50 protein-coding genes and 2 pseudogenes are annotated in these 56,305 nt (G+C 72.6%); 26 read left to right on the top strand and 26 right to left on the bottom strand.

Translation table 11 applies throughout. From position 1 onward, the window contains the following. Positions 1 to 109: 109 nt before the first annotated feature. Positions 110 to 766, bottom strand: a complete 657-nt coding sequence (locus tag ACFVHO_RS19040; RefSeq protein WP_385715583.1) for a hypothetical protein — start codon at positions 764 to 766, stop codon at positions 110 to 112. A gap of 274 nt (positions 767 to 1,040) precedes the next feature. Between ACFVHO_RS19040 and ACFVHO_RS19045 the strand changes: the two genes are divergently transcribed. Both ACFVHO_RS19045 and ACFVHO_RS19050 read left to right on the top strand, forming a co-directional pair. Then, positions 1,041 to 1,742: a FadR/GntR family transcriptional regulator gene (locus tag ACFVHO_RS19045; protein ID WP_385715586.1), complete on the top strand. Its 702-nt coding sequence runs from the start codon at positions 1,041 to 1,043 to the stop codon at positions 1,740 to 1,742. A gap of 128 nt (positions 1,743 to 1,870) precedes the next feature. Then, entirely contained in the window at positions 1,871 to 3,145 is a 1,275-nt protein-coding gene (locus tag ACFVHO_RS19050) for a CynX/NimT family MFS transporter (protein ID WP_385715589.1), read from the top strand. A gap of 13 nt (positions 3,146 to 3,158) precedes the next feature. On the opposite strand, the gene ACFVHO_RS19055 is transcribed toward ACFVHO_RS19050, so the two are convergent. After that, complete coding sequence (locus tag ACFVHO_RS19055; protein WP_385715592.1) at positions 3,159 to 4,337, bottom strand: alkene reductase; 1,179 nt, start codon at positions 4,335 to 4,337, stop codon at positions 3,159 to 3,161. A 59-nt stretch (positions 4,338 to 4,396) separates the two neighbouring features. On the opposite strand from ACFVHO_RS19055, the gene ACFVHO_RS19060 reads away from it, so the two are divergent. Beyond that, on the top strand, positions 4,397 to 4,759 hold the full coding sequence (locus ACFVHO_RS19060; protein ID WP_385715594.1) for a MerR family transcriptional regulator: 363 nt from the start codon (positions 4,397 to 4,399) through the stop codon (positions 4,757 to 4,759). Here the strand turns inward: ACFVHO_RS19060 and ACFVHO_RS19065 are convergent. Then, on the bottom strand, positions 4,756 to 5,187 hold the full coding sequence (locus ACFVHO_RS19065; RefSeq protein ID WP_385715597.1) for a DUF3995 domain-containing protein: 432 nt from the start codon (positions 5,185 to 5,187) through the stop codon (positions 4,756 to 4,758). The two genes, ACFVHO_RS19060 and ACFVHO_RS19065, sit on opposite strands and share 4 nt — an antisense overlap. Positions 5,188 to 5,364: 177 nt before the next feature. Here ACFVHO_RS19065 and ACFVHO_RS19070 point away from each other — a divergent pair, with 177 nt between their 5' ends. After that, entirely contained in the window at positions 5,365 to 5,931 is a 567-nt protein-coding gene (locus ACFVHO_RS19070) for a TetR/AcrR family transcriptional regulator (RefSeq protein WP_385715600.1), read from the top strand. A gap of 7 nt (positions 5,932 to 5,938) precedes the next feature. On the opposite strand, the gene prcB is transcribed toward ACFVHO_RS19070, so the two are convergent. Beyond that, positions 5,939 to 6,784: a proteasome subunit beta gene (prcB, locus tag ACFVHO_RS19075; protein WP_385715602.1), complete on the bottom strand. Its 846-nt coding sequence runs from the start codon at positions 6,782 to 6,784 to the stop codon at positions 5,939 to 5,941. A 227-nt stretch (positions 6,785 to 7,011) separates the two neighbouring features. Between prcB and ACFVHO_RS19080 the strand changes: the two genes are divergently transcribed. The 3 genes from ACFVHO_RS19080 to ACFVHO_RS19090 all read left to right on the top strand — a co-directional run bounded on the left by ACFVHO_RS19080 (position 7,012) and on the right by ACFVHO_RS19090 (position 10,547). After that, the gene (locus ACFVHO_RS19080) at positions 7,012 to 8,508 is read left to right on the top strand and encodes an esterase (protein ID WP_385715605.1); all 1,497 of its coding nucleotides are present in this window, start codon (positions 7,012 to 7,014) and stop codon (positions 8,506 to 8,508) included. A 319-nt stretch (positions 8,509 to 8,827) separates the two neighbouring features. Then, entirely contained in the window at positions 8,828 to 9,682 is an 855-nt protein-coding gene (locus ACFVHO_RS19085) for a family 16 glycosylhydrolase (protein ID WP_385715607.1), read from the top strand. A 193-nt stretch (positions 9,683 to 9,875) separates the two neighbouring features. Further along, on the top strand, positions 9,876 to 10,547 hold the full coding sequence (locus ACFVHO_RS19090) for an AIM24 family protein (RefSeq protein WP_385715610.1): 672 nt from the start codon (positions 9,876 to 9,878) through the stop codon (positions 10,545 to 10,547). 73 nt (positions 10,548 to 10,620) lie between these two features. Here the strand turns inward: ACFVHO_RS19090 and ACFVHO_RS19095 are convergent, their stop codons facing one another. Then, positions 10,621 to 11,880: an MFS transporter gene (locus tag ACFVHO_RS19095; protein WP_385715613.1), complete on the bottom strand. Its 1,260-nt coding sequence runs from the start codon at positions 11,878 to 11,880 to the stop codon at positions 10,621 to 10,623. Between the two features lie 361 nt (positions 11,881 to 12,241). On the opposite strand from ACFVHO_RS19095, the gene ACFVHO_RS19100 reads away from it, so the two are divergent. The 3 genes and pseudogenes from ACFVHO_RS19100 to ACFVHO_RS19110 form a co-directional block, all read left to right on the top strand. After that, entirely contained in the window at positions 12,242 to 12,496 is a 255-nt protein-coding gene (locus ACFVHO_RS19100; RefSeq protein ID WP_385715616.1) for a hypothetical protein, read from the top strand. 423 nt (positions 12,497 to 12,919) lie between these two features. Then, positions 12,920 to 13,723 (top strand): annotated as a pseudogene (locus tag ACFVHO_RS19105) (response regulator transcription factor); the annotation flags it as partial. A 153-nt stretch (positions 13,724 to 13,876) separates the two neighbouring features. After that, positions 13,877 to 14,179, top strand: a pseudogene (locus tag ACFVHO_RS19110) (winged helix-turn-helix domain-containing protein); the annotation flags it as partial. Positions 14,180 to 14,215: 36 nt separating this feature from the next. Here the strand turns inward: ACFVHO_RS19110 and ACFVHO_RS19115 are convergent. Further along, entirely contained in the window at positions 14,216 to 16,177 is a 1,962-nt protein-coding gene (locus ACFVHO_RS19115; protein WP_385715618.1) for a sigma-70 family RNA polymerase sigma factor, read from the bottom strand. A gap of 49 nt (positions 16,178 to 16,226) precedes the next feature. Beyond that, positions 16,227 to 16,550 (bottom strand): YciI family protein, encoded by a 324-nt coding sequence (locus ACFVHO_RS19120; protein ID WP_385715621.1) that lies wholly within the window; start codon positions 16,548 to 16,550, stop codon positions 16,227 to 16,229. Positions 16,551 to 16,692: 142 nt separating this feature from the next. Here ACFVHO_RS19120 and ACFVHO_RS19125 point away from each other — a divergent pair, with 142 nt between their 5' ends. Beyond that, complete coding sequence (locus ACFVHO_RS19125; RefSeq protein ID WP_385715624.1) at positions 16,693 to 17,370, top strand: DUF998 domain-containing protein; 678 nt, start codon at positions 16,693 to 16,695, stop codon at positions 17,368 to 17,370. 85 nt (positions 17,371 to 17,455) lie between these two features. Here ACFVHO_RS19125 and ACFVHO_RS19130 read toward each other — a convergent pair whose 3' ends face one another. From ACFVHO_RS19130 to ACFVHO_RS19140, 3 genes are all read right to left on the bottom strand, one after another. Continuing rightward, positions 17,456 to 18,454, bottom strand: coding sequence for a BtrH N-terminal domain-containing protein (locus tag ACFVHO_RS19130; protein WP_385715627.1), 999 nt, complete (start codon positions 18,452 to 18,454; stop codon positions 17,456 to 17,458). Next, entirely contained in the window at positions 18,451 to 19,263 is an 813-nt protein-coding gene (locus ACFVHO_RS19135; protein WP_385715629.1) for a MerR family transcriptional regulator, read from the bottom strand. The genes ACFVHO_RS19130 and ACFVHO_RS19135 overlap by 4 nt, the downstream gene beginning before the upstream one ends. An 80-nt stretch (positions 19,264 to 19,343) precedes the next feature. Further along, entirely contained in the window at positions 19,344 to 20,825 is a 1,482-nt protein-coding gene (locus tag ACFVHO_RS19140) for an amidase (RefSeq protein ID WP_385715632.1), read from the bottom strand. A gap of 388 nt (positions 20,826 to 21,213) precedes the next feature. On the opposite strand from ACFVHO_RS19140, the gene ACFVHO_RS19145 reads away from it, so the two are divergent. Both ACFVHO_RS19145 and ACFVHO_RS19150 read left to right on the top strand, forming a co-directional pair. Then, positions 21,214 to 21,774, top strand: coding sequence for a TetR/AcrR family transcriptional regulator (locus ACFVHO_RS19145; protein WP_385715635.1), 561 nt, complete (start codon positions 21,214 to 21,216; stop codon positions 21,772 to 21,774). 41 nt (positions 21,775 to 21,815) lie between these two features. After that, complete coding sequence (locus tag ACFVHO_RS19150; RefSeq protein WP_385715638.1) at positions 21,816 to 22,733, top strand: alpha/beta fold hydrolase; 918 nt, start codon at positions 21,816 to 21,818, stop codon at positions 22,731 to 22,733. Between the two features lie 75 nt (positions 22,734 to 22,808). On the opposite strand, the gene ACFVHO_RS19155 is transcribed toward ACFVHO_RS19150, so the two are convergent. Beyond that, a complete protein-coding gene (locus tag ACFVHO_RS19155) occupies positions 22,809 to 23,528 on the bottom strand; it encodes an SDR family NAD(P)-dependent oxidoreductase (protein ID WP_385715641.1) in 720 nt (239 codons plus the stop codon). 70 nt (positions 23,529 to 23,598) lie between these two features. On the opposite strand from ACFVHO_RS19155, the gene ACFVHO_RS19160 reads away from it, so the two are divergent. Further along, positions 23,599 to 24,228: a MarR family winged helix-turn-helix transcriptional regulator gene (locus ACFVHO_RS19160; protein WP_385715643.1), complete on the top strand. Its 630-nt coding sequence runs from the start codon at positions 23,599 to 23,601 to the stop codon at positions 24,226 to 24,228. Positions 24,229 to 24,288: 60 nt separating this feature from the next. Here ACFVHO_RS19160 and ACFVHO_RS19165 read toward each other — a convergent pair whose 3' ends face one another. Both ACFVHO_RS19165 and ACFVHO_RS19170 read right to left on the bottom strand, forming a co-directional pair. Continuing rightward, a complete protein-coding gene (locus ACFVHO_RS19165; protein ID WP_385715645.1) occupies positions 24,289 to 27,228 on the bottom strand; it encodes an FAD-binding and (Fe-S)-binding domain-containing protein in 2,940 nt (979 codons plus the stop codon). A gap of 98 nt (positions 27,229 to 27,326) precedes the next feature. Continuing rightward, positions 27,327 to 28,493 (bottom strand): pyridoxal-phosphate-dependent aminotransferase family protein, encoded by a 1,167-nt coding sequence (locus ACFVHO_RS19170; protein ID WP_385715648.1) that lies wholly within the window; start codon positions 28,491 to 28,493, stop codon positions 27,327 to 27,329. A 97-nt stretch (positions 28,494 to 28,590) separates the two neighbouring features. Here ACFVHO_RS19170 and ACFVHO_RS19175 point away from each other — a divergent pair, with 97 nt between their 5' ends. Together ACFVHO_RS19175 and ACFVHO_RS19180 are read left to right on the top strand one after the other, a co-directional pair. Beyond that, complete coding sequence (locus ACFVHO_RS19175) at positions 28,591 to 29,358, top strand: IclR family transcriptional regulator (RefSeq protein ID WP_385715649.1); 768 nt, start codon at positions 28,591 to 28,593, stop codon at positions 29,356 to 29,358. A 301-nt stretch (positions 29,359 to 29,659) separates the two neighbouring features. Further along, positions 29,660 to 31,036, top strand: a complete 1,377-nt coding sequence (locus ACFVHO_RS19180; RefSeq protein ID WP_385715652.1) for an SLC13 family permease — start codon at positions 29,660 to 29,662, stop codon at positions 31,034 to 31,036. Positions 31,037 to 31,098: 62 nt separating this feature from the next. Here the strand turns inward: ACFVHO_RS19180 and ACFVHO_RS19185 are convergent, their stop codons facing one another. Then, the gene (locus tag ACFVHO_RS19185; protein ID WP_385715655.1) at positions 31,099 to 32,682 is read right to left on the bottom strand and encodes a PTS ascorbate transporter subunit IIC; all 1,584 of its coding nucleotides are present in this window, start codon (positions 32,680 to 32,682) and stop codon (positions 31,099 to 31,101) included. Positions 32,683 to 32,699: 17 nt separating this feature from the next. Beyond that, positions 32,700 to 33,530, bottom strand: a complete 831-nt coding sequence (locus ACFVHO_RS19190) for a PTS sugar transporter subunit IIA (protein WP_385715658.1) — start codon at positions 33,528 to 33,530, stop codon at positions 32,700 to 32,702. A 167-nt stretch (positions 33,531 to 33,697) separates the two neighbouring features. On the opposite strand from ACFVHO_RS19190, the gene ACFVHO_RS19195 reads away from it, so the two are divergent. Then, entirely contained in the window at positions 33,698 to 34,492 is a 795-nt protein-coding gene (locus ACFVHO_RS19195; RefSeq protein WP_385715661.1) for an SDR family NAD(P)-dependent oxidoreductase, read from the top strand. Positions 34,493 to 34,505: 13 nt separating this feature from the next. Here the strand turns inward: ACFVHO_RS19195 and ACFVHO_RS19200 are convergent, their stop codons facing one another. Beyond that, a complete protein-coding gene (locus tag ACFVHO_RS19200; protein WP_385715663.1) occupies positions 34,506 to 35,573 on the bottom strand; it encodes a hypothetical protein in 1,068 nt (355 codons plus the stop codon). Between the two features lie 128 nt (positions 35,574 to 35,701). Then, positions 35,702 to 36,856 carry an epoxide hydrolase family protein gene (locus tag ACFVHO_RS19205; RefSeq protein WP_385715666.1) on the bottom strand — a complete coding sequence of 385 codons (1,155 nt, stop codon included), beginning with the start codon at positions 36,854 to 36,856 and terminating at the stop codon, positions 35,702 to 35,704. Positions 36,857 to 37,197: 341 nt separating this feature from the next. On the opposite strand from ACFVHO_RS19205, the gene ACFVHO_RS19210 reads away from it, so the two are divergent. Continuing rightward, the gene (locus tag ACFVHO_RS19210) at positions 37,198 to 37,995 is read left to right on the top strand and encodes an arylamine N-acetyltransferase (protein WP_385715669.1); all 798 of its coding nucleotides are present in this window, start codon (positions 37,198 to 37,200) and stop codon (positions 37,993 to 37,995) included. Between the two features lie 242 nt (positions 37,996 to 38,237). Next, positions 38,238 to 39,596: a GNAT family N-acetyltransferase gene (locus ACFVHO_RS19215; protein WP_385715672.1), complete on the top strand. Its 1,359-nt coding sequence runs from the start codon at positions 38,238 to 38,240 to the stop codon at positions 39,594 to 39,596. On the opposite strand, the gene ACFVHO_RS19220 is transcribed toward ACFVHO_RS19215, so the two are convergent. The 6 genes from ACFVHO_RS19220 to ACFVHO_RS19245 form a co-directional block, all read right to left on the bottom strand. After that, positions 39,580 to 40,365 (bottom strand): dual specificity protein phosphatase family protein, encoded by a 786-nt coding sequence (locus tag ACFVHO_RS19220; RefSeq protein ID WP_385715674.1) that lies wholly within the window; start codon positions 40,363 to 40,365, stop codon positions 39,580 to 39,582. The two genes, ACFVHO_RS19215 and ACFVHO_RS19220, sit on opposite strands and share 17 nt — an antisense overlap. A gap of 168 nt (positions 40,366 to 40,533) precedes the next feature. Further along, complete coding sequence (locus tag ACFVHO_RS19225; protein ID WP_385715676.1) at positions 40,534 to 41,436, bottom strand: hypothetical protein; 903 nt, start codon at positions 41,434 to 41,436, stop codon at positions 40,534 to 40,536. Further along, the gene (locus tag ACFVHO_RS19230; RefSeq protein WP_385715678.1) at positions 41,433 to 43,721 is read right to left on the bottom strand and encodes a PEP/pyruvate-binding domain-containing protein; all 2,289 of its coding nucleotides are present in this window, start codon (positions 43,719 to 43,721) and stop codon (positions 41,433 to 41,435) included. Before ACFVHO_RS19230 ends, ACFVHO_RS19225 begins: the two co-directional genes overlap by 4 nt. A gap of 175 nt (positions 43,722 to 43,896) precedes the next feature. After that, complete coding sequence (locus ACFVHO_RS19235) at positions 43,897 to 44,577, bottom strand: hypothetical protein (protein WP_385715681.1); 681 nt, start codon at positions 44,575 to 44,577, stop codon at positions 43,897 to 43,899. Positions 44,578 to 44,600: 23 nt separating this feature from the next. Beyond that, entirely contained in the window at positions 44,601 to 46,832 is a 2,232-nt protein-coding gene (locus tag ACFVHO_RS19240; protein ID WP_385715684.1) for an MMPL family transporter, read from the bottom strand. 312 nt (positions 46,833 to 47,144) lie between these two features. Next, a complete protein-coding gene (locus ACFVHO_RS19245; RefSeq protein WP_385715687.1) occupies positions 47,145 to 47,531 on the bottom strand; it encodes a PPOX class F420-dependent oxidoreductase in 387 nt (128 codons plus the stop codon). A gap of 295 nt (positions 47,532 to 47,826) precedes the next feature. Between ACFVHO_RS19245 and ACFVHO_RS19250 the strand changes: the two genes are divergently transcribed. Continuing rightward, positions 47,827 to 48,459, top strand: coding sequence for an RDD family protein (locus tag ACFVHO_RS19250; RefSeq protein WP_385715690.1), 633 nt, complete (start codon positions 47,827 to 47,829; stop codon positions 48,457 to 48,459). An 88-nt stretch (positions 48,460 to 48,547) separates the two neighbouring features. Here the strand turns inward: ACFVHO_RS19250 and ACFVHO_RS19255 are convergent, their stop codons facing one another. After that, a complete protein-coding gene (locus tag ACFVHO_RS19255; RefSeq protein WP_385715693.1) occupies positions 48,548 to 49,444 on the bottom strand; it encodes an NAD(P)-dependent oxidoreductase in 897 nt (298 codons plus the stop codon). Between the two features lie 155 nt (positions 49,445 to 49,599). On the opposite strand from ACFVHO_RS19255, the gene ACFVHO_RS19260 reads away from it, so the two are divergent. Both ACFVHO_RS19260 and ACFVHO_RS19265 read left to right on the top strand, forming a co-directional pair. Further along, entirely contained in the window at positions 49,600 to 50,637 is a 1,038-nt protein-coding gene (locus tag ACFVHO_RS19260) for a GlxA family transcriptional regulator (RefSeq protein WP_385715695.1), read from the top strand. Positions 50,638 to 50,805: 168 nt separating this feature from the next. Then, on the top strand, positions 50,806 to 51,552 hold the full coding sequence (locus ACFVHO_RS19265) for a class I SAM-dependent methyltransferase (protein ID WP_385715698.1): 747 nt from the start codon (positions 50,806 to 50,808) through the stop codon (positions 51,550 to 51,552). Between the two features lie 11 nt (positions 51,553 to 51,563). Here the strand turns inward: ACFVHO_RS19265 and ACFVHO_RS19270 are convergent, their stop codons facing one another. Further along, complete coding sequence (locus ACFVHO_RS19270) at positions 51,564 to 51,875, bottom strand: hypothetical protein (protein WP_385715701.1); 312 nt, start codon at positions 51,873 to 51,875, stop codon at positions 51,564 to 51,566. Positions 51,876 to 52,035: 160 nt separating this feature from the next. Here ACFVHO_RS19270 and ACFVHO_RS19275 point away from each other — a divergent pair, with 160 nt between their 5' ends. The 3 genes from ACFVHO_RS19275 to ACFVHO_RS19285 all read left to right on the top strand — a co-directional run bounded on the left by ACFVHO_RS19275 (position 52,036) and on the right by ACFVHO_RS19285 (position 54,649). After that, entirely contained in the window at positions 52,036 to 52,446 is a 411-nt protein-coding gene (locus tag ACFVHO_RS19275; protein WP_385715704.1) for a tautomerase family protein, read from the top strand. A gap of 96 nt (positions 52,447 to 52,542) precedes the next feature. Then, on the top strand, positions 52,543 to 53,559 hold the full coding sequence (locus ACFVHO_RS19280) for a DUF5954 family protein (RefSeq protein ID WP_385715707.1): 1,017 nt from the start codon (positions 52,543 to 52,545) through the stop codon (positions 53,557 to 53,559). A 295-nt stretch (positions 53,560 to 53,854) separates the two neighbouring features. After that, complete coding sequence (locus tag ACFVHO_RS19285) at positions 53,855 to 54,649, top strand: thioesterase II family protein (RefSeq protein ID WP_385715709.1); 795 nt, start codon at positions 53,855 to 53,857, stop codon at positions 54,647 to 54,649. A gap of 40 nt (positions 54,650 to 54,689) precedes the next feature. On the opposite strand, the gene ACFVHO_RS19290 is transcribed toward ACFVHO_RS19285, so the two are convergent. Next, positions 54,690 to 55,565, bottom strand: coding sequence for an SMP-30/gluconolactonase/LRE family protein (locus ACFVHO_RS19290; protein WP_385715711.1), 876 nt, complete (start codon positions 55,563 to 55,565; stop codon positions 54,690 to 54,692). A gap of 143 nt (positions 55,566 to 55,708) precedes the next feature. Here ACFVHO_RS19290 and ACFVHO_RS19295 point away from each other — a divergent pair, with 143 nt between their 5' ends. Continuing rightward, positions 55,709 to 56,050, top strand: coding sequence for a hypothetical protein (locus ACFVHO_RS19295; protein ID WP_385715713.1), 342 nt, complete (start codon positions 55,709 to 55,711; stop codon positions 56,048 to 56,050). Positions 56,051 to 56,305: the final 255 nt, after the last annotated feature.

Consider the following 56,305-nt stretch of genomic DNA (forward strand, 5'->3'; position numbering starts at 1 on the left):
CGGCCGGACGCCCAGTGCCCCCACGGGCCACCTCCCATTGTACCGCGGGCCCCCGCCGGGAAGCAAGGGCCGGGGGCCCGAAATCCGTGGGGGGGGTGAGGTGTCGGCGTCAGCGCACGGTGACCGTGAACACCGGGGACAGCGTCGCGCCGCTCTTCATCCGCAGCTCGTTCTTGCCCTTCAGGCCGAGCTTCACGCGCAGCGTGTACGCGCCGGACTTGTTGACGGTGGTGGACGCGGGCAGCGTCTTCCACGTGCCGCGCTGCTTCTGCTGGAGGCCCACCTTGGTGCCGGCCTTGATGCCGGTGGCCTTGCCGCTGACGCGCAGTTCCTGCCAGGCCTTCACAGAGGTCGCGGAGGGCTTCGCGGTCAGCGCGGCCTTCACCTTGGCGGTGGGGCTGTTCTTCTGGGTGCCGAGGCTCTTGCCGGTCTTGACGTCCCAGATCGCGTACGGCGTGCCGCCGCCCTGCGTCTTGCTGTACAGCTTCTTGCCGTCGGCGCCGAGGTGCAGGTAGATGCCGTTGTCGACGGTCTGACCGGGCTTCAGGGCCTTGCCGTTGTAGTACGGCTTGCCGTCCTTGACCTGGATGGTGACGCCGGCGCCGATGTCGATCTTCACCGGCTTGGGGGCGGCGGCCACGGCGGCGTGCTGCATGGCCGGGGTGCTCGCCAAGGCGGCCGCGGCCGGGGCCAGGAGCGCCGCACCGACGGCGACGGAAACGGTGGCGGTACGAAGGGCGCTGCGGCGGTGGGTGGTGTGACGCATGGTGGCGGTTTCCCCTCACGGTGTGAATATCCCTAAATGCCCTCTACCTTCCGGCGAGTGCTCAATCAACCTATTGGCCCGGCATTACGGATTTCACGAGATCATCCCGAGATCATGTAACGGACCCCCATAGATCACTTCACGGGGTTCGAGGTCCGGGCCGGTTGACACTCTCAAACATGGGATGTTCCCATGTCTGTCGGTCGAAGGACCTCACTGTTCCCCCGCGCCGATCCGCTCCCCCGTCCGCCCCACCCGAGAGGGCACCTCACCGATGCCGCTGCGCAGCACCGCACGGACCAACCTCGTCGACCTCGTCATCGCCCAGATGGAGAGCCTGATCTCGGACGGCGAGTGGCCCGTCGGCACCAAGATCCCGGCCGAGCCGCTGCTCGTGGAGCAGCTCGCCGTCGGCCGCAACACCGTGCGCGAGGCGGTCCGCGCCCTGGTGCACACCGGCATGCTGGAGCCGCGCCAGGGCGACGGCACCTATGTGCGGGCCAGCAGCGACTTCGGGGCGGCCGTGCAGCGCCGAGTGCGCAAGGCGGGCCTCCTGGAGGCGTACGAGGTGCGCGCCTCGCTGGAACGCGACGCGGCCCGGTACGCGGCCGAGCGCCGCACGCCTGAGGACCTGGCCGCGCTGCGCGCCGCGCTCGACGAGCGCGGCCGGGCCTGGGACAGCGGCGACACGGACGCCTTCGTCGACGCCGACATGGCCTTCCACCGCACCGTCGCCGCCGCGGCCCACAACGCCGTCCTCGCCGAGCTGTACGGACACCTCAGCGACGCCATGCGCACCACGGTCAAGGCCGTGATCAGCGCGGCCGTACCCGACTCCGTGCGGCACCAGATCGACGCCCACAGCGCGATCGTCGACGCCATCGAGGCGCGGGACCCGGCGGCCGCCGAGGCCGTGGTGCTCGCCCATCTCGCCGAGGGCATGGCGGCGTTGCGCGAGCAGCCTCCGGCCGACTGAGACCGCCAGGGGGCACCCCACCGCGTCTCGACCCGACCCGACCTGCCCCGCACACCCGGCCCCGCCCCGCCCCGCCGGGTCCAGCCCCGCACACGTACCACCGAAGCACGACCCCCAGGAGAAACCTCATGCGCAGCCAAGGGCCCGCCGCCACGGACACCGTGGCGCGGGCGGACGCCGGTCCCGCGGTGGCCGACCCACAGGCGGCCGCACCGCCCGGCGTCACCGGTCGGCACGCCCTCTGGCTCGGCCTGGGCGTCGTCCTGCTCGCCCTCAACCTGCGCCCCGCCCTGGTCGCGGTCTCCCCGCTCGCCGACACCATCCGCGACGACAGCGGCATGTCGGCGGCGGCCACCAGCCTGCTCACCGCGCTGCCGCTGCTGTGCTTCGGTCTGCTCGCACCCGTCGCCCCACGCCTCGGCCGCCGCATCGGCACCGAGCGGACGCTGCTCGCCACCATGGTGCTGATCTGCGCGGGCACGGCGCTGCGCATGCTGGACGCGGTGGTCGCGCTGTTCGCGGGCACCGTCGTCATCGGCGCGGGCATCGCCGTCGCCAACGTGCTGCTCCCGGGCCTGATCAAGCGGGACTTCCCCGGGCGGGCCGGCCTGATGACGGGTCTGTACTCGATGTCGCTGTTCGGCGGCGCCGCGCTCGCCGCGGGCGTCACGCTGCCGGTACAGGAGGGGTCCGGCATGAACTGGAGGACGACGCTCGCCTGTTGGGGCGCGCTCGCGGTGGTGGCGCTCGTGGTGTGGCTGCCGCAGCTGCGGGCGCGGGCCGGGGACGGCGGGGCGGCGGCCCGGCAGGCGGCACGACCGGTGCGCGGCCTGTGGCGCTCGCCGCTGGCCTGGCAGGTCACCGGCTACATGGGACTGCAGTCCCTCAACTACTACGCCGCTGCGGCCTGGCTGCCGACGCTCCTGAAGGACGCCGGGATGAGCGCGGGCGACGCGGGCTGGATGCTGTCCTTCTCGTCGCTGCTCGGGATCGTGGGGTCGTTCGTGGCCCCCGTGATCGTCGGCAGGCGGGTGCGCTCCGGGACGCTCGCCGTCCTCGGCGCGGTGCTGTGCGCGATCGCGTACGCCGGGCTGCTCACCGCCCCGGTCGGCGCCGCCTACCTCTGGATGAGCCTGCTCGGGCTCGGCCAGGGCGCGGCCATCAGTCTCGCGCTGCTCTTCATCGTGCAGCGCGCGCCGGACGCCCGGCACGTCGCGCCGCTGTCCAGCATGGCCCAGTGCTTCGGCTACATCCTCGCCGCCACGGGACCGGCCGTGCTCGGAGCCGTCCACGACGCGTCCCACGACTGGACGCTGCCGGTCGTCCTGCTCCTCGTCCTGCTCGTGCCGCAGGTCGCGGTCGGCCTGGGGGCCGCCCGCAACCGGCAGGTGGCGGGGCGGTAGGGCGCGGCCGGGGTCAACGCGCAGCGGCCGGGGTCGCGGCGTGGTCGGCGACGTCGGCGCGACCGGGGGCGGCGGGCTCAGGGAGGGCGGGGTAGTCGGTGTACCCCTTCTCCCCGCCCACGTACATGAGGCCGTGGTCCCGCACCGGGTTGACGGGGGCGCCCGTGCGCAGCCGCTCGACGAGGTCGGGGTTGGCGAGGAAGGGGCGGCCGAGGGAGATCAGGTCGGCGCCCGCGGCGAGCAGGCGCTCGGCCTCGTACCGGCCGCCGTCGGCGGGGATCCGGTCGCGCGGCAGCATCGGGTTGGCGATGAGGGTGCCGGTCCAGCGCTTGCGGATGTCCTGGAAGACGGGGCTGTCCGGGTCGGCGTACACGACGTGGAGGTAGGCCAGCGGGAGGTCGGCGAGCGCGTCGAGGAGCGTCGGGTAGAGGTCCTCGGTGTCGCCCTCGTCCATTCCGTTGACCTTGATGCCGGGCGAGACGCGCAGGCCCACGCGCTCCGCGCCGATCTCGGCGACGACTGCGCGGACCACCTCGACGACGAACCGGACGCGGCCCGCCGCGGAACCGCCGTACTCGTCGGTGCGCCGGTTGGTGCCTTGCCCCAGGAACTGGTGCAGGAGGTAGCCGTTGGCGCCGTGCACCTCCACCCCGGCGAAGCCCGCGTCGACGGCCCGGCGGGCCGCGGCGGCGAAGTCGGCGACGGTGTCGCGGATCTCGGGCACCGTCATCTCGCGCGGGACGACGGCCTGTTGGTGGCCGCCGGGCGTGAAGATGGTGTCGGGAAGCGGTATCGGCGACGGCGCGAGCGGGGTCCGGCCGCCGTTGTTGTCCGGGTGTCCGACCCGGCCGCCGTGCTGCACCTGGAGGAACATCCGGCCGCCCGCCGCGCGCACCGCGTCGGTGACGCCCCGCCAGCCGGTGACGTGGGCGTCGGTGTGGATCGCGGTGATGTTCGGGTAGGTCTGGCCGACGGCGTTGGGCGTGGCGGCCTCGGCGATGATCAGGCCCGCGGTGGCGCGCTGCGCGTAGTACGTCTCCATGAGCGGGGTCGGCGTGCCGTCGGCGGCGGCGCGGTTGCGGGTCATCGGCGCCATCACGAGGCGGTTGGGGAGGTCGAGGGTGCCGAGGCGGGTGGGGTCGAAGAGGCCCTGCGGGGCGAAGGGGCGGGAGTTCGCTGCTGTGTTCGTCATGCCGGTACCGTAGAACCTGTCATTGATGTCAGATTCAAGCCCGGAAGGCCCGGTGGGACATGCGGATCGGCGAACTGGCGCGACGCACCGGCGTGAGTGAACGCTCCTTGCGCTACTACGAGAAGCAGGGACTGCTGGCCGCCGAGCGCACGCCGGGCGGCCACCGCGACTACCCCGAGAGGGCGGTCGACCGGGTCATCCGCATCCAGGAGCTGTTCGCGGCGGGCCTGTGCAGTTCGAAGATCGCACGGCTGCTTCCGTGCATGCGGGACGCCGACGGCAGGCCTTCCGCGATCGCGACCCCGCACCTGGTCGCCGAACTCGGCGTGGAGCGGGACCGCATCGACCGCATGATCAGGGACCTGCTGCGGTCGCGCGAGGTCCTCGACGAGGTCATCGACGCGGCGTCCGCACCGGCCTAGCGCCTGCTCGCCGCCACCGCGACGGTGCCGGCCAGGGCGGCCAGCGCCACACACAGCGGCGAGTACAGGACCGAGTTCCACTGCCGGAACTCCTCGGCCGCCCCGGAGTTCAGGAGGTACCCGCCCAGGCCCCGGGTGAGCAGCACCCCCGCCAGGCCGTACATGCCCACGAGGCGCAGCCAGTCGGGCCCGACCGCCGGGATGGACCCGTTCACCATCAGGGTGAGCGCGGCGCCGCAGATCAGCAGCAGACCCACGACGACGGTGCTCGCCACCGACGGCATCGCTCCGTCGTCGCTGCCCCCGATCGTCTTGGTGAACGTCGTCGCGTCCTTCAACGGCCAGGGGGAGAACGCCCAGACGAAGTGCAGCAGGCCGATCGCCGTGAGGACGACCGTCAACACCGTGGGAACCACTGTTCGGATCATGGATCAGCGCCTCCAACTCGAAGTGGGCCTGTTTCAACGGCCTTACGGGGCAGGCGACGGCGCCACGCCCCCACATCTATACGAGGTCGTACAGATAAGACCCTAGCACTCATCTATACGATGCCGTATAGATGAGCGCCCGCAAGGGAACAGTGATCGCAAGGGAACGGAGCAGACATGGCGGTGGCCCGCACCCCACGTCACAAGTGGATCGACGAAGGGCTCCGCGCTCTCGCGGCAGGCGGCCCGGACGCCGTCCAGATCGAGGCGCTGGCAAAGGCACTCGGCGTGTCCAAGGGCGGCTTCTACGGATACTTCGCCGACCGGCCCGCCCTGCTCGAGGAGATGCTCGACCGGTGGGAACGCGAGGTCACCGAAGACGTGGAAACACGCGTCGAGGAGGTGGGCGACGACGCGAAGGACCGGCTGCGCCGCCTGTTCACCATCGTCGACAGCGGCGACGGACTCGACACGGACGTCACGACCGGCCTGGCGATCCGTGACTGGGCCCGCCGCGATCCGGCGGTCGCCGCACGCGTCCGCCGCGTCGACAACCGCCAGATGGAGTACCTGCGTTCGCTGTTCCGCGCCTTCTGCCCCGACGAGGACGAGGTCGAGGCCCGCTGCGTGATCGCCTTCTCGCTGTACATCGCCGACCAGTTCCTGTTCGCCGACCGCGACGAGCGCGGCCGCGCCCACGTCCACGAACTGACGACCAGGTGGCTGCTCGAACCGCCGCGCTGAGCAGCGCCTAGAGCAGCGGCGCCCGCGGCCCGTCCGGCGCCCCGTGACGCCCGTCGACCACCGACCGCGCGACCTCCGCGACGTCGTCCTGCGCGAGCTGTCGGTAACCGTCCTCGGTGACCAGGGCGACGCGCGGGAACAGACGGCGCGTCAGGTCGGGTCCCGCCGTCGCCGAGTCGTCGTCCGCGGCGTCGTACAGCGCCTGGACGGCGGCGAGGACGATGTCCCGCTCGGACATGCCCTCGTGGTAGAGCTTCTTCAACGAGCCGCGGGCGTACACCGATCCGGAGCCGGTGGCCGCGACGCCCCGCTCCTCGCTGCGGCCGCCGGTGACGTCGTACGAGAAGATCCGCCCGACGCCCCTGGCCAGGTCGTACCCGGCGAACAGCGGGACCACGGCGAGGCCCTGCATCGCCAGGGCGAGGTTGCCCCGGACCATGGTGGTGAGGCGGCTCGCCTTGCCGACCAGGGACAGGGCCGTGCCCTCGATCTTCTCGTGGTGTTCGAGCTCCAGTTGGAAGAGCTTGACCAGTTCCACGGCGAGCCCCGCGGTCCCGGCGATCGCTATCGCGGAGTGGCCGTCGGCCGGGAAGACCTTGTCGTACTCGCGGTGGGCGATGACGTTGCCCATCGTGACCCGGCGGTCGCCCGCCACGAGCACGCCGTCCGCGTACGTGGCCGCGACGATCGTGGTGCCGTGCGGCGCATCGAAGCCGTCGTGCGCGGCGGGCAGGGCGCGCCGCGCGGGCAGCAGGTCCGGCGCCTGCTCGGCGAGGAAGTCCAGGAAGGACGAGGTCTCGGTTGCCGTGAAGGCGGCCGGGAGGCCCCCCGACCCGCGTGGATCCGTGTTCATGCGTACCCCTCCCGAGCGGCCCGAAGCGTCCTGAGCCGGACCCTACCCGCCGCCCTCAAGCCACGAACCCCCGGCGGGAGTTGCGGGCGAAGGACCGGTGAACCCGCGGCGACGTCCCGTACAACCCTTCCGCCCCGATCGCGGTCGAACAGGGCGCCGGATGAGGAACGGGCCCTTTCCGGACCACCCCCGCGCCGCCCGGCCACCTTCCCGCACAGGAGTCGCTCGTGCGCAAGAACCGTTCGGCCGCCGTCGCCGCGGCCTCATTCCTTCTGCTCTCGGGTGCGGCCGTCGCCGCCGCCCCCGCCGCCGTCGCGGGCACCCCCGGAGGTACGCACGCGGACGACCGCAACAGTGACTTCGACGGCGACGGATACGAGGACGTCCTGGTCGGCGCGCCCGGCGCGACGGTCAGCGGCAAGAAGGGCGCGGGCCTCGTCACCGTGCAGTACGGCTCCCCCAGAGGCATCGGCACCAGCGACGTGGCGCGGTTCAGCCAGTCCACCGCCGGTGTCGCGGGCGCCGCCGAGGCCGCCGACGGCTTCGGCACGGCCGTCGCCACCGGCGACCTCGACGCCGACGGCTACGACGACGCGGTCATCGGCATCCCCGGCGAGGACATCGGCGACCGGGCGGACGCCGGTGGCGTCGCGATCCTCTGGGGCTCCAAGCAGGGCCTGAAGGGGGCGGCGAGCGACTGGCTGCAGACCCAGGAGCCCACCAAGGGCGAGAAGTTCGGGTCCGCGGTGACCGCCGCGCGCCTCACCGGCGACACCCCCGGTGACGTCCTCGCCGTGCTCGACCGCGACGACCTCGAACTCTTCGTGTACGACGCGGTGCCGCAGGCCCGCGCCGCGGCACCGCTCAAGCGCCTCGCGACCGAGCACCTGGCCTCGGGGCGCGCGGCCGCGCGCGCCGAGGAGCGCCACATCCTGCCCAAGTCCCTGACCACCGGCGACTACGACGACGACGGCTTCGCCGACCTCGTGGTGTCCGGCGTGACCGTCGGCGACGAGGAGCCCGGGCACGGCTGGTCCGCGTACTTCAAGGGCGGCGCCGACGCCATCACCCACAAGGGCGACCTGCGCGGCGGCCCGGCCGCGGCGTCCGGCGACATCAACGGCGACGGCTTCGACGACCTGGTCACGGGCGAGCCCCACTCCCCCGACGACGGCGGCGAGACGATGACCGGCGGCCTGGTCGGCGTGCGCTACGGCTCCGCCGAGGGGATCTCGCAGGACGTGAAGTGGTGGACCCAGGACACCGCGGGCGTGCCCGGCACCGCCGAGCGCGGGGACGGCTGGGGCGCCGATCTGTCCGTCGCCGACACGGACAAGGACGGCTACGCGGACGTGGCGATCGGCGCGCCCGGCGAGGACATCGGCACGGTCGCGGACGCGGGCGCGGTGTGGGTCCTTCGCGGCACGGCCGCCGGTCTGACCGCGACCGGCGCCAAGTCGTGGGACCAGAACTCCGCCGACATCCCCGGCGACGCCGAGAAGGGCGACAAGTGGGGCGCCCAGGTGCGCCTGACCGACCCCAACCGCGACGGCCGCTTCGGGCTGCTCGCGTCGGCGCCGGGCGAGAACACCGGCGACGGCGTGGTGTGGGTGCTCTCGGCGGGCGCGGGCGGGGTCACGGCCGCCGGGTCGTGGACGTACGGGGCCGGATCGCTGGGCGCGCCCGCGCAGGACGCGGCGTTCGGGGCGGCCGTCGACGAGTGACCGACCGCGGGCCCCGCGGGGAGGCGGAGGCGCGCGGAAAGGGTGTGCGGCACGGCCGGGGCAGCGGCCGTGACGGACACGGCGAAGGGGTCGACGGCGCCGAGCGCGGTCGGCCCCTTCGGCAGTTGGTCCGCACCAACGCCTTGACGGCCCCTGCACACCTGCCTTAAATCAAGCAGTGAAGAAACCGTCGCGGAGGATCGCGTACCGCGTTCAACTCTCGATGTGATCTTGTCATGCACACGTCCGCGATGTACGACGCACGACCACCATGACCCCCACGGCATGCGTGCCCGCTCCCCCCACTCGAAGCGATGTGATGACCGTGTCCCTCTCCTGGCGCCGCCGCGCGGCGCTCTGCGCACTCTCCCTGGTCTGCTGCGCCACCGCCGCGACCGCCGCCCCCAGCGCCGCCGCCGCGCCCGAGCGCGAGCGGGCCCTCGCCTTCTCCGACGACTTCAACGGCCCCGCCGGATCCGGCGTGGACGGCGGCAAGTGGCAGGTCGAGACCGGCGACAACGTCAACAACCACGAGCGCCAGTACTACACCTCGGGCAACAAGAACGCGAAGCTCGACGGCCAGGGCAACCTGGTCATCACCGCCCGCAAGGAGAACCCCGAGAACTACCAGTGCTGGTACGGCCGTTGCGAGTACACCTCGTCGCGGCTCAACACCTCCGGCAAGTTCACGTCGACGTACGGCCGGGTCGAATCGCGCCTCAAGGTCCCGCGCGGCCAGGGCATGTGGCCGGCGTTCTGGATGCTGGGCGCCGACATCGGCAACGTGGGCTGGCCGAACTGCGGCGAGATCGACGTGATGGAGAACATCGGCAAGGAGCCCAACACGGTCCACGGCACGCTGCACGGCCCCGGCTACTCCGGTTCGGGCGGCATCGGCGCCGCGTACTCCCTGCCGAATGGCGAGGCCTTCGCGGACAAGTTCCACACCTTCGCCGTGGACTGGTCCCCGAACAAGGTGACCTGGTCGGTCGACGGGCACGTCTACCAGACCCGCACCCCGGCCGACCTCGGCGGCAAGCAGTGGGCGTTCAACAAGCCCTTCTTCCTGATCCTCAACCTGGCCGTGGGCGGCTACTGGCCCGGCGATCCGGACGGCGGCACGACCTTCCCGCAGACGCTGACCGTCGACTACGTCCGCGTGACGACCGGCTGACCGCGACGGGCGCCCCGCCCCACAGGGGCGCCCTCCTCGCACCGGCGCCCCGCCCCGGAAGCGCGCCCCGCCTTAAGTAGAAGCGCCCCTGGCCGAAAGTCGCGGCCGGGGCGCGCCGGGCGCGACCCCGGCCCGGTGGACATGCGCCCCCGGACTCTTGGCGGGGCACCCCCGCGCGGGGCACGATGCCCGCATGAAGAGCGACCTTTTCTCCAAGGCCCACGTGGCACAGCCCGCGACGGCGCCCGGCATGAGCCTGCACAACTCGAAGTCCATCCGGTACGTCGTGAGCGGCGAGATGATGGCGCGCCAGGGCGCGATGGTCGCCTACCGCGGCAGCCTGCAGTTCGAGCGCAAGGGCCAGGGCGTCGGCGGGATGCTGAAGCGCGCGGTCACCGGTGAGGGGCTGCCGCTGATGGCCGTGAAGGGGCAGGGCGAGGCGTGGTTCGCGCACGAGGCGCAGAGCTGCTTCGTCGTCGACATCGAGCAGGGTGACTCGCTCACCGTCAACGGCCGCAACATCCTGTGCTTCGACGCGTCCCTCTCGTACGAGATCAAGACCGTGAAGGGTTCGGGGATCTCCGGCGGCGGCCTCTTCAACAGCGTGTTCACCGGGCACGGGCAGCTGGGCCTGATGTGCGAGGGCGAGCCGCTGGTGATCCCCGTGTCGCCGCAGGCGCCGGTGTTCGTGGACACCGACGCCGTCGTCGGCTGGACCACCAGCCTGCAGACGTCGCTGCACCGCTCGCAGTCGATCGGCTCGATGATCCGCGGCGGCTCCGGTGAGGCGGTGCAGCTGAAGCTGGAAGGCGAGGGCATGGTGATCGTCCGCCCGAGCGAGGCGACGCCGCACAAGCCGCAGTAGGCGCGAGCGGGATCCCACGGAGGCGGTCGGCCGCCGGGCCGGGGGCCGCCGCCTCGCGGCGGCCCCGCGCGCCTCAGCCGTTCAGGCAGCCCACCGGCGTCGACGTCCGCGCCGACGCGTCCGGCACCGCCGCGACGGTCTCCGTCCGCGCGAGCCGCGCCCGCAGCAACGGCAGGGCGCACAGCGCGAGGACGAGCGCCGCGGCGCCCGCGACGAGCGCCACCGAGACCCCGGCGGTGGCGCCGAAGCGGTCGTAGACGACGCCGGTGACGGCCGCGCCGATCGCCACGCCGCTCTGCAGGCCCGCGATCATCCAGGTCATCGCCTCGGTGAGCTGGTGCTCCGGCGTCACGCGCTCCACGATGCCCATGATCACCACCATGGTCGGCGCGAAGAACACTCCGGCGAGGAACACCACGACACACATCCCCACCACTCCGTCGACGAGCAGGAACGGCAGTGTGGTCAGGGCAGTTCCCGCGACCCCGAGGAGCAGCAGCCGCGGCAGCGGGACGCTCCACTCACGGGCCCCGAAGAGCAGGCCCGACAGGCCCGAGCCGATCGCGTAGACGGTGAAGACGAGGCCGCCGAGCGACTTGTTGCCCTGCTCCTCGGCGAACGCCAGACCCATCGTGTCGACCATGCCGGGGATCGCCCCGCCGCAGAGCAGCACGAGCGCGAGCAGCAGCACCGGAGCCGAGCGGATCGCAGACGTGTCGCCGCCGCTCGCGACGCGCGGCTTGACGGGCGGTTCGGTGCGCTTCTGCGGTACGAACAGGGCGACGCCCACGACCAGGAGAAGGCCCGCGAACAGGGGTGCGGCCTGCGGGAACAGCGCCGTGGACAGGACCACGGCGAGCGCCGGGCTGATGACGTACGTCAATTCGTCGACCACCGACTCCATGGAGTACGCGGTGGTGAGCTGCGGGGTGCCCCGGTAGATCTCCGTCCAGCGCGCGCGGACCATCGCGCTCATGCTCGGCATCAGCCCGGACAGCAGGGCGAAGAGGAACAGGGTCCAGCTCGGCGCGTCGGCGGTGGCGCAGAGCAGCAGCGCCGCGAGGCCGAGCACGCTGACGCCGGTGGCCAGCGGCAGGACGCGGCTCTGCCCGCGCCGGTCCACGGCCTTGGACACCTGCGGGCCGAGGAAGGCCATGGAGAAGGTGAAGGTGCCCGCGACCAGACCGGCCAGGGCGTACTCGCCGGTCGTCTCGGACAGCATCGTCAGGATGCCCATGTGGGTCAGGGGCAGCGGAAGCCGGGCTATCAGACCGGCGGAGCTGAACGCCTTCGTGCCGGGGGCGGTGAAGATCTCGCGGTACGCGTTGGGCATGGGGTGTCCTGTCGTGGAATCGGCCCTCGGCCCGTGCGGGCGCGCGCGGTCGACGGGACGCGCGCCCCCACGGACAATTATCGGGACTATCGTTCCACTTTCTATCACGCCGCGCGCTGAGCACCCACCGGCCGCGCGCAGCCGACAGCAGTGCTGTCGCCAACTGGCGGCGGCGCTACGTTGATTGCGCTTTCTTGCCGGTGGCCGCGTTCTGGGGGACGGTGGGCGAGCCACTTCAGGTGACGGGGACTCACACACCTCTCGGCTCCTCCCGCTCGACGCACAGGCGACTCGCGCATCCACCGCGTGCGCGTCGCGACAGCCCGCGATGGCCGCGGTCGCTGTCGAGAGGAGGTGACCGATGTGCCGAACCTCGGAGCCGGACGACCCGGGCACGGACACGGAGGGCGACGAACCCCCCGCGGCGGACCCCGGAACGTCCACGAGGTGGCAGCCGCGGAAGGTGGGCTCGTGGTGGACGGGGCTGCGAGCCGTGCTGCTCGTGATGGACACGGTGGCGGCTCTCGCACAGCACGAAGCCCTTGCCCTGGGGGCAAGGGCCCTCATCGCGGTGGGTGACATGATCGTCGACGCCGGCAAGCACGAGCGGTCATGAAACCAGGGGCCTGATCGTCGAGAGGCGGTCAGGCCCTCCCGTCCAGAAGAACATGAACCGCCGACATCAGCCAAGGGCCGCTCTCCCACTTGCACCCGACGGCGCGTCACGAAAACGGGTTTCGTGTCATGCTCGCGGTCCATTCGACGAGAGGGCCGCGTGATGGGTACGGCAGACGGCGAGTGCCAGGAGTGCGGTGGGCCGTTGCCACCCGCCTCCGACACCGGTCGGCCGCGCCGGTACTGCTCGGACGCCTGCCGGTCGGCCGCTCGGCGGTCCCGGAACCGACAGCGGAAGTCCGCTGCCGCAGCCGCCTCGAAGCGGTGCTCGACGGACATCGCCGGCCGCCGCTGCGACCGGGACGCGCGGCACACCTTGATCGTGAAGGGTACCGAGAGCCAAGTCTGCGCCGACTGCTACGACATGACCCTGTCGTTCCTCATCAAGAACGGCGTGCCCCACTCCGCGGTCGAGACGCGCCTGCTCCCGGAAGCGGCGGAGGAACGGGGCCGGAGCGAGCGGGCACCGGCGGCGGCACCGACGCCCCTTCCACCACCGGCCACCGTCGCCCGCCGGGCCCGCGTGCTCCTCATCGAGGACGATCCGTACGTCGCCGCGGCACTGTCCTCGATCCTGGCCCAGCACGGCTATGCGGTCGTCCACGAGCTGTCCGGGTCCGGCGGCCTTCGCGCCGCGTACGCCGGGCGTCCCGACCTGGTGCTCCTGGACCTCGGGCTCCCCGACATCGACGGCTACGAGGCCCTGACCAAGCTGCGGACCGTCAGCGACGTGCCCGTCATCGTCGTGACGGCGCGCAGTGACGGCCGGTCCCGGCTGCACGGACTCAACCTGGGCGCGGACGACTACGTCGTGAAGCCGTACGACCCCGCGGAACTCCTCGCCCGCATGGAGCGCGTGCTGCACCGCACGTCACGGGAGCAGTGGCCGGAGGACGTCTACGACGACGGCCTGCTGCGGCTCGACTCCCGGACCTTCGAGGCCGGCGTGGCCGGCGCGCCGCTGCGGCTGACGCGCACGGAGTTCCGTGTACTCGACCTGCTGGTGCGGAACGCGGGAGACGTCCAGCCCTTTCGCAAACTGCTCGCACGGGCCTGGGACGACCCCACCGGGCGCGACACCGACAAGGTCAAGTTCACCGTCTCCCGCCTGCGCGGGAAACTGGACACGACCGCTGTCGGCAGCGCGTCCATCGTGTCGGCCCGAGGCGTCGGCTACTTCTACCAGGTCCCGGGCCCGACGACGCCGAACGGGCCCCCGGTGCCCGACACTCCCCCTCCCCCCTCGGGATACGGGCACGCGGCCAAGGTGCTCGGCATCCTGGAAGCGCAGGGCCCGGAAGGCAGGGTCAACAGTTCCGCCGCCGAGACGGTCCTGCGCCTCGGCCGCCTGCACATCGATCTGTCCGACCGGCAGGTGAGCGTGGACGGTTCGGCCGTCCACCTGACCCGCAAGGAGTTCGACCTGCTCGTCCTGCTCGCCCGACGCCCCGGCGTGGTCGTCCGCCGCGAGCTGATCGTCGGCGAACTCTGGCCCGACAACTGGCAGGGCACCGAACGCACCCTGGAGGTGCATGTCGCTTCCCTGCGCGGCAAGTTGCGCGATCGACGCCTGATCGAGCACGTGCGCGGCGTCGGATACCGGCTGGTCGCCGGGCCCGCCTAGTCGTGGCTCGCAGCCCGTCGACCCACCGCCGCACGCCTAGGGCTTGAGCTGACTGAGCGTGTAGCCGTCGGCGGACGGGTCCAGGGACTTGGTGGCCTGTTTGAAGAGGTGCTCCGCCCGTTCGTAGGAGAGCCTGCGGCGGCCGGTCTCCGGGCACAGGTCGGCCGCCGCGGGCATCCGGGCCGGGGCGGGGCGGCGATCGGAGAGGAAGAGGGGGCCGCGGGTGCGGCCGGACAGCAGGGTCGGCAGCAGCCGGGCCGTGCCGGAGCGCCAGGACACCCAGGTGCGTCCGGTGCGGGCGCGGCGGTCGTCCAGGTCGAGGTGTTCGACGTCGAGGGACAGGACGGCCGTCGCCCCGGCTCCCGACTCGTGCAGGAGCCACCACAAGGTCCGTTCACGCAGGGGCAGTTCGGTGCGGCTGAACAGGGCGTCGAGCTGCGCCGGGGACAGGGGTCGCGTGGTGTGCGCGGCTTCGGGGCGTCGTTCGAGGCCGGCGGTGAGGTCCTCCAGTCCGGCCCAGGCGCAGAACGAGCGGACGGCCGACCGGTGGCGGTTCCACGTCGTGGCCGCGGCGTCCGCCCAGGTGGCCGCGAACACCTGCGCCACCTGTTGTGGGGTCAGGGAGTGCAGGGGCTGCCGCTCGCCCAGGCTCCGGCACAGGCGGCGCAGCGTCTGGGTGTACGAGCGGATCGTGGGGGCGGTGAGGTCGTCGCGGTGGAGGAAGTCCCGGGCGGCTCGCCCGAGCGTGGGGCCGGGGGCGTCGGTGAGGGTGATCCCTGCCGCCCTGCGCAGCAGGAAGGCGCGCTCGGCGACGTTCCGGGTGAGCTCGGCGGCGCGCTCGAACTCGCGGCGGGCCTCCGCGGACCGGCCGAGGCGGAGCAGGAGGTCGCCACGGACGCCGGGGAGCAGGTGGTAGTCCCGCAGGGCGGGGTCCGACGTCAAGGAGTCGACCAGATCGAGGCCCTGCTGGGGGCCGTGCGCGTGCGCGAGGGCCACGGCCCGGTTGAGCTGGACGACCGGTGTCGGCAGCAGGCGGGCGAGGGCTTCGTACAGGGCCGCGATCCGCGCCCAGTCGGTGTCCTCGGCGGTTGCCGCCTGGGCGTGGCTCACGGCGATCGCCGCCTGGAGTACGTAGGGCCCGGGTGCGGCTCCGATCTCCCGGGCGCGCAGCATCGCGGTGAAGCCGCGGCGGATGAGCAACTGGTCCCAGCGGCCCCGGTGCTGCTCGTGCAGGGGGACGGGCTCCCCCGACGGTCCGGTGCGGGCGGCGGAGCGGGACTGCTGGATCTCCATGAGGGCGACCAGGCCGTGCACCTCGGCTTCCTGCGGGGCGAGTTCGGCCAGGAGGCGGCCCAGACGCAGGGCTTCGAGGGTGAGCCCGGGGCGCATCAGGTCGTCGCCGGACGTCGCCGCGTACCCCTCGTTGAAGATCAGGTAGATGACTTCGAGCACGGAGGCCAGGCGCTCGGCCAGTTCGGCGCCCGGCGGCAGCTCGAACGGCACCCGCGCTTCGGCCAGGGTGCGCTTGGCCGACGCGATGCGCTGGGCGACGGTCTGCTCGCCGGTCAGGAACGCCCGCGCGATCTCCCCGGCGGTCAGACCGCCGAGCAGGCGCAGGGTGAGGGCCAGGCGTTCCCGGATCGGAAGGAGCGGGTGGCAGGAGATGAACATCAGGCGCAGGACGTCGTCCTGCTCGGGTTCGCGATCGGGGCCGGGCTCGTCCAGTTCGCGGGCGAGCTGCTCCTGCTTGCGCTCGAGGCGCTGGGAGCGCCGGATGTGATCGACGGCCCGGCGCTTGGCGATCGCGAGGAGCCAGGCACCGGGGTTGTCCGGGACGCCCTGGACGGGCCACTGTTCGAGCGCGGCGACCAGCGCGTCCTGTGCCAGCTCCTCGGCGAGCGCGACGTCGCGCACCATCCGGGTCAGCGCGGCGATGATCTTGGCCGACTCGAGCTTGAAGACCGCGTCGACCGTGCGGTGCGTGTCGGTCACCGGCATGACGGCGCCGCCTCTGCCGGTCGTCGACAGAGGCGGCGCCATCGGCCGGTCACTGGCTGAACACCTGCCGGATCTCGCTCACGCCGTCACCGACGATCTTGCGGAACCGGCGGGCCAGCTCGACCGCCTCCTCCTGGGAGCGGGCCTCGATCAGCGCGAAGCCCACCACGGCCTCCTTGGCCTCGGTGAACGGCCCGTCCGTCACCGTTATCTCACCGTCGACCGAGGTCAGCCGCACGCCGCCCGGCTCGAGGCCCCCGGTGGCCAGCAGGGCCCCGGAAGCGGTCAACTCCTCGATGAACTGGCCCATTTCGGCGAACAGGCTCTCGTCGGGCGTCCTCGAAGAAGCCTTGGTCGTCATCAGGTAGCGCATGGTCGTTCCCTTCCACTGCGGGCTGCTGTTACGCCTCCACGTCGAACAAGCCTATGTGACAGGGAATGCATCCGTTCCCTGTCACATCGCTCGATCGACGTGTGAGCAGGAACCAGCCGACGAACCAAGAAGGGCCCTCGCCATGACGACCACCCCGCTCACCGCCCGCGACGCCGCCACGAGCACCGCCACCACCACCGGCCCCGCCCGTGCGCTGCTCACCGCCGGAGCCGTCGCCACCCCGCTGTGGACCGTGGCGGCCGTGACCCAGGCCCTCACCCGGGACGCCTTCGACCTGACCCGGCACCCCTTCAGCATGCTGGCCAACGGCTCGCTCGGCTGGATCCAGATCACCAACTTCCTGCTCGTCGGGGCGCTGTTCATCGCCGCGGCCGCCGGGCTGCGCCGCGCCCTGCACGGCGCGACCGGCGGCACCTGGGTGCCCCGCCTGGTGCGGGTCGTCGGCGTCGGGATGCTGGCCGCGGGCGTCTTCGTCGCGGACCCGGGGGACGGGTTCCCCGCCGGCACCCCGGCCGGCAGGCCGCAGAGCATGAGCTGGCACGGCGCGCTGCACCTGGTCGCCGGGTCGGTGACGTTCTTCGCGCTGATCGCGGCCTGCCTCGTCCTGGGCCGCCACTTCAGCCGCGCCGCGGACCGCCGCTCGGCCCTGGCCTGCCGTGCCGCCGCGGTGGCGGTCGTCCTCGGCAACGGGTGGGCGATGAGCGGCGGCCCGGCCGGGTCGCTGACCCTGGCGGTCGGCGTCATCGCCGGGATGGGCTGCGTCTCCTCGGTCGCCGCTCGGTACCGCAGGGGCCTGTGAGTCCAGGCGGTGTCGGCCGCGGAGCCGTCGGATCAGGAGCGGGGCGCCAAGCGGCGCCCCGCTCCTCGGTGCGCGCGGTCGCCCCTCACTCCCCCGACTCCCCCAGGCGGCTCAGCGCCCGCATGGCCTCGCGCTCGGTTCGCGAGAGCTCGTGGAGGAGGTCGCCCGCCCGTGCGAGGCACTCCGGATCGCCCGACTCACCGGCCTTCTTGATCAGTTCCGCGACCTCCGTCCACTGGTCGGCTGCCCGCGTGTACAGCCCGAGGCCGGTGCGCAGATGGCCGCTGTCGACCAGTTGGGCGCATTCCGCCAGGAAGTCGCGGTAGAGGTTCCGGAACAGGGCACCGCCGGTTCCGGCCCGCTCCATCAGACGGGCGGCCTGCGGCAGGTCGCGCCCCGGGTCGTCGGAGCGCCGCAGCCAGGTGCGCACCAGCTTGCCCGCCTTCTCGATGCCCCGGTGGCCGAGGTTGGCGATGGGCGGGTCGAGGAAGGCGTCCGCGCAGGCGGTGATCGCCGGGATGATCCGGTCCCGCGGGGCGGGTGGATTCTCCGGGACGGTGAGGGTGAAGGAGCGGTTCTTGGCGGTCATCGGGCCGCGTGCGGCCCTGGCCTCGGCGAGGCTGGTCAGGCTCGTGGTCACCGCGCCGCCCTGCTGGTCGGTGTCCACCAAGTACGCCACGCGGTCGTCGTAGCCGTACAGGGCGACGACATGACCGCCGAAGTGCGCCTTCGACCCGAAGTAGTCCAAGTGGTGGCTGTCGAGCTGCAGTCCGACGGGCCGGCCCGCCTGGAGGGCGGCCGCCACGTTCTCCCACGCCTTGCGGGGCGAGGTGGTCTCCTGGACCACCAGCTCCAGGCCGAGTCGGGCGGCCAGGTTCCGCGTGAGCTCGAAGGGCTTGACCCGGCCCCCCAGGAACGGGAAGTCGAGGTTCTTGCCGTCCCAGTAGACGAAGGACAGACCGGAGCCGAGGCCGAAGAGCATGGGCTCGGACAGATCGAGTCCCTGGTGCCGCAGCAGCACCCCGAGGGCCGTCGTCTCGCAGTGCCGCATGCCGCGGGCATCGACGCCTGTCACTGTGGTCATGCCGTGCTCTCCTCGACCTTGATGATCAGCCTGGTTCTCAGCTCGTCCTGCGGTACGTCCCCGGGTCCGGCCAGATAGACCTCGCGCACGGGCGCCCTAGGCCGTAGCCCGCGCTCGTGGACGGCCGCGAACAGGGCGTTGTAGGCCAGGGGCAACTGGGCGTAGGGCCCGACGTGCAGGGTCTCGGCGACGGGTCCGCCGGGCAGCACCTCGACCTCGATGCCGGGCGCCCGGGCAAGGCCGCCTCGCGGTGTCCGGACTCCGACGGCGATCTCCGTCCGCTCTTCGAGATCCAGCGGGTACAGGCCCCAGAGCGGCGGCTCCCAGGCGATTCCCGCCGTGCCGAGCGCGTGCAGCAGCCGTCCCACGCACTCCTCGACCCGCTTCCCGATGTCCGCGGGAGCGCAGACCGCTCGCACCACGGCCAGTTCCCGTGCGGGCTCCCGGCCCATCGTCACCGCGCAGCCGGGCAGCCCGCCCTCCGCGAGGCGCTCCAGCATCGTCAGCCGCGCCTGGTCCCTGCTGATCCGCTCGGCCAGCCGTTCCCGCTCGGCGCGCAGGATCCGCGCCCGGGACTCGGGCCCGGCGGCCAGCGCCTCGGCGATCACGGCCAGCGGAAGGTCCATGTCGCGCAGGAGCGCGATCGTCAGGGCCTCGCGTGCCTGCTCGGGTGCGTAGTAGCGGTAGCCGGAGCCGACGTCCACGTGGGCCGGGGCCAGGAGGCCCGTCTCGTCGTAGTGCCGCAGCTGTTTGACGCTGAGGCGGCACAGGCGGGCGAAGCGCCCGATGGTGAGGAGTTCGTCTCGCACGTCCTCATGGTGGACTCTCCCTCTGTGGGAGAGTCCAGCCCCGCCGACACCGGCCCCGGACGTGCGTCAGCCGCTCGGGCTCACAGGTTCGGCCGTTCCCGGCCCCAGGGCGCTGCCGCCTCCAGTTGCGAGGCGAGGGCGAGCAGCGTGCCCTCGCCGCCGAGCGGTCCGCCGAACTGCACGCCCAGGGGCAGGCCTTCCGGGGTGCGGTACAGGGGGACCGACATGGCCGGGCGGCCGGTGATGTTGGCGAGCTGCGTGAACGGGTTGGGGGCGAGGTTCTGGACCACGGCCCGCCGCCACAGCTTGGTCCGGCTGAGCCGGCCCGCCACGCCCGCCTTGAGCAGCGCCTTGCCGAGCTGCCGGGTCGGCCAGGGCGTGGCGAGCTCGCCGATCCGCACGGGCGGCCGGGCGAGGGTCGGCGTGAGCAGCACGTCGTACGTCTCGTGGAACGCGGCGAGCTGTCGGGTGTAGGTGTTCCAGCGCGCGTGCCGGACGGTGTGCTCGACCGCGCCGAGCGCGCGGCCCGCGGCCGCGAGCAGCCGGGTGTCGAGCTCGAACTGCTCGTCGTCCGCGCCCGTCCTGTGCTTCAGCTCCGCGAGGGTCACGGCGTTCTCGGCGGCGTACATCGCCATGAAGTCGTCGGCCATGCGCAGCCCGTCGATGCGGGGTTCGGCCTCCTCCACGTCATGGCCCAGGCCGACGAGGAGCTTGACCGCGATGTCGACGGCCTCGACCGCCTCGCGGGACACCGGGGTGCCGATCGGCGAGCGGGTGCTGACGCCGATGCGCAGCTTCGGCGGGGTGTGCCGGGCGAGTTCGGCGTACGGCTCGTCGGGGCGTGCCACGAGGAAGGGGCCGCCGGGGTCGGGGCGGGCGGTGAGCACGTCGAGCAGGGCCGCGCTGTCGCGTACGGTGCGCGAGACGACGCCGTCGCTGGCGGCGCCCGCGAGGAGCTCGCCGTACGCGGGGCCCGCGGGCACCAGGCCCCGGCCCGGCTTGAGGCCGAAGAGCCCGCAGCAGGCGGCGGGTATGCGGATCGAGCCGCCGCCGTCGTTGGCGCCCGCCGCCGGGACGATGCCCGCGGCGACTGCGGCCGCGGAGCCGCCCGACGAACCGCCGGGCGTGTGGTCGAGGTTCCAGGGGTTGCGGGTCGCCCCGCCGGCCTCGGGCTCGGTCACGCTCTTGATGCCGAACTCGGGTGTGTTGGTCTGCCCGAAGACGACGAGCCCGGCGTCCAGCCACCGCCGGACGGGCTCGCTGTGCCGCGTCGCGACGAGCTCCTGGGCCGCCCGGGAGCCGCGGCCCGTCGGGCGGCCCGCGTAGTCCTGCATCAAGTCCTTGATCAGGAAAGGCACTCCGGCGAACGGTCCGGACAGCGGGCCCGTGGCGCGCTCGCGGGCGACGTCCGGCATCGGGCGCACGATCGCGTTGATCTTCCCGTTCACGGCTTCGGCGCGCGCGAGGGCCGTCTCGAGGAGTTCGGCCGGTGCCACGTCCCCCCGCGCCACCAGTCCGGCGAGCCCGACCGCGTCGTACGTCTCGTAGTCCCGGTAATCCACCGCGCACCCCACTGACTTGACGTCAAGAATGCACCGGAGCGTAGATCGCCGGTGCCGCGAGCGGCAACGGTGCCGGACCCTGTCGGAGAGCGGAGTGGCGCACCTGGACGCTTCCCTTGTCATCGCACTGGTCGCAGTCGTACTCGGCCCGGTGCCCGCCTTGCGGCGTGTGGCTGCCGACATGACGGCACCGGGGCAGTTGATCACCCCGGCGGCCCGGGCGGGCGCGACCCGATGAGCTACGGGTAACGTCGGCGGAAACTGGTCGTGAGCGAGCGACATCTGTGAGCAGTGGAGAGCCACCCTGAACGAGACGGGCACCGACATCAGCAAGGGCACGCCGGACCTCAAGCGGGCGGAAGGGGCGGCCGTCACGGACGGCCGTCGCGTGAAGGGCGAGCGCCGTCGCCGGGCACTGATCGAGGCGACCGTGCGCGTCATCGCGCGCGACGGTGCCGCCGGAGTCACACATCGCACGGTGGCCCGTGAGGCCGAGCTGCCGACGACCGCGACGACGTACTACTTCAGCAGCATCGACGCGCTCCTGACAGCCGCCCTGACCCAGTGCATGGAGGAGGACTCCGCGCGCATCGAGGCGCTGGTCGACGCGCCGGACGACGGCGTCGACAAGCGCCGGTCCCTGGCGCTCCTGATGGCGGAGACCCTGACGCCGCCCGGGCATCTGCTCGCCGAGTTCGAGCTGTGCCTGCTGGCGGTGCGCCGCCCGGAGCAGCGCACGGCGACCCGCCGCTGGAAGGAGGCCCTCGCCGCCTTCGCCCGCGTGCTCACGGACGACCCGCTGCGCGTCAAGCTGTTCACGCACGCCTACGACGGCCTCCTCCTCCAGGCGCTGCTCGACGACGAGCCGACCACGGCGGACGCGTTCGAGGAACTGCTGCGCGAGCTCCTTCCGGATCCGGCGGAGAACGCGCAGGTCACGCGCCGATAATCCAGGTGCGCTCCATGGGCGGCCATGACAGGGTCCCCCGTATGCCGGTCGTCGATGTGTCCCCCGAGGTGTCCATCGCGTACGAGAGCTTCGGCGACCCCGAGGACCCCGCCGTCCTGCTCGTGATGGGCTTCGGCGCGCAGCTGCTCGCCTGGCACGAGGACTTCTGCCGGGCGCTGGCGGATCGCGGCCGGTACGTCATCCGGTACGACAACCGCGACTGCGGGCTCTCCACCAAGTTCGACGACCACCCCGTCGACATGGGCAAGTTCATCGCCGCCGTGACCTCGGGCGACCTTCCCACCGCCCTCTCGATGGTCCCCTACCGGCTTCTCGACATGGCCCGCGACGGCCTCGGCCTGCTCACCGCGCTCGGGATCGAACAAGCCCACGTCGTCGGCGCCTCGATGGGCGGAATGATCGCCCAGACGATGGCCCTCTCGTCCCCGGAGCGGGTGCTGACGCTGACGTCGATGATGTCCTCGACCGGCGAGAGCGAGTACGGCCGGCCCGCCCCGGAGGCCCAGGCGGTGCTGTTCGCACCGAGGCCCGCAGACCGCGAGGGGTACGTCGCGGCGGCGGAGAAGGAACTGGTGTGGGCCTCCAAGCGGTACGGCGACGCCGTCGCGCTGCGCGAGCTGGCCGCCGCCGGCTACGACCGCTCGTACTGTCCGGCGGGGATCGGCCGACAGCTCGGCGCGATGATCCTCAGCGGTTCACGCGCGGACGCGCTGCGCGGACTGCGGGTGCCGACGCTGGTGATCCACGGCCTCGACGACACGCTGATCGACCCCAGCGGCGGCAGACGCACCGCGGACCTGATCCCCGGAGCCGAGCTTCTGCTGGTCCCCGACATGGGCCACGATCGCCCGCGCGCACTCTGGCCCCGGCTCATCGACGCCCTGGCGGCCCACACCGGCAGACCACCGGCCGCCGTCTCGTCCGGCAGGCGGCCGTAGAGACACGACGTCGCGTGGTCTCGCGCCGTACCCCGACGGCCGCCACCGGCACCCGGGCGGACCCGGCCGCGCGCCTCAACGCGTGGCGCGGGCACCGCCGTTGACGTGCAGCACCTGCCCGGTGATGTGGCGGGCCGCGGGGGACGCGAGGAAGGCGACGGTGCCCGCGATGTCGGCGGGAACCCCGGCGCGGCCGGTCGCGGTGGCCGCCACCAGCTGCTCGCGGCGCTCGCCCGAGAGCTGGTCGCGGAAGAACTCGGTGTCGGCGATGTAGCCGGGCGAGACGACGTTGGCCGTGACACCGCGGCGGCCGAGCCGCTGTGCCAGGTCGATGTTCCAGTTCGCCAGGCCCGCCTTGGCCGCGCCGTAGGAACCGGCCGCCTGCTCGGCGGCGATCGAGCCGATGTGCACGACGGCGCCGCCGTCCGCGAGCCGATCCTCCAGAGCCTTCGTGGTGAGTGCGGCGCCGACCAGGTTGGCGTCGAGGTTGGCGCGGAAGTCCCGGGCGTACGAGGCCAGGTCCGTCTTGCCGTCGGCGTCGAAGGCGATGTTCCCGCCCGCGTTGTTCACGAGGACGTCGATCCGCTCGGGCAGGTCCGCGAGCAGGCGGGTGAGCGCGGCGGGGTCGGTGTGGTCGCAGACCGCCGTGCGGACGTCGGCCTGCGCCGCCAGCTCCGCGAGCGGGCCGGGGCGGCGGCCGGTGACGGTGACGCGGTCGCCCGCCGCCGCGAAGTGCAGCGCGATCGCGCGGCCGATGCCCGTGCCGCCGCCGGTGACCAGGATGGTGCGTGCCATATGCTGAGCTCCGAATCGGTCTCGTGTAGGTCTAAATTTAGGCCTCAACATAACACCGGGGAGCGACACGATGGCAAGGGATCAGCAGGCGGGACGGGCCCCCGACAGCGCTGACAGCGCTGTCGGCGGGAGCGGCGCCGACGACGAAGGCGCCGCCTCGGCCGACACGGCCAGGGCCCATACGGCTCGGGGCATCGCCGAGGCCTGGGAGCGCGAGCGACCCGGTACGCCGGTCTCCTCGATCCGGATCCTCACGCCCGTCTGGCAGTTGGCGAAGCTGTTCGGCGACGACCGGCGCCGGGTCCTGGCCCGCGCCGGAGTGGACGCCGCGACCCTCGACCTGCTCAGCGTGCTGCGCCGCAGCGGGCCCCCGTACGCCCTCAGCACCCGTGAGCTGGGGCAGCGTTCACTGGTCACGGCGGGAGCCGTGTCACAGCGCGTGGCCCGCGCGGAGCAGGAGGGCCTGGTGACCCGGGGCCCCGCCCGCGGCCGTTCCCGCACGGTCCTCGTCACCCTGACCCAGGCCGGTCACGACCTGGTCGAGGCGACCGTCGACCAGGTCCTGCACCGCGACGCCGAGCTGATCGCGGGGCTCACGCCCGACCAGCAGGCCCAGCTCACGGGCCTGCTGGAGAGCCTGCTCGCGGACGTGCAGCGGCGGCTCGGCGACGACTCGATCAGCCACGTCGGACACCGGTGAGCGTCGGCGTCGGCGAGCACCGGCCGTCCGTGACCGCCGACCGCCGGTGAGTGCCGGGCCTCAGCCCCCGTCGGCCGCCAGCGCCTCCCGTACCAACTGCACGGGATGCCAGGCGTCGCGTTCCGTGCCGTGGAAGATCTGCTGGCGGCACGAGGCGCCGGTGGCGACCACGACGGTGTCGTCGGACGCGGCGCGCACCGCGGGGAACAGCCGGTCCTCCCCCACCGTCATCGACACGTCGTAGTGCTCGGACTCGAAGCCGAAGGAACCGGCCATGCCGCAGCAGCCCGCGTCGAGTTCGGTGACCTGGACGCCGGGGATGCGCCGCAGCAGGGCGACGGTCGCCGCGGTGCCGACCTCGGCCTTCTGATGGCAGTGGCCGTGGAAGAGCAGCGTGCGGCCGTTGAGCCAGGAGTCCTCGCGCAGAGTGAGGCCGCCGTCGTCGATGGCCTCGGTGAGGAGTTCTTCCAACTGGCGGACGCGGCCGGTGACGGCCTCGCGCGCCGAGTCGAGCGGCAGCAGGGCCTTGTGCTCGTCGCGCAGCGTCATCAGGCAGGACGGTTCGCAGCCGGTGATGGGGGCCTCGGGAGGCGTGGTCTCCGTGATGCGGTGGACGAGTTGGAAGGCCTTGTCGCTCGCCTCGTCCAGGAGGCCCTTGGACAGGGCGGCGCGGCCGCAGCAGCCGCCGCTCTCCAACTGCACGGCCCAGCCCGCGCGTTCGAGGAGTTCGACGGCGGCCTGGCCGATCTCCGGTTCGGTGTACGTGGTGAAGGAGTCGGCGAGCATGACGACCGGGCCGCGGGGTGCCGCGACGACGGCCGCCGGGCGGCGGGTGAACCAGCGCACCAGGTTGCGGCGGGTGTAGCGGGGCAGCGGGCGGTGCGGGGTGATCCCGACCGTGCGGTGGAGCAGGCGGCGCAGCAGGGGTATGCGGCCGGGCAGGTTGGACACGGGGGCGGTGGCCGAGCCCAGGCGGTTGAGCAGCCGGATGGCGCCGAATATCCGGGAGCGCAGCGGAGTCCCGTGCTCGTCGTGGTGGTGGGCGAGGGCCTCCGCCTTCAGGGACGCCATGTCGACGCCCAGCGGGCACTCGCTCTTGCAGGCCTTGCACATCAGGCACAGGTCGAGGACCTCGTGCAGGCGTTCGTCGCCGAGCGCCTTGTGCGGGTCGGGGGCGGACAGGGCCTTGACGAGGGCGCCCGCGCGGCCGCGGGTTGAGTCCTCCTCGTTGCGGGTGGCCATGTAGGAGGGGCACATCGTGCCGACGTCGCTCTTGCGGCACAGGCCGATGTTCATGCACCGGTCGGCCGCGGCCCGCATGCCGCCCGCGACCTCGAAGTCGAGCCGGGTGCGCAGTCCGGGCGCGGGCGGCAGCGCGGCGTCGCGCAGGTGGTCGGTCATCGCGGGCGCGTCGACGATCTTGCCGGGGTTCAGCCGGTTGTCCGGGTCGAAGAGGCCCTTGACGCGCCGCATCGCCTCGTACAGCTCGTCGCCGAAGAGCTCCCGGTTGAACTCGCTGCGGGCCAGGCCGTCGCCGTGCTCGCTGGAGTTGACGCCGCCGTACTCGGTGACCAGGTCCTTGATCTCCTCGGCGACCTCGCGCATGGTCTGCCGCTGCGCGGGGTCGGTCACGTCGAGGAACGGGCGGATGTGCAGACAGCCCACCGAGCAGTGGCCGTAGAAGCCCGCCGTGAGGCCGTGCCGGTCGAGGACCTTCTTCAACCTGGCGGTGTACGCGGGCAGATGGACCGGGTCGACGGCCGTGTCCTCGATGAACGCCAGCGGCCTGCGGGTGCCCTCGCTCGCCGCCATCAGCAGGCCCAGGCTGGACTTGCGGACCTTGAGCAGGGCGGTCTGGTCGGCGGGGGTGACCGCCGCGAGGGTGTGGTAGCCGTGGCCGTGCCGCTGCCAGAGCTTCGTCAACCGCTGGACGCTCGCGATGAGTTCGCGTTCGTCGTCGCCGGTGAACGACACGAACAGGAGGGCGCCGGGGTCGCCTTCGAGGACGGTGCCCAACGAGGCGTACTCGATCTTCTGGCGGGACAGGTCGAGGATGGTGCGGTCCATCAGCTCGACGGCCGCCGGGTCGCAGGCGAGGGCGTCCTGGGTGGCCTCGATGGCCCCGGCCACGGAGGTGAAGTGGCCGACGGCGAACACGGTGTGCTTCGGCTTCGGCACCAGGTCGACGAGGGCGCGGGTGCTGACGGCGAGCGTGCCCTCCGAGCCGACGACGAACTTCGCCAGGTCGAACGGGGTGTCCTCGCGGGCGAGCCGGTCCAGGCGGTAGCCGCCCGCCCGCCGCCAGTGCTGCGGGAATCCGGCGGCGATGGCGTCGGCGTGCGCGGCGACGAGCGCGGGCAGTTCGCGGTGGACGCGGCCGTCGAGGCCCGTGCCGCGGGCCCGTTCGGCGTGTTCGTGCGCGGTGAGGGGCGCGAGGTGGGCCGTGCTCGCGTCGGCGAGCACCACGTCGAGGGCGCGTACGTGGTCGATGGTCATGCCGTACCGCAGGGAGCCGCTGCCCGCAGAGTTGTTGCCGATCATGCCGCCGATGGTGGCGCGGTTGCTGGTGGAGGTGTCGGGGCCGAACATCAGGCCGTGCGGGGCGGCGGCACGGTTCAACTGGTCCTGGACGACGCCCGTTTCGACCAGGGCGGTGCGGCCGTCCGGTTCGAGGGCGATGATGCGGCGCATGTGGCGGGACAGGTCGAGGACGATGCCCGGTCCCGTGGTCTGGCCGGCGAGGCTGGTCCCCGCGCCGCGCGGCACGACGGACACGCCGTACTCGGCGGCGGCCGCGACGACGGCCTGTACGTCCTCGGCGTGCCGGGGGAAGACGACCCCCAGGGGGGTGATGGCGTACATGCTGGCGTCGCGGGCGAAGAGATGGCGGCTGTAGTCGTCGAAGCGGACCTCGCCGTCGAGGTCGGCGCGCAGCCGCCGCGCGAGGTCGCCGCCGAGCGCGTCCCGCTCGGCCTCCGTGGACTCGGTGCTTGTGGTCATGCGACACGCTCCTGGCGGTGAAGGGGCGTACGGGACAAGGGCGTTCGGGTCGTGCGCGGGGCGGCACGCTCACGGTGCGGAGGGTCGATGACGTGGCGTCAGTCGACGCGGAGGTGGTCGAGGGCCGCCGCCACGCCGTCGCGGCCGACGGGGATCCCGGCGAGTTCGAGCCCCATCTGCACGCCCGCCAGGGTCCCGGCGAGGGTGAGGTCGTTGAAGTGGCCGAGGTGGCCGATGCGGAAGACCTTGCCCGCGAGCCGGCCGAGGCCGGTGCCGAGCGACATGTCGAACCGTTCGAGGACGATCTTCCGTACGGCGTCGGCGTCCTGACCGTCGGACAGGAGCACGGCGGTGAGCGAACCGGAGTGCTCGCGCTCGTCGGCGCACAGCACGTCGAGGCCCCAGCCGCGCACGGCCGCGCGGGTGGCGGCGGCGTGCCGGGCGTGCCGGGCCCAGACCTGTTCGAGACCTTCCTCCGCGAGCATGAGCAGTGCCTCGTCGAGGCCGTAGAGGAGGTTGGTGGCCGGGGTGGAGGGGAAGAAACCGGCCTCGTTCGCGTCGATGATCGGCCCCCAGTCCCAGTAGGACTTGGGCAGTCGGGAGGTGCGGGCGGCGGTGAGCGCCTTGTCGCTGACGGCGTTGAAGCCGAGCCCCGGCGGCAGCATCAGCCCCTTCTGGGATCCGGTGACGGTGACGTCGACGCCCCAGGCGTCGTGCCGGTACTCGATGGAGCCCAGCGAGGAGACCGTGTCGACCAGGAGCAGGGCGGGGTGTCCTGCGGCGTCGAGGGCCGCGCGGATCTCCGGGACGCGGCTGGTGACGCCGGTGGACGTCTCGTTGTGGACGACGCAGACGGCCTTGATGTCGTGGGCGATGTCGGCGTCGAGGCGCTGGGCGGCGGCCTCGGGCGATGCGCCGTGGCGCCAGTCGCCGGGGACGAACTCCACCTCCAGGCCGAGGGACTCGGCCATGTCGCGCCAGAGCGTGGCGAAGTGCCCGGTCTCGAAGCACAGCACGCGGTCACCCGGACTGAGCGTGTTGACCAGGGCGGCCTCCCAGGCGCCGGTGCCCGACGAGGGATAGACGACCACCGGTCCCGAGGTGCCGAACACCGGCTTCAGGGCTTCGAGTACGCGGCGGGCGAGGCCCGCGAACTCGGGACCGCGGTGGTCGACGGTGGGGGCGGACATGGCACGAAGCACCCGGTCGGGGACGTTCGTCGGTCCGGGTATCTGGAGAAAGTGGCGTCCGGTCCTGAGAGTCATTGCGCGGATCTCCCCTCCATACTTGTGCCGTGAGGCGGCACAGCGTATCGTGATGCGGCACGACGCAGCATAGGTTCCGATCCGGAGGGGGTCAACGGTGCAGAACGTCCTGAACACCTTGCGCGTGCTGGAGGAGCTGGCGGTGCGCCAGCCCGTGGGCGTGGGGGACCTGGCACGCGCCATGGAGCTGCCGAAGAGCACCGTCCAGCGGGCGCTCGGCACCCTGCACACGGCGGGCTGGATCAAGCAGACGGGCGGCTCCCCCACGCGCTGGACGCTCACGACGAAGGCGCTGCTCATCGGGCGGCAGGCCACCGGCGAGCTGGACCTGCGGGACGTCGCCGTGCCGGTGATGGAGGAGCTGCGGCGCGCGGTGGACGAGACCGTGCACCTGGCCGTCGCGGAGGGCGAGCGGGTCGTGCTCGTGGAACGCCTGGAGACGACCCAGCCGGTACGGATCGTGCTCCCGCTCGGCCAGCACCTTTCCGGCCACGCGTCCGCCAACGGCAAGGCCATCCTCGCGGCCCGCTCCCCCGAGGCCGTCGAGCGCTACCTCACCCAGGGGCTGACGCGGTTCACGGACACGACGATCGACGACCCGGCCGCGCTGCGCGCCGAGCTGGAGACGGTCCGCGCCCGCGGCTACGCCCTCAACCAGGGCGAATGGCGCGACGACGTGTCCGCGGTCGCCGCCCCCGTACTCGGCCCCGACGGCTCGCCGGTGGCCAGCGTCAGCATCAACATGCCGAGCAGCCGCTGCGACCGCGACCGGCTCGTCGAGCTGGGCGAACACGTGCGCGCGGCGGCCCGGAAGATCAGCACGGCCCTCGGCCACCAGGCCCCGGATTCGGCCCGCGCGAGCTGAACCGGGCGCCGATCACCCCACAACCTCGGATGTGTCCGCGCCCCCTTGACGGGGCGTGACCACCGTCACATACTCGCCAACGTCGCATGGGAGTTCCGCATGACGGAACTCCAAGTCCACTCTGCGGACAGTCCGGGCTCTTGAGGCTGCCCGCTCACGGCAGGGGCGCGGCCTTTCTGTGCCCCTCTGCCCCCGGACGCCACCACGGGTCCCTCCCGCATGCCCACAGTCGGCCACAGCCCGCGCATCCAACCCGGGACCGCGCACCTGTGACCGCCGTCCGAAGGCGAGGACGTGTCACATGGCAGACCATCTCATCGCGATCGGCGCACTGGTACTCATCTTCACCATCTCCACCTTCACCTCCGTCCACATGGGGGCGCTCGCCCTCGTCGCCGCCTTCGCCGTCGGCTCGTCCGTCGCCGGCGAGAACGCGGACGACGTCTTCGGCGGCTTCCCCGGCGACCTCTTCGTCGTACTCGTCGGCGTCACCTTTCTATTCGCCATAGCGAAGAACAACGGCACCATCGAATGGCTCGTGCACGCCGCGACGCGCGCCGTCAGGGGTCGCATCGCGCTCATCCCCTGGGTCATGTTCCTCATCACCGCCTCCCTCACGGCCGTCGGCGCGGTCGTGCCCGCGGCCGTCGGCGTCATCGCCCCCATCGGCATGAGCTTCTGCGTCCGCTACGGGATCAGCCCGCTGCTCATGGGCCTCCTGGTGATCAACGGCGCCAGCGCGGGCGGCTTCTCCCCCGCCAGCGTCTTCGGCTCCATCACCAACGGCGTCGTCGAGCGGAACGACCTGCCCGGCAACCCCGGCCTGCTGTTCCTGATGTCGTTCCTGTTCAACGTCGCGCTCAGCGTCGTCGCTTACTTCTTGTTCGGCGGGCGGAGCCTGCTCGGGCGGCGGGCGGAGGACGGGAGCGGCGGCGGGGGTACGGGGGTCGGGGGCGTCCCGGCGACCGAGATGGCCGGGGGCGCCGGAAGCGCGCCCGCGACTGCCACGGGCACCGCTCCCGCGCCCGGCGGCACCACCACGGTAGCCTTCGCTCCCGCAACTGCCGACGTCGGCCCGCGCCTTGACCGGTCGCGCGCCCTGACCCTGCTCGGGCTGCTCGGCATGGTCGCGGGCGCCCTGTTCCTGGACTACAACGTCGGCCTGATGGCCTTCACGGTGGTCGTCGTCCTCACCCTCGTCGACGCCGACGCGGCGAAGGGTGCCGTCGACCGCTGCGCGTGGTCGACCGTGCTGCTGGTCTGCGGCGTCGTCACGTTCGTCGGCGTGATGGAGCGCATGGGCACGATCGACTGGCTCGGCGACAGCGTCGCGAAGATCGACTCACCGCTCCTCGGCGCCCTGTTGATCTGCCTCATCGGGGCCGTGGTCTCCGCGTTCGCCTCCACCACCGGCATCCTCGGCGCCCTGATCCCGCTCGCCGTACCGTTCCTGATGGACGGTCAGATCGGGGCGGTCGGACTCATCATCGCCCTCGCCGTGTCCTCGTCGGTCGTCGACTCCTCACCGCTGTCCACGAGCGGCGCGCTCGTGACCGCCAACGCCCCGGAGGAGCAACGCCCGCAGGTGTTCGGCGCGCTCATGAAGTGGGGGATGTCGATGGCCCTCATCGCGCCGGTTGCCACCTGGGCACTGTTCGTGGTGCCGGGGCAGGGCTGAGGGGGCGCGCTCCCGGGGCCGGACCGGGCGGGGCTTCGCCGGGCGGCCCTTCCCGGCGGCCCTCAGCCGTCCTGCCCGGGCGGCGGCGGAGGCTTCGGCGCGCCCGGCGGCGGAGCGATCTTCGCGTACGTCGCCGCCGGGCCCGCCCCGGAACCGGCCTCGGCGTCGGCCCCGGTGCCCGCGGTGGCCGCGTGGCCGAGGAGCGCGTCACGGCGGGCGCCGGGGTCCCAGCCGGTCTCCACCACCCGCTTCTGCATGACGATCGCGCCCGCCAGGATCACCGCGCCGATCACCAGCATCAGGATCGCGCCGCCCACGGCCCCCGCCTTGGCCGCGTTGCCCACGAGCGAGCCGAACCAGCCGAAGTCCGCGTCGCCGAACGTGGTGTTCTCCTTGCCGAAGGCGCCGAGGACCTTCAGGAGCAGCGCGGGCAGGAAGGTGATGAGGACGCCGTTCAGGAACGCGCCGACGACCGCGCCGCGCCGTCCGCCCGTCGCGTTGCCGTAGACCCCGGCCGCGCCGCCCGTGAAGAAGTGCGGCACGAGGCCGGGCAGCACGAGCGCCAGGCCGAAGGCGGGCTCGAAGATCCAGGCGAGCAGGCCGAGGCTGATCAGGCCGCCGACGAAGCTGGAGATGAAGCCGATGAGGACGGCGTTCTGCGCGTACGGGAACACGATCGGCGCGTCCAGGGACGGCACCGCGCCGGGCACGACGCGGTTCGCGATGCCCTGGAAGGCGGGCACCAGCTCGCCGAGGATCGTCCGGACGCCGAAGAGGATGACGGCGACGGCGATGCCGAACTGCAGGCCCTGCATGACCGATTGCATGATGTACGCGCCGACGTCGGGCGCGGCGGGGCCGCCGTCGGTGGCGAACGCCTTGAACGCGCTCTCCTTGCCGACCTTCGCGAGGAAGACGAGCGACATGATCAGGTAGATGAGGACCATGGACAGGGCCGTCGCCACCATGGAGTCGCGCAGGAAGCGCAGCCCCTCCGGCAGCTTCATGTCCTCCGTGGACCGGCTGCGGCGCCCGACGACCTGTCCGGTCGCACCGGCGACGACGTACCCGGCGGTGCCGAAGTGCCCGATCGCGACGGTGTTGTTGCCGGTGACGCGCTTCGTCCAGGGATGCGCGAAGGCGGGCATCGCGACCAGCATGATGCCGAGCAGGACGCCGCCGATGACGACCACGACCCAGGAGCGCTGCCCCGCGGTCGCGAGCACCATCGTCAACAGCGTCGCCATGAACAGCATGTGATGACCCGTCAGGAACACGTAGCGCAGCGGCGTGAAGCGGGCGAGGATCAGGCTGACGGCGAACCCGAGGATCATCAGCCAGGCCACCCGGGAGCCGTACTCGGCCTGGGCGATGCCGACGATGGCCTCGTTCGTCGGGATCACGCCGTGCGCGCCCGTCGAGCCCTGGATCATCTCGCCGAGCGGGGCGAGCGCGGCCACGACCAGCCCGGCGCCCGCGCCGATCAGCAGGAAGCCGAGGGTCGCCTTGATCGCCCCGCCGAGCACCTGGCCCGCCGACTTGCGCAGGGCGATCAGACCCGCGGCGGTGATGAGCCCGATCAAGTACGCGGGCTGACTGAGGATTTCGTTGACCAGGAACTTCGCTACGGAGACCAGCCAGTCCACGGCTCTCCCCCCTCTTTCTAGACGTCGTACGTGTCCCGCAGGACACGATCGGCCTCGGTGGTGGAGGTGAAGTCGTCGACGACCCGCACGGGGACGCCGACGTCGCCGAGGGTCTTGGCGATCTCCCGGGACGTGAGGATGGCGACGGCCTCGGAGGCCTTGCCCTTGGCGGAGATCGTGTCGGTGGCCTCGACGGTCACGTACCGGCCCCAGCCCCAGCGGTCCAGGACCTGCTCCAGGGTGTTCTTCAGGAAGAGGCTGGTGCCGAGTCCGTTGCCGCAGACGGTGAGGATCTTGTGCACGGCGGGCCCGGCGGCGGCCGCGGGCGCGGCAGCGGCACCTTCGGCACCCGCACCGGCATCAGGACCAGGACCAGCCCCCGCGGCTTCCCCGGCCCCCGTCTCCCCCGCGAGGATCCCCCGCACCGCCGCCGGCGTCGGGGCCACCCGCAGGGCCTCCGCCGTCTCCGGGTCCGCGAGCAGCCGGGCCAGGGACGCCATCGCGTCGGTGTGCGCGGTGGCGTCCTCGGCGGCGAGGGCCACCACGAGGCCGACGGGGTCGTTCGTCTCGTGCCCGAACTCCACCGGCCGCGCGAGCCGCACCCACGCCATGCCCGTGCGCAGCACCGCGGGCGAGGGCCGGGCGTGCGCGAAGGCGAGGCCCGGGGCGAGGACGATGTACGGTCCGCTGTCCTCGACGGTCCGGATCATCTCCTCGGTGTACGCGTCCGTGCCGCTGCCCGTCGCCACGAGCAGGTCGCCCGCGGCGCCGATCGCGGCGCGCCAGTCCTCGGCCACGACGTCGAGACGGATCGCCTCGACGGGCAGGAGATCGCTCACAGACACCATGTGGTTGATCGTTTCACAGCCCGCCCGACCTGGCAGGGCCTGCGGCGCCGAACGGCGCGTATGCCAACCGGTTCGGCCGACCGCCTGGCGCGCGGCCGCCGCTGGGGCAGGATGGCTCACGGACAAGGACACCGCTCGACACCACGACGGCAGAGAAGGTGCACAACGTGCTGATCGACCTCGTCGGAAAGTCGGCCCTGGTCACGGGCTCGACCCAGGGAATCGGAGCCGCGATCGCCGCGGGTCTGGCCCGCGCCGGAGCACGCGTTTCGGTGAACGGACGTACGAAGGAGTCCGTCGACGCCGCCCTCCAGCGGCTGCGCGCGGCGGACCCCGACGCGGAGCTGGTGGCGGCTCCTGGTGACATCACCACCGACGAAGGGCTGGAGCAGGTGGTCTCCGCCCTTCCGCAGGCGGACATCCTGGTCAACAACCTGGGCGTTTTCGGGGCCATGCCCGCCCTGGACATCCCCGACGCCGAATGGCGCCGGTACTTCGAGGTCAACGTGCTCGCCGCGGTGCGGACGACGCGCGCGTACCTGCCGGGGATGAAGGAGCGCGGCTGGGGCCGGATCCAGAACATCGCCAGCGACTCGGCCGTCGTCATCCCCGCCGAGATGATCCACTACGGCATGTCCAAGACCGCGCTGCTCTCGGTGTCCCGCGGCTTCGCCAAGGAAGCCGCGGGCACCGGCGTGACCGTCAACTCCGTCATCGCCGGACCGACGCACACCGGCGGGGTGGAGGACTTCGTGTACGAGCTGGTCGACCGTGACCTCCCCTGGGACGAGGCGCAGCGCGAGTTCATGCGTCTGCACCGGCCCCAGTCGCTGATCCAACGGCTCATCGAGCCCGAGGAGATCGCGAACATGGCGGTCTATCTGAGTTCTCCCCTGGCCTCCGCGACCACGGGCGGTGCGGTCCGGGTGGACGGCGGGTACGTCGACTCGATCCTGCCCTGAGCCGACCGGCGGATCAGCGCGCCCCGGACGCCTTCCGCAGCGCGGTGATGCAGGTGTTGATGGCCTGCTGGAGCTCTTCGAGGCGCTGGACCATGTCGTCCTCGTAGATGTCGTCGAAGTCGACGGCGTCGTCGAGGGTCAGCTCCTCGAAGACCTTGGTGGCCTTCTGCAGGCTGCTGTAGAACTTCGTGCGCCGCTCCTGGACACGCAGCTCGGGGTCGGCCTCGACGGTCTCGGCGACGAGGGTCTTCACCGTGTCGTACGCCTCGGCGGCCCACTCGCCGGCCTCTTCGGTGTCGTCGAGTTCGTCGAGGAGGGACAGGTGCCGCTCGGCCTCGGCGCGCAGTTCGGCGGGCGCGTCGAGCTTCTGCCCTGCGGGCGTGCGGATCTGGCCCTCCTCGCCGACCTTGCGCACGTACTCGATGCGGTCCGCGGCCCTGGTCTCGCCCGCCACGGCCTTCTTCAGATCGTCGGTGCGGGCGATGTCACGGGCCAGCTCGGTCTGGAGGGCCGGGTCCTCCTTGAGGCGGTCGAGCAGCGCGTGCCGGGCGGCCTGGGCGGTGGAGGGGTCGGCGAGGATCGCGGCGCGCAGCGCGGTGGGGTTCTCGGCGACCTCCAGGGCCTTGGTCGGGCGGATGCCCTCGGCCTCGGCCGCGGCGGTGATCGCGGTGCCGCGCGCGGAGGTGGCGCTGGAGCGCGGCACGTAGTACGTCAGCCAGACGTCGGCTTCGGGCAGTTCGACGTCCCCGCCGGGCGTCAGCGCCTCGAAGTGCGGCACGAGGCCGTCGTCGGCGGCCTTGTCCCAGGCCTTGTAGTACCGCATGACGCGCTCGGCGGAGCACCCGGCGAGCTCGGCGAACTCCTTCGCGGAGACCTTCGGCGTGCCCTCGGCGACCTGCCCGCCGGGCCGCACGCTGCGGGCCACCTTCAGGCCGAAGGTCCAGCCGCCGGTGCGGGCGTAGGCGCCGAAGTCGCGGGCGTCGCGCTCCACGAGTTCCCGAGTGCCGACCGGGTCCGCTTCCCGACTGTCGGCCGGTTCGGCGGTTTCGGCGGTTTCGGGCACCACGATGGCTACGCTCACTGATTACTCTCCGGGGTGGGTCACACGCTGCAAGGAAGCAGCAGGAAACGGAACGTACATCCTATATCGACCCTCGCGCTCCCGAGCCCCGTCCGGAGCCCGGGAGCGCGGCCACTGCCGGACGAGCCCTAGCCGGCCCGCCTCAACGGCCCGAAGAACGCCTGCAGTTCGGCGGCGACCTGGTCGGGCTCCTCATGCGCCATGAAGTGCCCGCCGCGTCCCGGCGTGTTCCAGTGGCGCAGGTCGGCGAAGACGCGCTCGGCGAGGCTCTTCGGGTAGTCCGCGTACGCGGGTTCGTGGCTGAGGGTGACGGCGGCGGGCACGGTGATGCGCGGCACCAGCTTGTTCAGGTGGTAGTCGTAGTACTGCCGGAAGGACGAGCCGATGCTGCCGGTGGCCCAGTAGAGCGTGGCGACGGTCAGGAGGGTGTCCCGGTCCCAGCGGCGCGCGACGTCGCCGTCGCAGTCGCTCCAGTCCCGGTACTTGTCGACGATCCACGCGAGCAGCCCGGCGGGCGAGTCCATGAGCGCGGCGGCGATCGTGTCGGGCCGGGTGCACATGATCTCGCTGTAGCCCTGGTCCCCGGCGTCGTACGCGGCAAGCGCGTCCAGGTACGTCTGCTCCGCGGGCGTCGGCGGCTCCTCATCGAAGTCCGCGCTGACCAAGGCGGACGTGACGTGCACGCCGGCGACCTGCTCCGGGTACAGCGCGCCCAGCCACTGGGTGACGCCGCCGCCGATGTCGCCGCCGAACGCCCCGTAGCGGTCGTAGCCGAGGGCCTCGGTCATGAGGGAGTGCCAGATCTCGGCGGTGCCCCGGCGCGTGAACGGCCCCTGCGGCAGGCCGGAGTAGAGGAATCCGGGCAGCGAGGGCACGACCACGTCGAAGGCGTCGGCGGGGTCGCCGCCGTGCGCGGCCGGGTCGGCGAGGCGCCGGGCGACGCGCAGCATCTCGACGAAGCTGCTCGGCCAGCCGTGGCTGAGCACGAGCGGCAGCGGCGCCGGGGCGCCCTCGGGACGCCGGGCGCGCAGATGGATGAAGTGCACCGGGGATCCGGCGACTTCGGCGATCCGGTGCGGGAATTCGTTCAGGGCGGCCTCGGCGGTGCGCCAGTCGAAGCCGTCGGCCCAGTACGCGACGAGTTCACGCAGGTGGGCCGGGTCGGTGCCCGCCGCCCAGTGGGAGGTGTCGGACGCGGTGGTGAAGCGGGTGCGGGTCAGTCGTGCGCGCAGGTCGCTGAGGACGTCGTCGGGCACGGCGATCCGGAAAGGCGTGACAGTCATGGTTCCTTCGCTCAGGAGTGCTTCGATGCGATGACATTCGACGCTTGGACCAGACGGGGCCAAGCGGGGCGCTCCTGCGCTGCTGCCGTACGGCTCAGACGCGTACGGCGGTCAGGAGGGCCCGGACTGTGGTGCGGTCGGCTGAGTGCTTGCGCATCTGGGTCACCTCCCTCTCTGGGACACGCGCGGATTCGGTGCCGCGCGGCGTAGATCGACTATACCCACGAGCCGGGGCCGTGGGCCATCCGGTTCGGGGGCACTTTGGACCTAGGTCCGGGGACGGAGTCCTCTCCCGCCCCCGGTCGGTGGCCGTGGCGGCGGGCCCCGGTGAGACTTGCCCCATGGATACCGCCCGGACAGCCGCCTATCTGCGCCGCATCGGCGTCGACCGCCCCGCAGCCCCGACCTCGTCGGCCCTGCGCGCGCTGCACCTCGCCCATCTGCGCAGCGTCCCCTTCGAGAACCTCGCCATCCACCTCGGCCAGGAAGTGGACCTCGACGAGGAGGACTTGGTGGCGAAGGTCGTCGACGAACGCCGCGGCGGGTTCTGCTACGAACTCAACGGCGCGTTCGCGGCGCTCCTCACCGCGCTCGGCTTCGAGGTCACGCTGCTCCAGGCCCGGGTGTACGGCGACGACGGCCGCCCCGGCATCCCCTACGACCACCTGGCGCTGAGGGTGCGTACCGAGGACGGCGGCGACTGGCTCGCCGACATCGGCTTCGGCACCCACAGCCACTTCCCGCTCGACCTCACCGAGCGCGGGGACCAGGACGACCCCGGCGGCACGTTCCGCGTAGTGGAGACGTCCGACGGCGACCTCGACGTCCTCAAGGACGGCAAGCCGCAGTACGTGCTCGACAGACGCCCCCGGGAGCTGGCCGAGTTCACGGCCGGGGCGTGGTACCACCGCACGTCCCCGAAGTCGCACTTCACCCGGTCCACCGTGTGCACGCTGGTCACCGAGACGGGCCGGGTCACCCTCAGCGGTTCCAAGCTCACCGTCACCACCGGCGCGGAGCGGGACGTCACGGAACTGGCCACCGACGCCGAGATCCTCGCCGCGTACGAGAAGCACTTCGGGATCGCTCTGGACGAGGTGCCGCGGGTGGCGAAGCCGGTCCGTGTCGGCGGGCGCTGACGGCGCCAGGGGAACGGTGTGTGGCGCGAGGCACCCGGAGGATGATCTTCCGGGTGGGTTCGGCGCGGCCGCCCGGCGTCCTGTGACAAGACACGCGGCGGCTCGGCGGGGCGCGCCCGGGCCCGCTCCCGGAGCACGGGCGGACCCCTTTGTCCAGCCCTCTTGGCGGGAATCGAACGCGGATGCTGGCGGTGATGTTCATCGCGGCATTCGCGGCCTTTCCGGCCTTAGGCTGCTGCACTGTGAAGAGACACATACCTTTCGAACGGCTGCACAACTTCCGTGACCTGGGCGGCTATGTCACTGAGGACGGCCGTGCGGTGCGCTGGGAGCAGGTGTACCGGTCCGACTCGCTGAGCAAGCTGCGGGACGCCGACTGGGACCGCTTCCTCGCCCTGGGTGTCCGCACCGTCATCGATCTGCGCCACCCGTGGGAGATCGAGGCGAAGGGCCGGGTGCCCGAGCACCCGACGCTCGCCTACCACCGGCTGAGCACCGAGCACCGCGCCCGCTCCCAGCCGTCGCCGGGCCCCGACGCGGTGCTGGTCCCCCACCTCCGCGAGCGTTATCTGGCGATGGCCGAGGACGGCGTGAAAGAGCTGCGCCGCGCCCTCGAAGTGCTCGCCGACGACGACTCCGGTCCGGTGGCCTTCCACTGCGCGTCCGGCAAGGACCGCACCGGCCTGCTCGCCGCCCTCGTGCTCGCCCTGCTCGGCGTGGCCGAGGCCGACATCGTCGAGGACTACGCGCTCACCGAGCTCGCCACGGACCGCTTCCTCGCGGACTGGCGCGCCGACCACCCCGAGGGCGAGCCGCCTTGGCTCGGCTTCGGGCGCGCGCCCGCCGAGGTGATGCGTCTCTTCCTCGCGGGCATGTCCGAGCGGTACGGGTCCCTGCGCGCGTACGCCGAGCAACTCCTCGGCGCCGACGCGGAGTCGGTGGCCGCACTGCGTCGCAAGCTCCTGGAACCGGCGGCGGGGCGCGAGCTCTCCTTCCGGCGCGCCGACGAGTCCGACGTCCCCGTCCTCGTACGGCTGCGGGACGAGGCGGCCCGCTGGCAGATCGCGCAGGGCATCGCACAGTGGAAGCCGGGCGAGCTGGGCGAGGAGCACTTCCGGGCGCGGCTCGTGGACAGCGAGATCTGGATCGCGACGCTCGGCCCGGACGGCCCGGTCGCGGGCGCCTGGGAGCTGTGGTGGGACGACCCGGCGGCCTGGGGTCCGCAGCCGCCCACGGCCGGGTACGTGCACCGTCTGATGACCGACCGCCGTGTCGCGCCGCCCGGCACCGGCCGCCGCATGCTGGAGCACGCCGAGCGCCGCGTCCGCGCCGCGGGGCGCAGCCTGTGCCGCCTCGACTGCCGCGCCAACAACCCGCGGCTGCGGGCGTACTACGCCTCCGCGGGCTTCGAGGTCGTCGGCGAGCAGCCGTCGAAGGACGGCGGTGTGGCCGGGCGCTTCGCGGCGACGCTGCTGCAGAAGCGGGTCCGCGAGGACGAACGGCGGCTCGGCGAGCGCGCGGCCGACGGCCGGCAGTTGTCGGCCGAGGGCGGCGCGGTGCTTTTCCGCGGCGCCGTGTGGCGGCTCAAAGCGACGCTTTGATCCTGCGCGGCGCATCGGCGAGTCGGCTGACCAGCGAGACCACTCCGGGCGGCTGCCGGCTCGCGTGCCGGTCGGCGCTCAGCACGTAGTAGATCTGCTCCAGCGAGGGCGGGCCCACGGCGACCGTGCGCAGCGCCGCCTGGCCGGGCGTCGCCTGGCCGGTGCGGACCAGATACGCGGCGGTCATCGAGCCGGTGCGACCGACGCCCGCGCCGCAGTGCACGAAGACCGGACCGCGCGCGTCCGCGACGACGCGCAGGAACCGGTCGACCTGGCGGCCGTCGGGAGTCTGGCCGTCGCGGATCGGCATGCGGACGACGTGCAGCCCGGCGCGCTTCGGCTGGGCGAGCGCCGCGGTGCTCAGGTCTTCCGCGCGCAGGTCCACGACGGTGTGGATGCCGTGTGCGACGAGCGCGCGGTAGCCCGCCTCGCTGGGCGCGGAGCCGCGCCACAGCCGGTCGTCGACCTGCTGGAAGTGCCGGATGCCCGCCAACTCACCGTCGGCCGGGGCGTGTTCACCCGCCCAGGCCGACACCGCGAGCACGCCGAGAGCCGAGGTGAGCCAGAAGACGGTGTAGCCGAGGACGCACAGGCCGACGGTCTTCAGCGCCCGGCGGGCCAGCGGACGGCGCGGCGTGAGCCCGGCACGCGTCCTGGCTCCGGCGGCGCGCACCGCGCCGAACAGGACGGCGGCGCGGGCCCTCGGGGACCCGGGCGGGGACGGCGCGGGGGACGAGGTGGGGGGCGGGGAAGAGGGGACGGAAGACAAGCGGTCACCACCTGATGGGGCACGCACGGGCGCACACCAGCACGGGACGGGGAGGGAACAAAGACGCCTTTCAGGCTACCCGCGCGCGAGCGGCCCCGGGACCTCGCCCGACCGCCCCAGCAGCCCCCATGACCTCGCCACCACGCCCTGGCATCAAGGGAGTTGGCCTCACCCGGATGTCTGGCTCTCGCCGAGGACCCGCGCGCGAGTGCGGTGGGCCGTCGCGTCGGTCAGGCAGCCGCTGAGGCGCATCACGTCGTGCTCGGACAGGGCGGGGCGGATGACTCCGGCCCAGACGTCCGTGTCGAGGCGGGTCAGCGGGGCCCGCACGTTGAGGACGGCGGTCGAGCGGCGGCACCGCTCCCACAGCTCGCGGGCGGCCAGGGCGCGGGCGTTCGCGTCGTCGCTGCCGTGCACCTCGACCTGGTAGACGAGGGTGGTCGCGGCCGAGCCCGACGCCTTGCCCGGGCGGGTCTGCGTGGCGTCGGACAGCGTGTCCACCAGGAGGGCGAGGAGCAGTCCGCACGCCGCGACCACGACGGTCGCCAGGAGCGTCCGCGCGGTGCGGGGGCGCGGCACGGCGGGCCTGCCCTCCAACTCCGGGGCCCTGCCGAGGAGTTCGGGCGGCGGAGCGGTCAGTGCCGTCAGGCGCCCGGCGAGCCTGCGCTCCGCCCCGGGCCGGGCGGTGGCCGTCGAGATCCGCTGGACGACCCAGGCGACCCCGGACAGCAGCACCCCGGCCGCCATCAGGACGGGCACGAAGACGTACGTGCGGTGGGCGCCGTCGGGGGCGCGCGGCTCCAGCCAGCGGAACCGCGCGTCCGGTTCCGCGCCGGACTCCCGCAGCCGCCGCCACACCTCCTCGGTGCGCTCCCCCGTGTCGGCGATCCGGCGTTCCAGGCGGCCGATGCGGCTCAGGAGCACCGCGCAGACGAGCAGGCCCTCGACGACCAGGAGCAGCACGCCGCAGATGAGGGCGCGCTGCCACTCCCAGCGGGTGAGGTAGACGACGCTGTAGGTGGCGGCCGCGGCGGCGGTGAGGCCGCCGAAGAGATAGCTCACGTACTTCATGACGCCATGCCCTCCCGGTAGTCGGGGCAGTCGGGCGGGACGGCTCCGCGCGCGTCCCCGTCGCGGGAGCACGGCGGCACGTCGGATCCGGCACCGGCCCTGGACGCTCCCGCGCCGCGCTCGGCGACTTCCCCGCCGACGGCCTCGACGCCGCCCGGCCGGGCCGCCTCCGCCCCGGCCGCACCCGCCACGCCCGCCTCGGTGTCCGGGGGCTCCGCCACGGCCGCCACCCGCACCACCTCCACCTCGCCCGTCCCCCCGTCCACGGAGAGCCGCGTCCCCTCCGGGAAGCGGCCCTGCGCGTCGGGGACGCCCACCGCCGTGGGCACCCGGTACTCGCGGGCGAGGACGGCGAGGTGGGACAGGACGCTGCCGGTCTCGGCGACCAGGCCGGTGAGTCCGGGCAGCAGCGGCGCGAAGGCCGGGTCGAGGGTGCGGACGACCAGGACCGGGTGCCGGGGCGGCGTGCCCGTGCCGTGCCAGGCGGCGCCCGAGCCGAAGCCGCCGCCCGCGCCCTGGCCGGGGCTCTCCTTGCGGCGCCCGCCCGGTTCGGGCACGGGGCATCCCGCGGCGAGGCGGAAGGCTGCGGGCAGGGCGGGGCGGTGCGGGCGGGGCAGCCGTTCGGGCAGGTCGGCGGGGAGGCCCGCGCCGTCGCTCGCGGCCGTCAGCTCGGTCCAGCGCAGCAGGGCGACGCGGCACGGGTCGTCGATGAGTCCGGCCGCCGTGAAGCGCTGGGCTATCTCGTGCACCATGGCGGCCTGCATCTCCTGCACCCAGCGCACACGCAGGCGCAGGCCCTCACGCGCGGGAAGGGCCGCCGTGCCGCGCGGCACCCCGGCCCACGCGGTGCGCGCGGGCAGCGGCGGGCGCGGGCCGAGCGAGGGCGGCAGCAGGGAAAGGAGCACCGGGTGTCGGGCGACCAGGCGCGCGTCGTCGGGTTCGGCGGCGCGCGCCTCGGACAGGACGGCCAGCGCCTCGCCGGCCGCGGTGGCACCCGAGCCCTGCGCCAACAGGGCTCCGGCCAGGGACTCCTGGGCGTGGAGCGAGGCCAGGACCGTACGGCCCCAGGACACGGCGGCGAACAGCCGTCCGCTCAACATCGCCTCGGGGGGCGGCAGTTCGCTCAAGTACCGGTCCACGTCGGCCATGAGGTCGACGGCGAGCATCGGCAGGGCGGCGCGCAGGCGCCCGGTCCGCCAGGCCGCGGCGGCGCGGCGGGCGCCCGGGGCGGGGTTGAGGAAGGCGAGGACGGGGCGGCGGGAACGGGCCGCGCCGAGGAGGCGCAGGTCGGCGGCGGCACGCCCGTCGACGGTGGTGACGACGGGGAGTCGGCGCAGCTGCCCGCGCGGGGCCGAGCCCGTGAGGTCGAGGGCCAGCGTCAGGCCGTACGACATGGGGGCGAGCCACAGGTCCTCCTCCAGCGGCTGTACGACGTCGGGGAAGGTCTCGGCCACCGGGCCGGGGCCGAGCAGGCGGGCGCCGGGGGGCGGGGCCGAGGGCATCGCGGTGATGGGGCGGGTCTGGAACAGCCACAGCCGGTCGTCGCCGTCGAAGCCGAACTCGATGTCCTGCGGGCCGCCGAACTCCCGCTGGGCCAGGCGCGCGAGACGCACCAGACGGCGCAGTCGGCCGTGGTCGAGGAGGCGGGTGCCGCGCGGTTCGGCGGGTTCGGTGCGGACCAGGCGGGCGTGCCGGGTGAGGTGGTAGCGGACGCCGTCGGCGCTGCCGTCGACCAGTCGGTCGGGGCCGCCGGGCACGGCGCTGACGAGCACCCGGTCGTACCGCCCCGTGAGCGGGTCCGCGCCGAACATCACGCCGCCGACGACGGCGCGCACCATGGGCTGCACGAGGACGGCCATGTCCGCGCGGGCGGCGCCGTCGCCGCCGCGGTCCGGCACGTGCCGTACGGGGACGCGGCGCGCGGAGCGCAGCACCCGCCGCACGGCGTCGGTGAACGCGTCCCAGCCGTGCACGTCGAGGACCGTCTCGAACAGGCCCGCCAGGGACGACTCGGCGCCGTCCTCGTGCGCGGACGAGGACCGCACGACCAGTGGTCGCGCACCTTCTTCGCTCAACTCGCTCCAGGCGCGCCGCAGTTCGCTCTCGCCCCGGTGCGCTTCGGCGGTGTCTCCCGCGGTCGCCACGACGAAGCCGGGCAGCACCGGCAGCCCCGCTCCCGCGGCCCGCGCCAGATGTGCCGCCTTCGCCCCCGCGATCCGGACGTCCCGTGCCCGCCGGGCATCCAGAGCGACCACCGCGAGCCGGTCCCCGTCGACCCCGATCATGGTCAACCTCCTCCGGCAGCCGGGCTGAAAACGGTCCAGCCCTTAGCACGGACGCCTGTCGTCACACCGAAGTTGACTTCACGGACACGTGAATCGAGCCGAATCACCTCTTCGGCGCCTTTCCTCGCCGAATCAGCGTCAAATCAGTGTCAAATCAGCGTGACATCACTGCCGTTCAGGGCTTTTCGGCGTCCCGGAGGTGGTCGAGCACGAGGCGCCCGCGCGGTGACAGGCGGTAGCCGACGTCGAGGCTCTCGGTCAGGCCGCGCTCCTTCAGCTTGCGCACGTCCGCCTTGAAGCGGAGCGTCTCGCGGCCCGCCCGCGCGGCCAGGTCGGCGGCGCGGACGGCGGGGTGCGCGGCGATGAGTTCGAGGGTGGCGGTGGTCCACGGGCCGTGGCCGCTGCGGGCGTCCATGCGGGCGAGGGCGGTGGTGACGGCGTCCAGGTCGGCCGCGGTCAGGTCCGTGTCCTCGCGCAGGCCGACGCGGGGGTCGGCACCGACGCGGCGGAGGGTGACGCGGTAGAGGGCGCGGTCGGCGCCGGGGCGCTGGTCGGCGAGGAGGCTCGCGCGGTCGGGGTATCCGGCGCGGCGGGCGTCCCGGTCGGTGACGGCGCTCTCCTCGACGGCGTCCACCGCGTCGACGGCGAGTACGCCGACGGCGGTACGCAGCCGGGTGCCGGGCCGGACGGCGGGCCTGACCCAGCGCCGGAACGCCAGGTCGACATCACCGGCGGCGATCCTGGCCAGGGTCTCCTGGGTGAACAGCACGGGCACCTCCGGGGTCGCGCCGAGGACAGTCTCCACCCGCGGGGCCGCGGGCGCACAGCAGAGCGGCCCGGTGACCGCGAAGGTCACCGGGCCGCCTTGTCACTGACAGGTCAGCGCACGCGCTGCAGCTCACGCTCGGGGTCGCTGTACGGCGCGGGTCCGCCGTTCACGTCACCGAGCTGCTTGTGCAGCTTCTCGCCCTCCACGTCCACGTTCGGGAGGATCTTGTTCAGCCAGCGCGGCAGCCACCAGGCGGACTTGCCGAGCAGCGCGAGCACCGCGGGCACGATCGCCATGCGGACCACGAAGGCGTCGAAGAGGACCGCCGAGGCGAGGCCGAAGCCCATCATCTTGATCATGTCGTCGTTCTCCATGATGAAGCCGGAGAAGACGCTGATCATGATGACCGCCGCGGCGGCGACGACGCGACCGCTGTGCGTGAAGCCGGTCACGATGGCCTCGCCCGGGCGGGCCCCGTGGACGTACGCCTCACGCATACGCGTCACGAGGAACACCTCGTAGTCCATCGCCAGACCGAAGACCACACCGATCATGAAGATCGGCATCATGCTCATGATCGGGCCGGGCTGGTCGACACCGAAGACGTCGGCGAGGTGGCCCTGCTGGAAGACCGCCACGACCGCGCCGAGCGCCGCGAGGACCGACAGGAGGAAGCCGAGGGCCGCCTTCAGCGGGACCAGGATGGAGCGGAAGACCAGCATCAGGAGCAGGAAGGCCAGGCCGACGACGAGAGCCAGGTACGGGATCAGGGCGTCGTCGAGGGTCTGCGAGAAGTCGATCGTCATGGCCGTGGAGCCGGTGATCAGGACCTCGGCCCCGGTCTTGGACTCGACGTCGCTGATGTCCGAGCGGATCTTCTTGACCAGCTTCTCGGTGTCGGCGTCGCTCGGGCCGGTCTTCGGCACGGCGGTCATCGTCGCCGTGTTGTCTTCCTTGTTCGGCGCGGCCGGGGTGACGGTGACGACGCCGTCGAACTTCTTGAGCGCGTCGCCGACGTCCTTCGCGGCGGCGCCCGCGCCCTTGCCGTCCTTGTCGACGACGACCGTGAGCGGGCCGTTGAAGCCCTTGCCGAAGGAGTCCGACAGCATGTCGTACGCCTTGCGCTGGGTGGTGTCCGTGGCGAACGTGCCCTCGTCGGGCAGGCCGAGCTCCAGCTTGGCGGCCGGGGCCGCGATGGCACCGAGGCCGACGACGGCGAAGAGCAGCACGATCAGCGGGCGGCGCAGCACGAACCGGGCCCAGCGGGTGCCGAGCTTCGGCTTGCCGTGCGCGTCGGCGTGCGGCGTGCCGAACGGCTTCTTGCGGTCCTTGCGGCGCAACACCTTGCGGCGGCCGAAGCCGAGCAGCGCCGGGATCAGGGTGAGCGCGATCAGCACGGCGATGACGACCGTGCCGGCCGCGGCCATGCCCATCTTGGTGAGCAGCGGGATGTTGACGACCATGAGGCCGGCGAGCGCGATGACGACGGTGAGTCCGGCGAAGACGACGGCGGAGCCGGCGGTTCCGACGGCGCGGCCCACCGCGTCCTCGGGTTCGCGTCCTTCGGCTATCTCGGCTCGGTAGCGGGACACGATGAACAGCGCGTAGTCGATGCCGACCGCGAGACCGATCATCATGGCGAGCGTCGAGGTGGTGCTGGACAGCTCGAGGGTGCTGGCGAGCGCCGTGATGCTGGAGATGCCGATGCCCACGCCGATGAGGGCGGTGAGAATGGGCATGCCCGCGGCGATCATCGAGCCGAAGGTGATGAGCAGGACCACCGCGGAGACGCCGATGCCGATCAGCTCGGCGCTGCCGCCCATGGACTGCTCGCTCGGAACGGCGTCACCGCCCGCCTCGACGGTCAGGCCGTCCTTGCGCGTGTCCTTCAGAAGCTTTTCGAGGGCTTCCTTGTTCTTGTCACTCAGCTCGGTGCCGGTGACCTTGTAGGACACGGTCGCGTAGACGGTGGTCTTGTCCTTGCTGACGGCCCCCGCCTTGAACGGGTCGTCGACCTTGGAGACCTTCGGGCCCTTGCCCAGGTCGGCGACGAGCTTGTCGACCCTGGCCTTGTTCTCCCCGGCGGTGATCTTCTCGCCGTCCGGGGCGCGGACCACCACGCGGGCGGTGGCACCGTCGGACTTGCTCTGCGGGAAGCGCTCGTCGAGCAGGTCGAAGGCCTTCTGCGACTCCGTGCCCGGCATGGAGAACGTGTCGGCGGGTGCTGCGGGGGCTGCCGAGGCGGCGAAGCCGGCGCCTACGAAGAGCAGCACCCATATGAGTGCCATCCACCAGCGCCGTCTGAACGCAAGACGGCCCAGCTTGTAGAGGAACGTAGCCACGGCGAAAGAGACCCCCGTCGGGATTGGCAGGCAAGGGTGACCATCCGGCGGCACGTTGATGCTCGTCGGTACAGGTCTTCAGGATCCCCTCCATCGTGCCGTCCGGTTGGGGCACGGAAGTCAGACTGCGGGCCGGACTATCGGCCCACGACCGGTGTAGTCCTGACAGGGGCAGCTCATCCTCGGGTAGGAGACGCAGATAATCGGTGTAGGTCTCATGTACCAATGCCACCGAATCGGTGTGATCTGCGTCTCTCGGGCGTCAACTTGCCCGCAATATGGCCCAATTCGGTACACAGGCCGCGTCTTTGATCACGGAACCAGGGTGAGACGGATACCCACGGTGCCGCGCACCCCTCGCCGCAGCCTGCTGCCGAGCAGGACCACGATCCCTGAGAACCCGTACTTCCGTGCGATGAGTCTGCGGTAACGCGCAGTCGTCGTCGAGTCACAGATCTCGGCCGTGGCCGGAACCTGATCGCCCGTGGGGTTGCCGCGCACATCGCAGGGACCGACGAGAACGTCCGTCCGACGGCGGATCCGCTTCACCTTCCAGCTGTCCGTGACCGTCCAGATCCCGAGCGCGTCGCCGTCCCGCACCACCCAGACGGGCGTCGGCACCCCCGTGCCGTCCTTGCGGTAGCTGGTGACCAGTACGTACTTGCCGTCGGCGAGGTCATCGAGGCGTGTGGTGTCCATGCCCGGAGTGTAGGTACGGGACCTCCAGGAGCCGTCGATTCACTCGCGGAGAGCGCGGGGAGGGCCCAGCGAGGGCGTGGGGAGCGTGCGCGGAGCAAAGCCTCCGGAATGCGCCCCACGCGCTCCGTGTGTCCTTCTTCGCGCCGGTCGCTTCGGCGTCATCTTGACGCCATGGCAACGGAGTTGGAGGACGGGAGTGCCCCGAGATCGTCTCGATTGACCGGGTGAGCGACGGCTCCGGTGTTGCTATCGTCACGGAGTCAGACCGGGGGGTAGCAGTCTTGGGGGATCATCTGTGCCGAAGTTTCGCCGTGTCGGCGCCTGGCTCATCGACTTCGCTTTGGTGGTGGCGGCGGCCTGGGGGCTCGCGGTCCTGACCTTCAACCGCATCTCGGCGCTCATCACCGATGTGCCCGAGCTGGTGACCAAGGGAAGCTGGCACTTCGTCAAGTCCGGGGGCGACGCCCAGGGAGCGGCCGGCAAGATGGTCGACTCGCTGTGGAAGGACGCCGTCGGCTACATCCAGCAGGGCTTCCTCGCCCTGGTCGTGCTCACGTTCCTCTACCAGTGGCTCACGCTCAACTTCACCGGCCGGACCCTGGGCAAGGCCCTGATGGGGCTGCGCGTCACCCCGCGCACACCGTCGCGCACGGCGCTGCGGGCGGCCGTCACCACCTCGGCCGACGTCGCGGTGTACGCCCTGGCCTGCTGCATGCTGGTGCAGGGCTGGCTCTTCCTGTCCGTCCTGTGCTGGATCGCGGCGGTCGCCCTGTTCCTGCTGAACGTGCTCCCGGTGCTCTCGCGTTCCTCCCGCTCGCTCGCGGACCGGGTCGCCGGTACGTCGGTGGACTCCCCCGGATTCACCGGGCTGCCCTCCGCCCGGCGCGCGCCCGAGCAGCCGCAACCGGACCTCACACGGAGCTGGTGACGGCGGTGGCGTCGGCCCGGGCGGGCCGACGCCACACCGTGTCGCGGGCGCCGGGCCGCCCGCTGCTCCGGGCCCGGGTGCCCGACGCCTACCGGGCGGTGGCCCCGCCCTTCCCGCGCAGCACCTCGATCACGCTCGCGTAGCTGTCCCCGCCGTGGCCCAGCGCCTTCGCCCGTTCCATGCTCGCCTTGAGCAGCTCGGGCAGCGCGTTGTCGACGCCCCGGTCGGCCGCGGCGTGGATGAGGTGGTCGATGGTCGCGATCTGCACGTCGACGGTCGCGTCGTCGCCCGGGTAGTCGCCCTCGTCGATCTGCGCCGCGTACCGCGTGAGGAAGCCGCTCACCGCGCCGCCGAGCCAGCGGTTCGCGAGCACGGTGTAGTCCGCGGCGGCCACCTTGTCGGCGCCGACGAGCGCCGTGCCGTGCAGCCAGCCGTTGAAGGTGGCCCACATCAGGCCGAGGAGCGCGGCGTCGTACAGCGAGGCGACCGCCGGGTCCGTGCCCAGGAACAGCGCGTCGCCGAGGACGTCCAGGGTCTCCTTGTGCGCGGTGAAGGTGTCCTGCGAACCGCTGTAGAGGAACATCATGTCCGGGCTGCCGACGCCGGGCGGCGTGGTCATGATGGCGCCGTCGAGGTAGGTGGCACCCCGCGCCTCGGCCCAGTCCCTGAAGTCGCGGGCCTGCTCCGGCGATCCGGAGGTCACGTTCACCAGGGCGCGGCCCGCGAGCCGGTCGGCGACCGGGTCGAGCACGGTGTGCAGCGCGTCGTAGTCGAGGACGCAGGCGATCACCAACTCGGCGGCGGTCACCGCCTCCCCGGGCGTCGCCGCGACCGTCGCGCCGCGCTCGGCGAGGGCCTTGGCCTTCTCGGGCGAACGGTTCCAGACGGTGGTCGGGTGGCCGCGCTCCAGGAAGGCGGCGGCCAGGGCCGTGCCCATGTTGCCGAGTCCGATGACGGTCACGGGGGCGCGTCGTTCTGCGCTCATTGCGTCGTAACTCCTAGAAGATCCGCCTTCGGGCGGCTGATCACGTTGATCACGTACGGACCACCTTCGCAGCGCGCCGGGGGCCACGACAGTGACGGTGGTGACGGTGGTCACCAAATTCCTGCCAGCCCGGCGGGCGTCGTATCCTCGCCCGCATGAGCGCTGGTTCCGTCGCGGTGGTCGTGACCGAGGAGATCGGGGTCCCGTCGTGGGACCTGTACGAACTGAGCATCCCGTGCACGGTGTTCGGCAAGCCCCAGCCGGATCTGGCCGACTCCTGGTACGACCTGTGGCTCTGCGGCATCGGCGGCGAGGAGGACGGCGCCGCCGCGCGGTCCGGCTTCTCGCTGCGCACTCCGTACGGGCTCGACGACCTCGTGCGCGCGGACACCGTCATCGTGCCGTCGGTGCCCGACGCCTGCGTCGAGGAGGGCGCGCCGCTGCCGCCGGGCCTCGTCGCCGCGCTGCGCCGCGCCCACGCGGCGGGCGCCCGCATGGTGTCGCTGTGCACCGGCGCCTTCGCGCTCGCCGAGGCGGGCATCCTCGACGGCCGCAGGGCCACCGCGCACTGGATGCACACGGCCCAGCTCGCCGCCCGCCATCCGCGGGTGGAGGTCGACGACTCGGTCCTGTACGTGGACGACGGCGACGTCCTGACCAGCGCGGGCCTGACCGCGGGCCTCGACCTGTGCCTGCATCTCGTACGCCGTGACCTCGGCGCGCACGTCGCCAACCAGCTCGCCCGCCGCATGGTGGTGCCCGCCCACCGGCCGGGCGGACAGGCCCAGTTCGTCGATCTGTCGGTGCCCGCCACGGACGACGCGGGGCTGAGCCCGGTCCTGGAGTGGGCCCGGGAGCGGCTCGACCAGCCTTTGACGGTGACGGATCTGGCGCGCCGCGCGGCGATGAGCCCGCGCACCTTCTACCGCCGCCTCCAGGCAGCCACCGGCACGACCCCGCTCCAGTGGCTCCTCAACCAGCGCCTCGCCCGCGCCCAGAGCCTCCTGGAGTCCACCGGTCTTCCCGTCGAGAAGGTCGGCGAACTCAGCGGTCTCGGCACGGCGAACAACCTCCGCCACCACTTCCTCAAGCAGGTCGGGGTGTCCCCCAGCGACTACCGCCGCGCCTTCCCGCAGCCGGACTTCGCATCCGTCGCGAAACCCGCTCCGGCGGCGCCCCCGATACCCGCCTGACGGCGTTCGACGGGGCCCCACGGCGACGGACGGGCACGGTCCGGGGTCCCCCCTCCCACACCCCGCCCGCTCCCCGCACAAGCCCGCCCACGCACCCGCGCCACCCCATCTGACCTGGGCTTTCATGCGTACCGTCGATATTCTTGGCCCCTCGCGAAAGGGGTTCGGATGGACCGGAACATACGCACCGTGGACGACGTACTGAAGCTCCTCGACGGGCTGTTCGCGCCGGGGGCCGACCGCTGGACGGCGGACGCGGCCGACTGGTGGGACGGCTTCTACACCGACCGGTCCAAGCCGGTGCCGTTCTTCGTGGCGAAGCCCGACGCGAGCCTCGCCTCGTACGTCGAACGCGGCCTGATCCGGCCGGGTCGCGCCCTCGACCTGGGGTGCGGCCCGGGCCGCAACGCACTGCACCTGGCCGCGCTCGGCTTCGAGGTGGACGCCGTCGACGTCTCGCCCGCCGCACTCGCCTGGGCCGGGGAGCGCGCCCGCGAGGCCGGGGCCGGGATCCGCTTCCACCTCGGCGACGCGTTCGCCCTCGACCCTGCCACGCTCGGCGGACCGTACGACCTGGTCTACGACTCGGGCTGCTTCCACCATCTGCCGCCGCACCGCCGCGTCAGCTACCTCGCCCTGCTGGACCGCGCCCTCGCGCCCGGCGGCCACTTCGGCCTCACCTGCTTCGCCGCGGGCGGCATGGGTTCCGAACTCCCCGACGCGGACCTCTACGGCGGCTCCGGACTCCAGGGCGGCCTCGCCTACACCGCGGAATCGCTCCGCTGGATCTTCTCCGACCTCACGGAGGTCGAACTGCGCCGCATGCGCGACGAGCCGCCCGAGTCCGCGCACTTCGGCGAGGCGTTCCTCTGGACGGGGCTGTTCCGCAGGGACGCGCCGGACGCCTCCGCGTAGGGCGCCGCCGCCTACGGCACGTCGGTCTCGGCCTCGTCGTGGTCGCCGGTGCCGCCCCCGCCGACGCCGCGGCTGCGCGCGAACAGGGTCGTCCCGGCGACTACGAGCCCGATGGCCACGAGCTTCGCCGCACCGTGCAGCACCGCCAAGTGGCCCTCGACATCGAACCCGCCGAGGAAGAGGACGAGCGCGCCGCCGACGCCGAGCAGGACGAGGACGACCCCGCCGACCGCACCGAGACCGGCCCACCACGGCGCGTCGAGCGCGGTGTTCGCCCCGTCGGCCCCGTTCACCGCGTCGGCCGTCTTTCCCTTGTCGGACACGTTCCGCCTCTCCCCCGGGCCTGCTTGATCGTTTCCCCGGACGCCGACGGTAGCGCCTGCGCGGCGATCGGGAAAGTTGCTGTACCTACTAGTGTGTACAGTACGTGTGGAGCGGGGCCGACACCCCCGCGCCCCAGGGACCAGCGAAGGGAACACTTCCATGCCTTTTGTCCGCATCGACGCCCTGGAGGCCGGCCCCGACCGCCTCGACGCCCTCGGCCGGGCCGTGCACGACGCGCTCGTGGAGGCCATCGGCATCCCGGCCGACGACCGGTTCCAGGTGCTGAACGGCCACCGCGGCGGGGGCAGCACGCTGCGGTACGACGACTACCTCGGGGTGCGCCGCGACAGCGGCATCGTGTACGTGGCCATCACGATGCGCTCCGGCCGCACCCCCGACCAGAAGCGGGCCCTCTACCGGCGGATCGCCGAACTCGCCCACGAGTACGCCGGAACCGAGCCGCGGAACGTGTTCGTCACCGTGACCGAGAACGCGTCGATCGACTGGTCGCTCGGCGACGGAGAGGCGCAGTACGCACAGGCGCCGCCCCGGAGCGAAGACCCCCTATAGGGCACGCCCGCCCCGTGCGCCCGGCATTCGACCCCTTCGTCATGCTCCCGCGTGACGCGGCCCGCGCGGGGCTTCGCGAGTCGGGACAATGCACCCATGCCTGACGACTGGAAGCGGCAGATCGACGCGCTGCACAGCGACTTGGTCCGCCGTGACGACCCGGCCGCATGGGTCAGCGAGGCCGACGCGGTGGACGCTTCGTACCTGTACCCACAACTGGCGGTGCGCGGGCCGGTCTTCGGGCTCGCCGCCCGCGGGACCGGCGCCGGGGAACCCTGGCGGCTGCTCGGGGACGTCACCGACGGCACCCCCCAGCAGGCCCGGGACGGCCTCAACTCCCTGCTGTGGTTCAAGGCGAAGGACGACACCGAGGACCGCGAGCAGCGGCGCGCGCTGCTCGCGGCCGTGTCCCGGCTCGAACGCGAGCCGGTCAACGAGGTCACCGTGCTCGGCACCCGCTACCGGGTCGTCCGCGGCGACGAGTTCGCCCGCGCGGGCGAGGACGGCCTCGAACCGCCCCGGCCCACCGACCCCGAACCGGCCGACGCCTCCTGGGAGGACCGGCCGGGCCCGCCCTCGCAGGACGTCGGCTTCACCCTCGGCCCGAACAGCACCGAAGGCCTGATGGCGGGGGCGCTGCGCATCGCCCTGCGCGGCTTCACCTACTCCGGCGGCCACCTCCCCGCCGCCTTGCGCGAGGACTCCGAGCGGGCCGCCCGGGACTATCCGGAGGTCGTCCTGCTCCCGGTCAGCTTCGGCGTCGCGGAACGCCGGGGCGAGCGGTGGCGGCCGCGCGGCGCCCTCATGCCCACCCCGCACGACGCCCGCAGGCTCCTCGTCCACGGCATGACCGAGCTGTGGCCGCTCCTGTACGACTTCGACGCCATGGAACGCGCCGAGTTCCTCAGCGCCGCCCAGGAGTTCAAGACCGCGGGCCGCGCCAACCAGGTCGTCGTGCGCGACCGCTGCTTCCGCATCTGCCGAGTGGAACGGATGGTGAGGGTCGGCGCCGACGGACCCGAGTCCGCCCGACCCTCGGACATGGAGACGACGGAGCCGATGAAGCTGCACCCGACGATGGACGAGGACGGGGTCATCCACTACGAGGACTGAGGACGGGGTCATCCACTACGAGGACTGACGGCCGACGCGTCCGCCTCCGCCTCCGCCTTCTACGGCAAACCATCACAAAGCAGCACCATCACCGCACCGGCACCGGACTGCCCCCGCGCCGCCCCGCGTCCGGGCGACCGGACATCTGTGTGTACGTGGCATCGGTGCGGGGTAGCGCTTCGGGCGCCGACCGAACCGCTACCCCGGGTTGCGGCACTTGCCCCGCTTCTGGTTCCGTCGCGCGGGCGACCACTTGAACCGCGGCCCGACCGCCTAGCTGCTCGACGGAGTGCTGATGACCACCGAATCGAACCCCACCGCCCACCGTCCCGGTGGCAACTCGGCCGCTCCCACGCCCCGTTGGCTGCGCCGCACCCAGCCGCGCCCCGGCGCCCGCACCACCCTGGTGTGCTTCCCGCACGCGGGCGGCACCGCCTCCTTCTTCTCGCCGTGGGCGCGACTCCTTCCGCTGGACGTGGAGCTGGTCGCGGTGCAGTACCCGGGGCGTCAGGACCGGCTCGCGGAGCGGCCGATCGGCACCATGACGGAGCTGGCCGACGCGGTCACGGAGGCACTGCGGGCCGGGGTGCGCGCCGATCGCGAGCTGGTCTTCTTCGGCCACAGCATGGGCGCCGCGCTGGCCTGGGAGACGGCGCTGCGCCTGGAGGCGGGGCCCGGGCCCGCGCCCCGGCAGGTCTTCGTGTCCGGTCGTCAGGGCCCGCGCCGCCAGCGCCCCGGGACGGTGCACCTGCTGCCCGAGGAGCGGCTCGTCGACGAGATCAAGCAGCTCGGCGGCACCGACCCGCAGCTCCTCGACGACCCCGACGTGCGCGAGATGGTGCTGCCCGCGATACGCGCCGACTACCGCCTGATCGAGACGTACCGGCCGGACCTGACGGCGCGGCTGCGCTGCCCCATCGGCGTGTTCACGGGCGACCAGGACATCGAGGTGTCGCCGGAGGACGTGGAGGCGTGGCGGGACGCGGGCAGCGGTGACTTCTCCGCGCTGGTGCTGCCCGGCGATCACTTCTACCTGGCCGACCAGGCGGAGCGCGTCATCTCCTCGATGTTCGCGAGCCGGACCGTCTGAGGCTCGGGTGGCATCCTGGGACGGCCGCGTCTCCCGGACGTCAGCCCGCGAAGGCCGTCCCCGGCAGCCCTTGGCCCGCGTCCTGGACCACGAGGACCGAGCCCGCCATCGGGTGCGGGCGGTCCTGACCGGTCCTGGCCGTCGTGACGTACAGGTCCCGCAGGCCCGGGCCGCCGAACGCACACGCGGTGGGGCGCGCCACCGGGAGCCGCAGGACGCGGTCCAGCGTGCCGTCCGGGGTGTAGCGCCGCACCTGCCCGCCGTCCCAGAGCGCCACCCACACACAGCCGTCGGCGTCCACGGTGAGCCCGTCCGGGAAGCCGTCCGAGTCCGCGATCACGGCGAACTCACGGCGTTCGACGGGGCGTTGCCCGTCCATGCGGCAGACGTCGACGCGTCGGGTGGGGCTGTCCACGTAGTACAGGAGGGTGCCGTCGGGGCTCCAGCCGGTGCCGTTGCTGACGGCCACGTCGGGGAAGACCTCGGTCGCCGTGCCGTCCGCGGTGACCCGTGTGAGGGCGCCGCCGCCGGGTGCCTCGTCGTAGCGCATGGTGCCCGCCCACAGCGCGCCGTCGGGGGCGACGGCCGCGTCGTTGCCGCGGCGACCGGCGACCGGGTCGCGCACCAGCCAGGAGAAGGCGCCGTCCGGGGCGTAGAGCCCGATGCCGTCGCGGAGGTTGACGACGAGGCCGCCGCCGACGCGTGGCTTCGCGGCGCCGACGTGCTGTTCCGTGGCGAGCACCGTGCGGTGGCCGCTCGCCGGGTCGTAGGTGTGGACACGGGAGTTGAGGATGTCCACCCAGATCAGGCGGTCGGCGGCCGGGTCCCAGGTGGGCCCCTCGCCCAGCTCGGCCCACTCGTGCACCGCGACCTCGACGCCCGGCTTCCAGTCCGTCACCGTCTCACCCTTCGCCACTGCTCCGCCTCTCGTCAGGGCCTCGTCCCGGATCGTCCCGGCTCATTCGGGCTCGCTCCGGCTCGTCCAGGCTCGTTGCGGCTCATCCAACCCCTCCGCCCCGTCGGCGGCGAGTACGCGGGCATGCCGGAGACCCGTTCGGCGTGCGAACTCGTGTCGATCGCGGCCTCGTTCATCGATGGTGCGTCGATGAGGGCGGCATCGGCACGGTACTGGGCGCCGTCGTCGTCGGCCAGAGGTCCGGCGTGCGCGACGACGGCGGGTCAGGCGTCGGTGGCGGCACCGACTACGGGCAGGTCGCCGGAGCGGGGGTCCTGCTCGTGGCGGTCGGGGTCGGTGTGCTCAGGGCACGGGGGGCGGGGCGGTGGGACCCCGTCCGGTGGGCGGGGCCCACGCGGCGTATCAGCGTCCGCGTGGTCGGTGCGCCCCGCCTGACACTCGGCGGTGTGGCCGTCGGCGCGCACGCGCGGGCCGACGCGAAGTGACCGGCCACTGCCGGACAGATGCATTCCACCCGGCCGCAGTACGGGCAGACAGGAACCATGGTTGTCATGCGTGTCAATATGCCCTGTCGAAGTCAAGATTCCGTTAGAACCAGGTGAGTATCGGCTAGGACGGGACGACCATTGTCCCTTTGATGTGCGAAGTGCTCTGTGACCTGCGGCGCCGTGAGTGCGGCGGTTCGCCCGGAGCGCAACTCACGCCGCGCTGCCGCCTTTCTCCGTAGGGTGATCATGTGA

This window comes from Streptomyces sp. NPDC127108 (assembly GCF_042677545.1).
GTDB lineage: Bacteria > Actinomycetota > Actinomycetes > Streptomycetales > Streptomycetaceae > Streptomyces.

Coding starts and splice junctions, on each gene's coding strand:
- ACFVHO_RS19040 (WP_385715583.1), bottom strand. CDS start 766: ATGCGTCACACCACCCACCGCCGCAGCGCCCTTCGTACCGCCACCGTT.
- ACFVHO_RS19045 (WP_385715586.1), top strand. CDS start 1,041: ATGCCGCTGCGCAGCACCGCACGGACCAACCTCGTCGACCTCGTCATC.
- ACFVHO_RS19050 (WP_385715589.1), top strand. CDS start 1,871: ATGCGCAGCCAAGGGCCCGCCGCCACGGACACCGTGGCGCGGGCGGAC.
- ACFVHO_RS19055 (WP_385715592.1), bottom strand. CDS start 4,337: ATGACGAACACAGCAGCGAACTCCCGCCCCTTCGCCCCGCAGGGCCTC.
- ACFVHO_RS19060 (WP_385715594.1), top strand. CDS start 4,397: ATGCGGATCGGCGAACTGGCGCGACGCACCGGCGTGAGTGAACGCTCC.
- ACFVHO_RS19065 (WP_385715597.1), bottom strand. CDS start 5,187: ATGATCCGAACAGTGGTTCCCACGGTGTTGACGGTCGTCCTCACGGCG.
- ACFVHO_RS19070 (WP_385715600.1), top strand. CDS start 5,365: ATGGCGGTGGCCCGCACCCCACGTCACAAGTGGATCGACGAAGGGCTC.
- prcB (WP_385715602.1), bottom strand. CDS start 6,784: ATGAACACGGATCCACGCGGGTCGGGGGGCCTCCCGGCCGCCTTCACG.
- ACFVHO_RS19085 (WP_385715607.1), top strand. CDS start 8,828: ATGACCGTGTCCCTCTCCTGGCGCCGCCGCGCGGCGCTCTGCGCACTC.
- ACFVHO_RS19090 (WP_385715610.1), top strand. CDS start 9,876: ATGAAGAGCGACCTTTTCTCCAAGGCCCACGTGGCACAGCCCGCGACG.
- ACFVHO_RS19095 (WP_385715613.1), bottom strand. CDS start 11,880: ATGCCCAACGCGTACCGCGAGATCTTCACCGCCCCCGGCACGAAGGCG.
- ACFVHO_RS19100 (WP_385715616.1), top strand. CDS start 12,242: ATGTGCCGAACCTCGGAGCCGGACGACCCGGGCACGGACACGGAGGGC.
- ACFVHO_RS19115 (WP_385715618.1), bottom strand. CDS start 16,177: ATGCCGGTGACCGACACGCACCGCACGGTCGACGCGGTCTTCAAGCTC.
- ACFVHO_RS19120 (WP_385715621.1), bottom strand. CDS start 16,550: ATGCGCTACCTGATGACGACCAAGGCTTCTTCGAGGACGCCCGACGAG.
- ACFVHO_RS19125 (WP_385715624.1), top strand. CDS start 16,693: ATGACGACCACCCCGCTCACCGCCCGCGACGCCGCCACGAGCACCGCC.
- ACFVHO_RS19130 (WP_385715627.1), bottom strand. CDS start 18,454: ATGACCACAGTGACAGGCGTCGATGCCCGCGGCATGCGGCACTGCGAG.
- ACFVHO_RS19150 (WP_385715638.1), top strand. CDS start 21,816: ATGCCGGTCGTCGATGTGTCCCCCGAGGTGTCCATCGCGTACGAGAGC.
- ACFVHO_RS19155 (WP_385715641.1), bottom strand. CDS start 23,528: ATGGCACGCACCATCCTGGTCACCGGCGGCGGCACGGGCATCGGCCGC.
- ACFVHO_RS19160 (WP_385715643.1), top strand. CDS start 23,599: ATGGCAAGGGATCAGCAGGCGGGACGGGCCCCCGACAGCGCTGACAGC.
- ACFVHO_RS19165 (WP_385715645.1), bottom strand. CDS start 27,228: ATGACCACAAGCACCGAGTCCACGGAGGCCGAGCGGGACGCGCTCGGC.
- ACFVHO_RS19170 (WP_385715648.1), bottom strand. CDS start 28,493: ATGACTCTCAGGACCGGACGCCACTTTCTCCAGATACCCGGACCGACG.
- ACFVHO_RS19180 (WP_385715652.1), top strand. CDS start 29,660: ATGGCAGACCATCTCATCGCGATCGGCGCACTGGTACTCATCTTCACC.
- ACFVHO_RS19190 (WP_385715658.1), bottom strand. CDS start 33,530: ATGGTGTCTGTGAGCGATCTCCTGCCCGTCGAGGCGATCCGTCTCGAC.
- ACFVHO_RS19205 (WP_385715666.1), bottom strand. CDS start 36,856: ATGACTGTCACGCCTTTCCGGATCGCCGTGCCCGACGACGTCCTCAGC.
- ACFVHO_RS19210 (WP_385715669.1), top strand. CDS start 37,198: ATGGATACCGCCCGGACAGCCGCCTATCTGCGCCGCATCGGCGTCGAC.
- ACFVHO_RS19225 (WP_385715676.1), bottom strand. CDS start 41,436: ATGAAGTACGTGAGCTATCTCTTCGGCGGCCTCACCGCCGCCGCGGCC.
- ACFVHO_RS19230 (WP_385715678.1), bottom strand. CDS start 43,721: ATGATCGGGGTCGACGGGGACCGGCTCGCGGTGGTCGCTCTGGATGCC.
- ACFVHO_RS19245 (WP_385715687.1), bottom strand. CDS start 47,531: ATGGACACCACACGCCTCGATGACCTCGCCGACGGCAAGTACGTACTG.
- ACFVHO_RS19255 (WP_385715693.1), bottom strand. CDS start 49,444: ATGAGCGCAGAACGACGCGCCCCCGTGACCGTCATCGGACTCGGCAAC.
- ACFVHO_RS19260 (WP_385715695.1), top strand. CDS start 49,600: ATGAGCGCTGGTTCCGTCGCGGTGGTCGTGACCGAGGAGATCGGGGTC.
- ACFVHO_RS19265 (WP_385715698.1), top strand. CDS start 50,806: ATGGACCGGAACATACGCACCGTGGACGACGTACTGAAGCTCCTCGAC.
- ACFVHO_RS19275 (WP_385715704.1), top strand. CDS start 52,036: ATGCCTTTTGTCCGCATCGACGCCCTGGAGGCCGGCCCCGACCGCCTC.
- ACFVHO_RS19280 (WP_385715707.1), top strand. CDS start 52,543: ATGCCTGACGACTGGAAGCGGCAGATCGACGCGCTGCACAGCGACTTG.
- ACFVHO_RS19285 (WP_385715709.1), top strand. CDS start 53,855: ATGACCACCGAATCGAACCCCACCGCCCACCGTCCCGGTGGCAACTCG.